The organism is Kurthia sp. FSL E2-0154 (assembly GCF_038003625.1).
GTDB classification, from domain to species: domain Bacteria; phylum Bacillota; class Bacilli; order Bacillales_A; family Planococcaceae; genus Kurthia; species Kurthia gibsonii.
Window position 1 is genome coordinate 1,732,501 of the sequence record NZ_JBBOPO010000001.1, and the last position, 57,671, is coordinate 1,790,171.

Genomic DNA, 57,671 nt, shown 5'->3' on the forward strand with positions numbered 1-57,671 from the left:
ACTGTTACCCTCTATGGTAGGCCTTTCCAAGCCGCTTCATTTAACTCATTCCTTTGTAACTCCGTGTAGAGTGTCCTACAACCCCAAGAAGCAAGCTTCTTGGTTTGGGCTCTTCCCGTTTCGCTCGCCGCTACTAAGGGAATCGAATTTTCTTTCTCTTCCTTCAGGTACTTAGATGTTTCAGTTCCCTGAGTCTGCCATCAAAACGCTATGAATTCACGTTAGGATACTGTTCGATTAAAAACAGTGGGTTCCCCCATTCGGAAATCTCCGGATCAAAGCTTACTTACAGCTCCCCGAAGCATATCGGTGTTAGTGCCGTCCTTCATCGGCTTCTAGTGCCAAGGCATCCGCCATGCGCCCTTAATAACTTAACCTAATTGATTCCAATCTGCTGCGTAATACTTTGTCAGCTACACTTGTTCGAATGCTCATGTACGTATGTACACTCCGCTTCTCACTGCGTTTGCTTTCGCGTCTTACTTGCATCTTGAAATAATTTTCACATAAGTCATTAAGCCTAAAAAATTAAAACTTAATAATTCAAAATCTATAAAAGAAATTTGTGTTTGTGTTACTTTCAATGTCGTTTTATCCAGTTTTCAAAGAACAAGTTTTACTCTGCGACAAGTAATCGCAAGAGCAAGGTTTGAAGATCATTTGCATGAGCCTTCAAAACTAAACAGCAAGTAAGATAATCTGTATAAGACCCAAGGTCTTTTCCGTTATATTCCTTAGAAAGGAGGTGATCCAGCCGCACCTTCCGATACGGCTACCTTGTTACGACTTCACCCCAATCATCTATCCCACCTTAGGCGGCTGGCTCCTTACGGTTACCCCACCGACTTCGGGTGTTACAAACTCTCGTGGTGTGACGGGCGGTGTGTACAAGGCCCGGGAACGTATTCACCGCGGCATGCTGATCCGCGATTACTAGCGATTCCGGCTTCATGCAGGCGAGTTGCAGCCTACAATCCGAACTGAGAACGATTTTATGAGATTAGCTTACCCTCGCGAGTTTGCGACTCTTTGTATCGTCCATTGTAGCACGTGTGTAGCCCAGGTCATAAGGGGCATGATGATTTGACGTCATCCCCACCTTCCTCCGGTTTGTCACCGGCAGTCTCCTTAGAGTGCCCAACTAAATGATGGCAACTAAGAATAAGGGTTGCGCTCGTTGCGGGACTTAACCCAACATCTCACGACACGAGCTGACGACAACCATGCACCACCTGTCACCAATGTCCCCGAAGGGAAAATCCTATCTCTAGGACGGTCATTGGGATGTCAAGACCTGGTAAGGTTCTTCGCGTTGCTTCGAATTAAACCACATGCTCCACCGCTTGTGCGGGCCCCCGTCAATTCCTTTGAGTTTCAACCTTGCGGTCGTACTCCCCAGGCGGAGTGCTTAATGCGTTAGCTGCAGCACTAAGGGGCGGAAACCCCCTAACACTTAGCACTCATCGTTTACGGCGTGGACTACCAGGGTATCTAATCCTGTTTGCTCCCCACGCTTTCGCGCCTCAGTGTCAGTTACAGACCAGACAGTCGCCTTCGCCACTGGTGTTCCTCCAAATCTCTACGCATTTCACCGCTACACTTGGAATTCCACTATCCTCTTCTGCACTCAAGTTCCCCAGTTTCCAATGACCCTCCACGGTTGAGCCGTGGGCTTTCACATCAGACTTAAGAAACCACCTGCGCGCGCTTTACGCCCAATAAATCCGGACAACGCTTGCCACCTACGTATTACCGCGGCTGCTGGCACGTAGTTAGCCGTGGCTTTCTAATAAGGTACCGTCAAGGTACGTTCATTTCCTAACGTACTTGTTCTTCCCTTACAACAGAGTTTTACGATCCGAAAACCTTCATCACTCACGCGGCGTTGCTCCATCAGACTTTCGTCCATTGTGGAAGATTCCCTACTGCTGCCTCCCGTAGGAGTTTGGGCCGTGTCTCAGTCCCAATGTGGCCGATCACCCTCTCAGGTCGGCTATGCATCGTTGCCTTGGTAGGCCGTTACCCCACCAACTAGCTAATGCACCGCGGGCCCATCCTACAGTGACGCCGAAGCGCCTTTCAACTTCAAAACATGTGATTCGAAGGATTATTCGGTATTAGCCCAGGTTTCCCTGAGTTATCCCAATCTGTAGGGCAGGTTGCCCACGTGTTACTCACCCGTCCGCCGCTAAATCAGAGAAGCAAGCTTCTCGTCATTCGCTCGACTTGCATGTATTAGGCACGCCGCCAGCGTTCGTCCTGAGCCAGGATCAAACTCTCCATAAAAGTAGTTTGAAAGCTCATTTGCTTTGCTAGCGTTATCTTTTGATAACAATTGCTTATTCACTTAATGTGATAAGACTTGTTTGTGATTATCTTCTTGCTTGTTTAGTTTTCAAGGTTCATTCACTAACGCGTGTTAGCGACTTTAATATCTTAACAAAGCTTCAAGTTGTTGTCAACATATTTTTTATTTTTATTTTTCGTTGTTTTGTTAACAACTACTTTATACTACCATTTATGCTTCTAAGTTGTCAATAACTTTTTTAACATAATTTCCGAAGTATTATTTCGTTGATTTCAACGTTGTCTTAACGACATATATAAATATAATATATGCCGTTAAAAAAATCAAGAGTTTTTCTGAAATAATTTCAAAAGTTTTTTACCATCTACTATATAAAGTAAAATACCAACAATTATAATACTTCCACCTATGTACTGTGTAGCGATTAATTTCTCTGCAAATATAAAGTAAGCTAAAATAGATGCGCCTACTGGTTCAAACAAAATAGCAATTGAAATCGTATTAGCAGATACATATTTTAAAGCCCAGTTAAATAAGTTGTGCCCCAATAAATTTGGTACGATGGCTAATAACACAAACCAGAACCAATCCATTGGTCTTGTAACAATAAAAGTTTCCCCTTTAGTCCATACATAAAGAGCTAATGTAATTGTACTAACTGTGTAAACAATCATTGTGTATGTTGTCAAACCTACTCGTCTTCTCACATCTTGTCCGAATAACATATAACCTGTTACAAATGCACATGCAATTAAAGCTAATATATCACCGTAAAAGGCTGTACCTCCTACTTTAAAATCTCCCCAACTAATTAATACACTACCTCCAATAGCAATTGCCATTGCTAAAATCCCTTTTGCACCTACACGGTCTTTAAAGAAAAAATATGTACCAAAGACAGCAAATAAAGGTTGTAACGTTACTAATACAGTTGAACTCGCAACAGATGTATAGTTTAATGACTCAAACCATAAGATAAAATGAAACGCTAACAATACACCCGCAATCGAAGAAAAAATCCAATCTTTTTTAACAAGCTGTTTTAATTCGTGTACATGGCGGTTCAAAAATAATGGTAACATAATTAATACAGACAAAAACATACGATAAAAAGCTGTTGTACCAGCTGTTGTATCTGCTAACTTTACAAAGATTGCTGAGGCAGATACAGAGATGACACCAATAAAAATAACTATTAATGTATGCACTTTTGGTTTCTCCATGATGTATAACACCCACTTTCTATATATTTTTTTCCATTTTATAGTACAATAACCTAAAACACTCACCTATCATATCATAGGTAGTTATGTTGTACGATGCTTTATAAATACTTATTTGAAAGAGTTGATTTTATGGAGTTTTTTGCAGATACAGCTTTTGTTTTAGAATCTACATTAAAAATGGCAATCGCTGCAATATTAAGTTTAATCATCGGGGTAGAACGTGAATTAAAGAAGAAACCTGTCGGTTTAAAGACATCACTTGTAATTGCAACATTTAGTTGTCTGTTAACAATTATCTCTGTACAAGCTGTTCATCAAGCAACGCCAGTTCCTGGTATTAACATTACAATGGATCCTCTCCGTCTCGCTGCACAAGTAGTTAGCGGTATTGGCTTCCTTGGTGCTGGTGTTATTTTAAGAAGAACTGACAATACAATTAGCGGTTTAACAACTGCTGCTATGATTTGGGGCGCAGCGGGTATTGGTATAGCAGTAGGTGCTGGATTTTATATCCCTGCAATTTTATCTGTCCTTGTAGTCTTACTTGGAGTTGAAGTCATTGCACCCATCTTTACAAAGTTTGGGCCGGAACGTCTTCGTTTACAAGACGTCCAAGTATTGATTCGATTGGAGAGTATGGATGATATTGAAAAAGTGATTAATTATTTAGAGAGTAATGAATTTATTATGGAGAAGCTAAAAATTAAGGACTTAGAATATCCAGATCATGTTGTTTACCATGAGATTAGTGTTCAACTCTCATTCGTTGAAAAAACAGATACTTTTGCTGTTTATAAAAAATTTAAATCACTTCCTTTTATTAATCATATTGAGGTAACTATTCTATAAGAAGAAAGAGGTTTCATATGAAAGAAATATTCCATTTATTAAAACAAGGTAATAAACCTTCTTTACTGGCTGCTATTGTCAATTTAGTTTTAGGTATTGTAAAAGGAGTTGCGTTTTTCTTTACAGGTAACGTTGCGATGTTCGCTGAAATGATGCACTCTCTAGGAGACGCAGCCAATCAGTTTTTTGTATTTATTGGTTCTGCCCTTTCAAAGAAAGCACCTACTCCAAAATTCCCAACTGGATTTGGACGCGTTGTTAATCTTGTCTGTCTAGGCGCCGTATTAATTGTTGGCATTTTAGCTTATGAAACAATTGTAGAAGGAATTAATCATATTGTTCATCCAACAACTTCTACAGGTTTATGGATTACAATTTCGGTTTTAGCAGTTGGAGTTATACTAGAAGGAAGTGTATTAATAAAAGCTGCAACTGAGATTGCACAAGATGCTGGAGAGAAAACAAATCCTCTAACAGCTATTCCAAAAGCGCTTAAACATTTAAAAAATGCGAAGCCTGCAACGAAACTCGTCTTCATGGAAGACTCTGTCGCTACAGGTGGTGGTGTCATCGCGATTATCTCAGTTGTGATTTCTCACTTAACTGGATTTGAGGCTGCTGAAGGTATTGCTTCTATATTAATTGGTTTAATGATGTTCTATGTTGTAGGTACTGTATTTTTAGAAAACGCACGTGGTGCAATCGGAGAAACAGATGAAGAAATGTTGAACCATATCGCTTACCTTGTATCAGATGATCCAAACATTCGGGACATTAAACGACTAGAAGTCATTAAAGAAGGTGAATTCCTACATGTAGAACTCATGGCAGAGGTTGACCCTACTTTATCTTTCGCATATGTTGATGATATTCGTGATCACTTAATGGAGATCTTACTCGCACAAAAGAAAGTATCACGTGTCACGATTCTTTTTGATGAAGATGATGGCGTAACAAATTGGCGACATATTGACGAAAGACCTGACCAACTGAAAACGAAGGACTAGGAGGTTCATATGAGTCGAACATTATTAATTAGTGATATTCATGGTGAGTTATATCTTTTTAAAGAACTACTAGAACAAGTAAAATATGATGATGCTAAAGATTAACTTATTTTATTAGGTGACTATATCGACCGTGGTCCTGCTTCAAAAGAGGTACTCGATTTTATTATGAAGTTAAAAGAGAATGGTGCAAAAGTGTTGATGGGGAATCATGAGCAAATTATGCTCGATGTATTTGAAAAAGAGAATAAATACGAGTAGGATTTTTGGCTTTATACTGCGGGTGGTTTGGCCACGATGCGTAGCTATAGCTTTACTGAAAAAGATTTAAAGCAAGCTGGCGATTTACATGACTTTTCTTTGCAAGCTTTTTTATGTGAAGATCTTATCAAACATTTAGAGTTTATCCGTCATCTTGATACGTCGATTGAACAAGACAATTACATTTTCGTACATGCAGGTGTTGATCCACATATCCCTTTCAATCAAAATACGAAAAAGAGTCTGCTTTGGATTCGCGATGAATTTCATCAAAAATATGAGGGACAAAAAATAGTTATTTTCGGCCATACCCCTACAAAGCATTTACATCAAGATTGCTTGAATCATAAAATTTATTTTGGTGAAAATCGTATTATCGGCATCGATGGTGGTGCAACTTTCGGTGGACAATTGAATTGTCTAGAGCTCCCTTCTCAAAAAGTCTATTTTGTTCAAAAATAATAAAATAGTTCATTTCCCTTTTTAGTAAAATGAAAAACCGGAATCGCGACACAACGCGATTCCGGTTTTCTTATGTTCATATGATTGTTTTGGGAACAATTATACCCAGCCACGGAAGCGAGATGCTTCTGCTGTTTTACGAACGCCTACCATATAAGCTGCTAAACGCATATCAATATTACGTGAAGTGGCTACAGTATAAACATTATCAAATGCTTCTACCATCTTTTTAAGTAACTTTTCATTTACTTCTTCTTCTGTCCAGTAGTAACCTTGATTGTTTTGTACCCATTCAAAGTAAGAAACTGTTACGCCACCAGCACTTGCAAGTACATCTGGTACAAGTAAAATACCACGCTCATTCAGAATTTTTGTTGCTTCTGAAGTTGTTGGGCCATTTGCTGCTTCTACTACGATACTTGCTTTAATACGATGTGCGTTTTCTGCAGTAAGTTGGTTTTCAATCGCTGCTGGTACTAGAATATCACATTCTAATTCTAGTAATTCTTTGTTTGAAATTGTGTTTTCAAATAGAGTTGTTACGGTTCCAAAGCTGTCGCGGCGATCTAATAAATAATCAATATCTAAACCTTCTGGATCATAAAGTGCACCGTAAGCATCTGAGATACCAACTACCTTTGCACCTAAATCACTCATGAATTTTGCTAAGAAGCTACCTGCATTACCAAAACCTTGGATGACAATGCGTGCATCTTTAATATCAATGTTACGACGTTTCGCTGCTTCTTCAATGACGATTGTGACACCTTGTGCAGTTGCTTTATCGCGTCCTAAAGAACCACCTAGTACAATTGGTTTACCTGTAATGAATCCTGGAGAGTTGAATTCATCCATTCGGCTATATTCGTCCATCATCCATGCCATGATTTGAGCATTTGTGAAAACATCTGGTGCTGGAATATCTTTCGTTGGTCCTACAATTTGACTTGTAGCTCGTACATAACCACGACTTAAACGTTCTAGTTCACCCATTGACATTTGACGTGGGTCACAGATTACGCCACCCTTACCGCCACCATATGGTAGGTCTACAATACCTGCTTTTAATGTCATCCACATTGATAAAGCTTTTACTTCTTCTTCAGAAACATTTGGGTGGAAACGTACGCCACCTTTTGTTGGTCCTACAGCATCATTGTGTTGTGCACGGTATCCTGTAAATACTTTTACTTGTCCGTTATCCATTTTCACTGGAATACGCACTTCTAGCATACGAAGTGGTTCTTTTAATAATTCGTACATGCCTTCATCATAGCCAAGTTTTTGAAGAGCTTTTTTAATTACTTCTTGCGTAGATGTGAACAGGTTTAGATTTTCTGCCATTTGATTTTTTCGCCTCTTTACTATTTAATAATTTGCAATCATATGAGAAAGTATTTTTTTGGAAATTTCATCATATTGATTCGCACATATTGTAACACAGTTTAGTTCCATTTTCTCTTATTTTGGGTTTATTTTGAAAACACTTTTTGGATTCTTTCGATTGCCCAATCTAATTCTTCTTTTGTAATGACAAGAGGAGGAGCAAAACGGATAACTGTATCGTGTGTTTCTTTACATAATAGACCTAATTCCATTAATTCTTCACAGTATGGACGCGCTTCTACATCTAGTTCTAAACCGATGAATAAACCGCGACCACGTACTTCTTTAATATGAGGGTTTTTAATTTCACGTAATTTACCCATGAAGTATTCGCCTAATTCTTGAGAGCGTTCAGCTAATTTTTCATCTTTTAATACATTTAAAGCTGCAATTGATACGGCACAAGCAAGTGGGTTACCACCGAATGTTGAACCATGTGAACCTGGATTGAATACACCAAGTACATCTTTATCTGCTACAACACATGAGATTGGGAATACACCACCACCAAGTGCTTTACCTAAAATATACATGTCTGGGTTTACATCTTCCCATTCACAAGCAAACATTTTACCTGTACGTGCAAGACCTGCTTGAATTTCGTCTGCAATAAATAGAACGTTATGTTCACGACAAAGTTCACGCGCTGCTTTTAAGAATCCAGCTGGAGGTAATACAATCCCTGCTTCACCTTGAATTGGTTCAATCATGAATGCTGCAGTATTCGGTGTAATTGCTTCTTTTAATTGTTCGATATCACCGTAATCTACTAATTTAATTCCTGGTAATAATGGACCGAATCCACGACGATATTCAGGATCTGATGTTAATGATACAGCTAACATTGTACGTCCGTGAAAGTTACCATTACATGCGATTACTTCTGCTTGACCATCTGGAACGCCTTTTACATCATATGCCCAACGACGCGCAGCTTTGAATGCTGTTTCAACAGCTTCTGCACCTGTATTCATTGGAAGAACCATTTCTTTACCTGTTAATTCGCTAACAGCTTCATACCATGGACCTAATTGATCTGAGTGGAATGCACGTGAAGTTAATGTTACACGATCCGCTTGATCTTTTAATGCTTGGATAATTTTCGGATGACGGTGTCCTTGGTTTACTGCTGAGTAAGCTGAAAGCATATCCATATACTTGTTACCTTCTGGATCTGTTACCCATACACCCTCTGCTTCTGAAATAACGATTGGAAGTGGTAAATAGTTTTTTGCACCGATTGAGTTTGTTTGTTCAATAATATTTTGTGTAATTGTCATCTTATTTTCCTCCTTGTTGTTTATATGTAAACGCTTTATAACAGTGGATAAAAATGAGGGGCGTAAAAACCCCTCATCCACATAAATTAAAATGCTTCTGAAACTGATTTTGATTGCATGTGTAATGTTAAGAAGTCTGGACCGCCTGCTTTCGAGCAAGTACCTGACATGTTATAACCACCGAATGGTTGGTAACCTACGATTGCGCCTGTGCAACCACGGTTAATGTATAAGTTACCTACGAAGAAGTCTTCGCGTGCACGTTCGATGTGTTCGCGGTTTGTTGAAATAACTGCACCTGTTAAACCGTATTCTGTATTGTTCGCAATCGCTAAACCTTCTTCAAAGTCTTTTGCTTTTGCAATCGCAACGATTGGTCCAAAGATTTCTTCTTGCATTAGACGAGCTGTTGGTGCAACGTCTACTACAACTGTTGGATGTACAAAGTAACCAACTGAATCATCTGCTGTACCGCCTACTACAATACGCCCTTCTTCTTTCGCTACATCGAAGTAAGAAGTGATTTTTTTGTATGCTGCTTCATCAATTACTGTTGCCATGAAGTTATCTGGGTTTGTTGGATCACCAATTGTTAATTCTTTTGTTAATTCTGTTACACGTTCTACCACTTGATCATATACATCTTCTACGATGACTGCACGAGAACAAGCTGAACATTTTTGACCTGAGAAACCGAATGCTGATTTTACAATTGCTTGTGCAGCTAATTCTAAATCCGCTTCTTTATCAACTAGGATTGTATCTTTACCGCCCATTTCAGCGATGACACGTTTAATCCAAATTTGTCCTTCATTTAATACAGAAGCACGTTGGTTGATGCGTAAACCAACATCACGTGAACCTGTGAATGATACAAAACGAGTACGTGGGTGATCTACTAAGTAGTCGCCTACTTCTGCGCCAGAACCTGGTACGTAATTCACTACGCCTGCTGGAAGACCTGCTTCTTCAAGAATCTCCATGAATTTGTATGCGATTACTGGTGTTGTTGAAGCTGGTTTTAATAGTACTGTATTACCTGTTACGACAGCCGCTACTGTTGTACCTGCCATAATTGCAAATGGGAAGTTCCATGGTGAGATGACTACGCCAACCCCCAGTGAACGGTAGTCAAATCTATTGAACTCGCCTGGACGTGAAAGAACTGGTTTACCGTCTTTTAATTCAAGCATTTGGCGTGCATAGTACTCGAAGAAGTCGATTGCTTCTGCTGTATCTGCATCTGCCTCTACCCATGGTTTACCTGCTTCAAGTGTCATCATCGCTGACATTTCATGGCGACGACGTTTTGTAATTTCGGCTACTTTGAATAGAATATCTGCACGAACTGCAGGATCTACTTTACTCCAAGTTTTGAATGTTTCGTCTGCAACTTGCATTGCTTTTTCAGCTAATTTTTGAGTTGCTTTCGATACTGTACCTACAACTTCAGTTTTCTTCGCTGGGTTATAAGAAGTGATTTTATCTTCTGTAACGATTTTTTCGCCACCAATAATTAATGGATAATCTTTTCCAAGTTCTTGTTGAACTTTTTGGATGGCCTCTCTATATGCTTGACGATTTTCCTCTTTCGAAAAATCTGTTAATGGTTCTGTTTTGTATGGAATCATTTCTAGTCCTCCTTTGTGTGTTAAAAAGAAAGCGCAAAAAATATTTGCGTTTATTTATCCTTTACACTTATAATAATGCAAGAGAATGTTGCGTTTTTCAAGAGAAAAATTGTAATTTTAACAAATTTTTTTACGGAGTGAGCGAAAATATGAAGAAAAACCTTGATTTAACAGTATTTTATGAATTTTTAACCGAACACTCGACAGTAGGGATTCATGCGATTAATGCACAGGGTCAAACGATTATTTATAATGAACAGATGAAAAAAATTGAAGGATTGAACTTAGAGGATATGTCAGATCGTTCCATCTTAGATGTTTTTCGTTTTAATAATGCAGATGAATCAACATTACTTTATGTGTTACAAACAGGTGAGCCTGTGTTGAATATTAAACAAACGTATTGGAATCATAATGGCCAAGAGATTACAACAATCAATGATACATACCCGGTTAAACAACATAATGAAATTGTCGGGGCTATCGAATTTGCACGTGATATTACCACACTTGAGAAATTAGTAAATCAACCTTTACAGCGTTACGGGGAACCCATTACATTTGATGTGATTACAGCTGTTTCACCTGAAATGAAGCGCGTCGTTCAAATTGCAAAAAAAGCTGCTATTGCAAAGTTACCTGTACTTTTAATTGGTGAATCAGGTACCGGGAAGGATTTGATTGCTGAAGGAATTCATTATGCAACTGTTCCAGTACCTGATGAATTTATTACATTATATTGCAATCGTTCTGATGAACATATGGTTGAGAAATTAACAAAGCAATTAGAAGAACATAACAGTTGTACAATCTTTTGCGAACGAATCGAATTTTTATCGCTTGAGCAACAAAAAGAGTTACTTCAAGTGCTTGAAACATATTCAACGGAACATCTTTTCATCGCAAGTGTTGGCAATGATCCCATTGATTTAATTGCTGAACAAGTGTTATTAAAAGATTTATACTATTTCTTTGCTTCTGTATCCATTACTGTACCACCTCTACGTGAGCGTTTGAGCGATATGGGACCTTTCATTCAAGACTATTTAGCACGTTATCGTCGCATTTTCGGTAGTCAGATTAAAGGTGTCACAAATGAAGTAGAACAACTTTTCCAGCACTACGACTGGCCTGGGAATTTGAAAGAACTTGAAGTGTTATTAGATGAGATGAGTACGATGATTTCGAATGAGGAGTATATTACGTATGACTTACTACCACATCATTTTAAATTAAAGGTACAAGAATATCGTGATAGTACGCCCCTTCACGCAGAGGATTTTGTTATCCAAGCAGAACAAGAACTGATGCCTTTAGACAATTATTTACGTGAAGCAGAGGCCTATTATTTAAATAAGGTACTTGATAAATACGGTCATAACATTACAAAAGCTGCTGAGGCACTTGGAATGAGTCGTCAAAACTTACAATATCGATTGCGTAAATTAAAAAATAATTAAATAAGGATTTAGTTTTCTTTTGAAGTATTTTACCCTATAATAAAACGAGAACATATATTCTCATTTGAAAGGGTGCTTTATTTTATGTGGAGAAAGATTGAATGCGTTGCAATTTATACACAAGATATTGAAAAATCGATTCGCTTTTATGAAATACTCGGATTAACTAAATCATGGGATACTTTTCAAGATGAACAGAACAAGTGGAGACTTGTAGGAATGACTTTCCCTGATGGCAATTCAGAACTCGTTTTAAAAGATAATCCTGATTTACAATTTTCTGAAACCGAAATTATCGTATCGGATGTGCAAGAAACTTATGAAATGTTAAAAGACAATGAAGAAGTTATATGGATACGCACTCCTTTCCCCAATCACTTAGGGGGACATGTAGCGGTTATGCAGGCTCCTGATGAAAATGTATTTGTTTTAATCGGTAAATAACAGATTGTCACATATAAAAAGAAGAGCCCGGGACATAACAAAATGTTTATGTCTCAAACTCTTCTTTTTAATTTTGTTTAAAAACAATACTACTTTATTCTAACTCGAATAAAATTTTAGAGTAAAGTGGTTGTAGAGATGTTATTCAATTCCAGATTCTTTAATCCACTGGTCGAGCTTTTCTTTTAAAGAATTAAATCCGACAGCGTCTCGTTCATTTACACGATCTTGTAACGACTTACGCGGTGGTAATTCTTTCTTTTTCGGTGGTTTTTCTTGTAGCGCACGAATGGATAAACTAATTTTCTTATTCGCATCTTCTACTTCTAAAATCTTCACCTTTACTAAATCACCGACAGAGATGAAATCCGTAATATTTTTGACAAAACCATACGTAATTTCAGATATATGCACCAATCCTTGCGTTTGCTCATCTAACGAAACAAAAGCACCGTATGATTGAATCCCTGTCACTCTCCCTGTCACCACGTCTCCTACTTTATATTTGTTTGACATCTCGTCATCCCACTTTCTAACTATTCAATTTTAAATGCTGTTATATATTCATTTAGCAGTATAGCACAGCACTGTATGTCGGGCAAAGAATCTACCAATTCACACCACTTTTGAAGATATGAATTTTCTATTTTTACAATTATAGTCATGTATTTTTTCAGAATATTGTTGTAAAATGAAACAATCGTATTTAACAAGGAGGATATACATCGTGTCAAAAAGGGATCAATTTGCTTCTAAAATTGGCTTTATCTTAGCTGCTGCGGGCAGTGCGATTGGATTAGGGGCTATTTGGAAGTTCCCATATATGGCTGGTACTAACGGTGGTAGTGTATTTATTATTTTATTTATATTATGTACTTTAGTAATCGGTTTACCTATACTCGTCGCAGAATTTATGATTGGTCGTCGCGGACAAAGTGACGCTGTGACATCATTTAAAAAACAGGCCCCCCGTACGCCGTGGTTTTTAACGGGTTGGCTTGGCTTTATCTTATCAGGCATTATCTTATCATTCTACAGTGTGGTAGGCGGATGGATTTTAAGCTATCTTATTCGTGCAATTGGCTTCAAACTCTCAAACAATGACGAAAATTTCTTCGCAGAATTATTTGGAAATTTAACATTGAATGCATGGGAAGTTGTATTAGCACAAGGTGCGTTCTTATTCATCGTCATCTTAATCATCTCAAGTGGGATTCAAAATGGTGTTGAAAAAGCAAGTAAATGGATGATGCCTTTACTATTCGTCTTCTTCATCATTTTAGCAATTCGTTCGATGACATTAGACGGTGCAATGGATGGAATTAAATTCATGTTTGTTCCTGATTGGAGCTATTTAACAGGAAAAACATTGTTACTTGCACTTGGTCAAGCTTTCTTTTCACTAAGTGTTGGTGTAGCAGCAATGCTTACCTATGCTTCTTATTTAAAAAAAGATGTGCGTCTTGGTTCATCTGCTATGAACGTTGCTTGGATGAACATCGGGATTTCAATTCTTGCAGGTCTTGTTATTTTCCCTGCTGTCTTTGCACTCGGCTTCTCACCAAACCAAGGTCCTGGTCTTGTATTTATTATTATTCCAGCTGTGTTCCAACACATTCCACTCGGTTCCATCTTTTTAATCATTTTCTTCATCTTACTACTATTTGCTACAATCACTTCAGCTATTGCAATGCTTGAAATTGTAGTTGCAACAGCAATGGGAAGTAAATTCGAAAAACGCAAAAAGTACGCTTGGTTATGTGGAATTGGGATTTTTATCATTGGGATTCCAAGTGCCTTATCATTCGGAAAGCTGGCGGATGTACAAATTCTAGGACGCTCAATCTTTGATTTTGCTGACTTCTTCACAAACTCAATTGGCATGCCAATTGGCGCCTTATTAATGGCACTATTCGCTGGATATCAATTAAAACGCGCAGAACAATTAGAAGAACTACCTGTGAAACCATGGGTGTTTACTATTTGGCGTATTCTTGTACGTTATGTTGCACCAATCGCCATCATTATCGTGTTATATCAAGGGATTAAAGGATAATACACAATAGAATAGAATGGAACAAAACTTTTCAATCCCATTTTTAGAACTCACAACGAAAAACTGGAACTGCGCTGTGGCGTGATTCCAGTTTTTTTATGCTCATGTGAGATGGTGTTTTACACGTATTTTTCAACCTATTCTTTTTATTTAGTTAAATCTTGTAATCAAACTGTCACTTTTTCATAAAATATAATGTTTAAAAACTTTTTAAAACGTGAATTTATTATTATTAATACTTTTATTTTAAAAAGGATGTGTTGAATATGATGCAACAAGAGATTGCAACCCAATTACGAGTAAGTCGAGCAGAGAGAGGACTTTCACTCGAAGAATTATCGTTAAAAACGAGGATTGGTACTGAAAAATTATTACGTTATGAAACAGGCGAAGAAATTCCGACTGAACCGACATTACTCATGTTATCAAATGCACTTGAAATCCCCGTTGCGAACTTGGTGGATGGTCTACATGATGAATAGATACAAAAAGGGAGGTACAACCAATTAAACGGTGTAACTCCTTTTTCTATGTATTCATTTCGCACTACACAATACTGTATTTCATATTTTGACTATGCTACTATTAATTCGTAATACGAAATTTTATAAAATACTTTTCATTTCAAATTTAATGGCAAGTAATTTATAGGAAATCTCCACACACTTTTCGATTGGAATCCATTGTTGGAAAGAATGTTGGTAGATTTCTTGAATATTTTTACCTAAATCAGATGGATCGTCTACTTGTTGTAACGCAGTTAATACTTGCTCTGCTTCTACCTGATAGGATTCACGTTCTAGGTTTAAAGGATTCCACTGTTCAACCATGTGCATCACTTTTCTATTCATTTCCTTTACATCCATGTTGTTCACCTACATATTTTATTTTGATAAAGGACATGATAACATAATTACGAACAAAAGTGCACAAAAGAGCAAATGCTGACAGAAAGAAGGGGTATGAATGTTTAATTTTGACGAAACTTATTCACGTAGAAATACAAGCTCACTTAAGTGGGATTTAATGGAGAAGATTTATTCCATTCCAGATGCTTCAAAAATCATTCCAATGTGGGTGGCAGACATGGACTTTGCTGCACCTGAAACAATTACGAACGCTTTAAAAGCACGTATGGACTTCCCGTTATTCGGCTACACATTTGAAGACGAGGCATGTGCTTCTTCTGTAACTTCATGGCTAGCGCGTCGTCACGACTGGCATGTACCCACAGAATCTGTACTTTATCATCAAGGCGTTGTGCCTGCTATTTCAACAGTAGTTGAAGCTTTTACGAATGAAGGAGATACTGTGCTTGTGAATGCACCCATCTACCCTCCATTCTTTAATGTACCTAAAAAACTAAATCGCCAAGTAGCCTATGCACCACTACATGAAGAAAATGGTGTCTATACATTTGATTTTGAAACATTTGAAGAACAAGCTAAAAAAGATGATGTTAAACTATTCATCTTCTGTCATCCACACAATCCGTCTGGAACAGTATGGTCTGAAGATGTTCTGAAAAAGATTGATGATATTTGTGCTAAATACGGTGTCATTGTACTGTCTGACGAAATCCATAGTGATTTAATTCTAAATGGTACACAACATATTCCGTTCGCAAAAGCATCTTCACATGCTGATAATGTCATCACATGTGTTGCACCAACAAAAACATTCAATATCGCTGGTATTCAAGCTGCTATGATGATTGTAACAAATGCAAAAAAACGTCAAATGATTCGAAAAACAATGGAAAGTCATAGTCAAATGGGTCTTAACACATTTGCCTTAACAGCTGTACAAGCTGCTTTCTCAGAAGAATCTGAAGCATGGTTACATGCTTTAATCGATTATCTGAATGAGAATGTACGTTATGTGATTGATACCATCACACAAGAGCTTCCAAAAATCAACATAAAACATCCTGATGCAACGTATCTATTGTGGTTAGATATGCGCCAAACAGGTATGACCGAAAAAGAAATGATGCAAAAACTATTAGATGCAGGGGTCGCACTTGATCCCGGTACAAAATATGGTGCACCATTCGATGGTTTCCTTCGAATGAACATCGCTTGTACACGCGAAACTTTGAAAGAAGCTGTAAAACGCTTTATTCAAGCATTATCGTAAGCATCTCGTGGGTCGAAAAAACTCCGACATGCTACGGCATATCGGAGTTTTATTATGCATTATTTTTCAATTACTTTGATGCTCTTAATTGAGATATCTTCTACTGGTTTGTCACGACCGTCTTTTTCTACGTCAGCCATTCCATCTACAACATCCATACCGCTCACAACGTGACCGAATACTGTATGTTTACCGTCTAACCATGGTGTACCGCCGTTTTCAGCGTATGCTTTGATTACTTCTTCTGGGTAATCGTAATCTTGCATTTGCTTTAACATGTTTGAAGGAACATTTTTCGCTTGTACGATGAAGAATTGTGAACCATTTGTTCCTGGACCCGCATTCGCCATTGATAATGCACCGCGTAAGTTCATTAACTCAGGGTTAAATTCATCTTCGAATGTTGAACCATAAATTGATTCGCCGCCCATACCTGTACCAGTTGGGTCTCCACCTTGAATCATGAAATCTTTAATAATACGGTGGAAAATAATACCGTCGTAGTAGCCATTTTTTGCATGTGTTACAAAGTTTTCTACTGTTTTCGGTGCTAACTCTGGGAATAATTTGATTTGAATTGGCCCCATTGTTGTATCCATTTCAACTAGGATTTCATTTTCTTGTACTTCTTGGTTTAATTGTGGAAACATAATTGTCTCTCCTTTTATACGATAAGTTTATGCATTTTCTCAAAAGGGAATTTTAAGCGATACACGCGAAAATACCTTCTGATTTGTACCGTCATATTCTATCATAAAAACCATTTTAATTCAGTGTTTAACTACATTTTCATTAATATATAGAAAGAACGTGATTTTATGAGTCTTCAAAAACGCAATTTTATCATCATTTGGATTTCCAATCTCTTAGTCGCTGGAACGATGACGATGATTATGCCCTTCCTCTCTTTATACATTGAAACACTCGGTCATTTTTCAGAAGGCTATGTTCAAAAATGGTCGGGCTTAATCTTCGGAGCTACTTTTATATCTGCTTTTATCATGTCACCTATCTGGGGACGAATCGCAGATAAGTATGGCTATAAGCCGATTCTCATCATCAACGCCATCGGTCTAGCCATTAGTATTCTTATGATGGGGTATGTAGAGAATGTTTGGCAATTCTTCTTTCTTCGCTTAGCAATGGGTGTCGTAACCGGTTTTATCCCCACTTCACTCGCTTTCGTTAGTACACAAACGGAGAAAAAAGAAGCAGGTAAGACACTTGGAACACTTCAAATGGGAAGTGTATCTGGTTCCCTATTCGGTCCTATTGTAGGTGGGCTATTAGCAGATGCTTTCGGCTTCCAGTACACTTTCTTCATCACATCTACTTCTGTATTACTCGCTGGTATCATCATCTTCTTCGGTGTAAAAGAAGTACGCGCAGCTGTAAGTAAAAAAGCACGTCAAATCTATTCACGTAGACAAGTTCTTGGTGGTATTTTTAAACACCGCTTATTAATCAGTGTCATGCTTATTACATCACTCATTCAAATCGGGAACTTCTCCATTCAACCACTTCTTTCATTGTATGTGGCCGATTTAACACATGATGTCACACAAGTAACTTTCTTAGCTGGTTTAACATTCAGTGCAGCTGGTCTTGGGAATATTCTATTTGCACGTTTTTGGGGGCGTTTAGGTGATCATATTGGTTATGAAAAAGTACTGTTCATCTTACTAGGTCTCGCTGTCATCTTCATGATTCCACAAGCTTGGGTTACGGCTCTATGGCAATTAATTCTTTTACGTTTAGTTTACGGAACGGTGCTTGGTGGCTTAATTCCGATTACAACAGCACTCATTCGTCGTGAGGCACCTGTTACTGTTCAAGGAGAAGTAATGGGGTACAATACGAGCTTCCGTTTTTTCGGTAACATTATCGGTCCACTAATCGGTGGCTTTGTAAGTGGCATCTTTTCTATCTCTGCTGTTTTCTATGTGACTGCAGCACTATTTTTCATCGCATGGATTATTTTATACGTCGTAGACAAGAAACCTTTACAAGATTTGGACGATATAATAAAAGGTAAGTCATAAACTTACTTTTTATGCTATGCTATGACGGTATAATTTACATTGAAAACATATGAGGAGGATTGACTGTGAGAAAGGCACTCGGCATTATGCTGATTATTTGTAGCTTGCCTCTGCTCATCTTTTTATTTAATAAGATTGGTATAGAACTCATTTCAGCAAAAAATTTTAGTAAGCAATTCTCCTCCGCCATTGAAATTAAGGATCAACAACCGATTAATCCTACACTATTAAAAGACCAAGATAATGTTCTCTTTTCAGAAGAATACTCTGAATGGCGTGACCCATTAAAATTAGGTGATATTCCATCATTCACGCAGCAACTATTCGTTTTATCGGAAGATGCTGGTTTTTATGACCATATTGGATTTGATTTAACAGCAATCATGCGTGCAGTCATGGCAAATCGCTCAAATGGTGAGACTTCACAAGGTGGTAGTACCATCACACAACAACTCGTTCGTATGCGCTATCTATCGCAAGAAAAAACGTATGAACGAAAAATGCTCGAATTATTTTATGCTTATGAGTTAGAGAAAAAAGAATCTAAAGATGAGATTTTAAATGATTATTTGAATGAAATGTATTTTGCAAATGGTGTTTATGGCGTGGGTGCTGCTTCAACCTATTATTTTAACAAGCCCTTACCAGAACTTTCAAAAGCTGAAATGGCTTTTATTGCAGCGATTCCGAATAACCCAAGTCTATATGATCCTCTTCGAAACTTTGAAAATACGAAAAAGCGTCAAGAACGATTACTAGATAAGATGGTTGAGAAAGAAATCTTAACAGAAGAAGAGGCAGCGAAATTCAAAAAGGAAACCATTTCAATTTCAATCAAAAAGAAAACACAAAAATATCCTGAATATAGTACATACGTTATGTATGAACTCAGGAGTTTAATTTCAGAGGTAGATGGCTATCATAAACAATTTGAACAATCGAAGACAGGCGCTGCTTTTGCAGCAGTTAATAAAGCATTAACAGAACGTGTAAATGAAGTTTTACACAATGGTTTGATTATCGAAACGAGTTTAGATCGTGAGAAACAACTTCAAGTAACAAAAGGTGCCAATACAATCTTAAGTGGTCGTGGCAAATTGCAAGCAGCTGGAACCGTTATTGATAACGAGCATCGCGAGATTGTGGCAGTATACGCTGGAAAAGGTTATGAAAAATATGACTTTAACCGTGCTTATCAAGCAAAACGTCAGCCAGGTTCTGCAATTAAACCGATTTTAGATTACGGCCCTTATTTTGAAAACTATCGTGTAACACCTGATTCAACGATTGATGCTTCTCAATATTGTGTAAACGACTATTGTCCACAAAATTATGGTAACGAAAAGGTTGGTATTGTTTCATTAGAAAATGCATTCAAAAATTCGTATAATACAGTAGCTCTTCGTATCTTCGATCGTGTCGGCATAAAAAAAGCGTTCAATTACATGCAACCTTTCACATTTGATCGTGCAACGAAAAAAGACTTGTATTATACAGCTGCACTTGGTGGATTCACCGATGGTATGTCTTCTGTTCAATTGGCAGATGCCTACACGTCCTTCATCAACGGGAATTATTCACGTACACACGCGATTCGTGCTGTTAAAACAAGAAGTGGTAAACTTTTATATGAATGGCCAGATAAAAAAGAACAAGTTTGGGCTCCATCAACTGTCACATCTATTCGTCAAATGATGAAAGCCACAGCTGATTCTGGTACAGGTGTAGGTGTTCAAGCGAGCAGTAGTTATTTGGGAGTCAAAACAGGTACAACAAATGACTACCGAGATTATTGGATGGCTGGTTTGACAGATCGTTATACAAGTGTTGTATGGCTTGGTTATGACAAACCTGTTCAAATGAAAAATCTTGAAAAAGAAAAAATCCACCATAAATTATTCAATGTAATGGTGCAATAAAATATAAAACAGACTGGGACATAAGTGCAAAAAATACATCCCACATGAGCATAAGAAAAACTGGAATCGCGCTGTGGCGCGGTTCCAGTTTTTCATTGCGAACGCTAAAAAGGGGAAGTGAAATGTTTCGTCCCAGCCTGTTTCTTACGATTTGAACGGTAAACTCGAAATAATTCCGTTATACAGTTTTAATCCCGCATATACAACAAGTGTTAAAATAATTGCCCACACAACAATCTCAAAAAGCATAACACCAATGGATGCACCGAATGATACATGTACACTGATTTTATAAATAATATAAACAAAATAAATAAAGACGGTTGTAATAAATATGCCACCAAGTATATAAATATTTGAAATACCTACTGCCGAAACCAGTGCACCGAAGAAGAAAATTACATTTCCACCACGAATCACAATCAAACTTTTACCATCCATATCTTTCGAAAAGAATAACATGCCCATCTCGTGAATGGTCTCGCCGATTAATTTAAGAGCTGAAAAAATCATGAAATAAACTGCTGCAATAACGATTAATAGGAACATACGCAGTTGAACTTCAGATAGAAACTCCCGTACCCCCGCATATACACCAATTTTTTTAAATAGGACTATACTTTCTGTTACGGAATACAATCCGAATGTTAAACTAAAGAGAATGATGGTAATTAACGGTAGATAGCCATAGATATAAGGATTCTTCATAAAAAAATTTTACCTCGATTTTCGCGTAATTTTTTGTCTGTTTCTTCATATTTATAATATCGGAAAAATAGATTCACAATCAAGCGGTAATCCATTTGCCAGACCATGCAAAGCGCTCATTTATGAGCTATACTGTTGTTTAATCCATTGATTATTATTTGAAAGGGGGATTATAGTGAATCAAGTTCTACTCATTTTCCTACCCGTTTTATTTGCACTCTTTGTGCCACTACTTTATAAAACGTTCTCACGTATACATACGGGTTGGTTTGTTTTATTGGTTCCACTTACGCTCGCAATATACTATGCGCGCTTTATTCCAAACATTACAGAAGGTCCTTATACATCTACCTTCTACTGGGTAAAGTCACTCGACTTATCCGTAACATCTTATTTAGACGGTCTTAGTTTACTGTTCTCTTTATTAATTACCATTATTGGTTCATTAGTTGTTTTATACTCGATTTTTTATTTGGATCGAAAAAAAGAACAGCTGCATAATTTTTATTTCTATTTACTAATGTTCATGACAGCTATGCTTGGCGTGGTTCAATCCGATCATGTAATTAGTTTATATCTATTTTGGGAATTAACATCGATTTCATCTTTCCTACTGATCGGTTATTGGTACAATCGCGATCGATCTCGTTTTGGTGCGCTTAAATCGATGATGATTACTGTTTTTGGTGGTCTGATGATGCTCGGTGGATTTTTACTTCTTGCACAAGCAGGTGGTAGTTATTCCATTCGTGAATTGATTGCAAATGGTTCAGTAATTGCCGACTCACCGTACTTCATTTGGATGATTGTACTCATTCTATTAGGTGCATTTACAAAATCTGCTCAGTTCCCATTCTATATTTGGTTACCAGATGCGATGGAAGCACCCACACCAGTTAGTGCATACCTTCACTCTGCCACAATGGTAAAAGCAGGGATTTATTTAGTTGCACGCCTAACACCATTATTTGCAATAAGTGAATATTGGATTTGGCTCGTTATTTTAAGTGGTTTGATTACATTATTCTGGGGTTCATTCTTCGCTGTAAAGCAAACAGACTTAAAAGGAATTCTCGCCTTCTCAACTGTTAGTCAGCTAGGAATGATTATGGCGACGCTTGGTGCAGCGGGGATTGCATTCCATGTAGAATCTCCACAAAAGGCGATTTTTGCATTTGCTGCCTATGCAGCTATTTTCCATCTTATGAACCACGCCACATTCAAAGGTAGTTTATTCATGGTTGCCGGAATTGTCGATCATGAAACAGGTACACGTGATATTCGAAAACTTGGGGGCTTAATGAGCTTAATGCCAATTAGTTTTACGATTGCTGCAATCGGTAGTTTAGCAATGGCTGGTTTACCACCATTCAATGGATTTTTAAGTAAAGAATTATTTTTAACTTCTATGCTTTCATTGAAAGAATTTTCACTATTCAATTTTTCAACATGGGGTCCTATTCTTCCATGGGTCGCATTTATTGCAAGTATTTTTACATTTGTTTACTGTCTATACTTCTTGTATTACACATTTATGGGCAAAGGAAATACAAGCAAATTACCGAAGAAGCCACATGAAGCACCGATTGGTATGTTAATTTCGCCAATTATTTTAGCTTCACTTGTTGTCGCATTCTTCTTCATTCCAAATGTTATTGGTAAATACTTCATTAAACCAGCTGTTCTTGCCATGCAACCACAGCTTTATGAAACAATTGATGATATTCCCATTCATGTACAAGCTTGGCATGGTTGGACAACTGAACTACAAATGACAATTGGTATTGTTGTCATCGGGTTCTTACTCTTTGTAACACTTAAAAAATGGCAACCCATTTATCGTTTCGTATCAGAAAAATGGTCGTTGAATGGTCTTTATAACCGTTTAATGCGTTTTGCGGACGTAGATAGTCAGAAATTATCGAATCTTTACATGACAGGTTCGATGCGCCACTACTTAATGTATATGTTCGCTTTCATGGTTGTCGCTGTTATTTCGACATTGTTTATGAGTAATGGATTTAACTATAGTACAGCGAATACAGCAGAGGTTGGTATTTTTGAACTTGCAACCTTAATTGTCATGATTATTGGTACATTAACGGTACTGATTGCACGCACACGCTTAACTGCGATTATCGCACTTGGCGCTGTCGGTTACTCGGTTGCATTATTCTTTATTATTTTCAATGCACCGGACTTAGCGTTAACACAATTAGTAATTGAAACAGTGTCTGTTGCACTATTCCTATTAGCTTTTTATCATTTACCAAAAATGTCCCGTCACGAAGAACGTATGCCATTCAAAATTAATAACTTTTTAATTGCGCTTGGAGTTGGCGTTATGGTGACACTTGTTGCACTATCTGCACAGTCACAAAAATTACTTCCATCTATCAGCCAATATTACAAAGATACTGTTTATACAAAAGCAGGTGGCGGTAATATCGTCAATGTAATTCTCGTTGACTATCGTGGGTTCGATACATTATTTGAGATTACAGTTCTTGCAATCGCTGGTATGGCGATTCTAGGCATGATTAAATTACGTCGTCCAAAGAAGGAGAAGAAAACACATGAAACTAAATAACGTCATTTTAAAAACAACCACACAAGTTGTATTTTTCATGATTTTCCTTTTCTCTATTCACATCTTCTTTGCAGGACACTTCTCTCCTGGAGGTGGATTTGTTGGTGGACTTCTTACAGCAAGTGCACTTGTGTTACTTCTATTAACGTATGATTTAAAAACGGTACAACAGTTATTACCAATCAACTATACAACAATGACAGCGATTGGTTTACTCCTGTCATTAGGTACAGCTGCTACGTCTTCGTTTTTAGGCGATGCGTTCTTTAAACATTATTTCGATCATTTCACACTACCATTATTCGGCGACACAGAATTACATACAGCGATGTTATTTGACCTCGGTGTTTACCTGGTCGTTGTCGGTGTCACAATGATTATTATTCAATCGATTGGAGGGGATGAATAATGGAAGTTGTCATGTCCTTTGCTATTGGATTCTTATTCATGGCTGCTGTCTATTTAATTCTTTCTAAAAGTATTTTACGCATTATTATCGGTACAGGCTTATTAAGTCATGGTGCGCATTTACTCATCTTAACAATGGGTGGTCTAGGCGGTGAAGCACCTCCTGTTTTAGCAGATGGTGTTACAAATATGGCAGATCCTCTACCACAAGCCTTAATCTTAACAGCAATTGTAATTAGCTTTGGTGTCACAGCCTTCTTCTTAGTACTTGCATATCGTGCATATCAAGAACTTGGAACAGATAACTTAGATGAAATTAGGAGGATTTTAGAAGATGATGACTAACTTTTTATTAACACCAATCATTCTTCCTTTTTTCACAGCTATTCTTTTAATGTTCGCTCCGAAAAAAGTATATTATCAACGTGTCGTAACACTTGTCAGTTTGATTTTAACGACAGCCTGTGCGATTTACTTAATTCAAACGATTCATACAGACGGCATCCAAGTTGTTACATTCGGTAACTGGCCAGAACCATTCGGTATTACGATGGTTGCCGATATGGTCGCGATGCTACTTGTTACGACCAGTGTCATCGTTGCACTACTTACAGTTTGGTATAGTTTCAAATCAATCGGGATTGAACGTGAAAAATTCTTCTACTATCCTGGCGTACTTTTAATGCTAACAGGGGTTAACGGAGCATTTTTAACAGGGGATATTTTCAACTTATTCGTATTCTTTGAAGTATTACTTATGGCTTCTTATTTACTGAGTGTATTAGGCGGGGAGAAAGGACAGCTACGTGAATCCATTAAGTATATTCTCGTAAATGTTATTTCTTCAGCACTATTCGTTATTACAGTTGCCTTCTTATACTCTGTAGTTGGTACATTGAATATGGCGGATATTTCAGTGAAAATTGCCGAACTGAATCAACCAGGAATTATTACAACAATTGGCGTACTGTTCTTAATCGTTTTCGGATTAAAAGCAGCCATCTTCCCTCTATTCTTCTGGTTACCGAGTGCTTATGCTGCACCACCGATTCCTGTTCTTGCACTATTCGGAGCCCTCTTAACAAAAGTTGGTGTATACGCGATTACACGTACATATACGTTATTCTTCGTACATGATACAGGTTTTACACATACACTCTTACTCGTATTAAGTTGTTTAACGATTTTAGCGGGATGTATTGGAGCGCTTTCGACATTCAATGTAAAAAATATTATTATTTATAATATTGTCATTGCAGTTGGGGTCATCTTATATGGTGTCGCACAAATGAATGAAGATGGCTTGATGGGTGCGATGTTCTATATCGTTCATGATATGTTCATCAAAGCCTCATTATTCTTCTTAGTTGGTATTATGATTGTCGTGACTGGCACAGCTAATTTGAAAAAGATGGGTGGTATTATGCGCACCTATCCAACGCTCGCTTGGACTTATTTAATCGCTGCATTCGGTCTTGCTGGTATTCCACCATTAAGTGGCTTCATCGGTAAAATGTTGATTGTAGAAGGCGGACTTGCAGCTGGAAATCTATGGTCTAGTCTTTGGATTTTACTATCTAGCTTAATCGTGCTACTATCCGTTATTCGAATCTTTATTTACGGCTTCTGGGGTGAAGCAAAAACACTCGTTCCAAAAGAATCGAGAACGCATTATAAACAACTCTTGATTCCAAGCATGCTACTTGTTTTATTAACGATAGCATACGGCATAGGCGCGGAATGGATTACACCGTATATGCAAGACGCCGCAGACGTACTATTACATCCATCTGTTTATACAGATGCGGTATTAAAGGAGTGATTGACGCATGGCAATTCAAGTACTATTGAATTTTTTCCTTGCATTCATTTGGATGTTTTTATCCATTAACTTCACACCCCAAGGCTTTGTTATTGGTTATTTACTCGGGATTATTATGCTCTTCATTATGCGTAATATGTTCCCTTCTCGTTTTTACATCGACCGACTTTGGTCTGCAATTCGCCTTGCATTCTTATTTCTAAAAGAATTGTGGTTAGCCAATATTGCAGTTGTAAAAATTGCACTCGCACCTAAAATGGACATGGAGCCTGCTTTCTTCGCTTATCCGACTATTTTAGAAAAAGAGTGGGAAATTACATTATTATCAAGCTTGATTACATTAACGCCTGGTACGATTGTTGTACATGTATCAGACGATTCAAAAACACTTTATATTCATGCGATTGATATTGATGATGTCGATGACACAATCGAATCAATTAAACAATCATTTGAAAAAGCTATCTTGGAGGTGAGTCGCTCATGATGGATTACTTCATACTTATTCTCATCGTTCTGATCTCACTTACGATGATTCCTATTATTTACCGCTTAGTGAAAGGACCTACTGCACCTGATCGTATTATTGCGCTTGATGCAATTGGTGTTTGTATTATCGCTTTAGTCGGCCTATTTTCTATCTATGTGAAAACAAGTTTTTATGTGGAAATTGCCTTACTATTAGCGATTCTTTCTTTCATTGGCACGACAGCCTTTTCTAAATTCTTAGAGAAGGGAGATATTATCGAACGTGACAATTCTAATTAATACCTTAATTGTTATTTCACTGGCGCTAGGAACGTTTTTTATCATTGTGACAGCTATTGGTCTACTTCGCTTCCCAGACGCCTATACACGTGCTCATGCTGCTTCTAAGAGTGCCACACTAGGTGTTATGTTCATCTTGATTGGTACTTTCATTCATTTCTGGTCTGTAGAGGGCGTTTATAATCCAAGAATTCTACTGGGAATTTTATTTTTGTTCGTTACAGGTCCTGTGGGTGGGCACTTAATGGCACGTGCTGCTTACTTTTCAGGTGTTAAACCATGGAAAGGTACAGTAAAAGATGATTTAAAAGCAGAGTATCTCCGTAAAAAAGCAGAAGAAGAACAAATGACTAAAAAATAATAAAGAGACCAAAACGACTCGAGAGTTCGTTTTGGTCTCTTTTACTATAGATATTTATTATATGTCAATTTCTTGTTCAGTTTGACGCATAATATAAGTTGCAAGCGAACGTACCATGACACCTGTACCGCCTTTTGGTCCTAAATCATGCGCTGCATTCGCGTCTGATGTACCTGCAATGTCTAAATGAATCCACGGTGTATCTCCAACAAACTCACGGATAAATCCACCACCAAAAAGCATATGACCATCGCCACCTGGTGAGTTATTTAAATCCGCTATATCTGACTTACGTACGCGCTGTAAATCATTCTTTGTCAGTGGCATCAACCATGTAAACTCATTGGTTTCTTCAGTTGCTGCTAAAAATTCTTGATAAAATGCTTCATCATTTGTTAATGCACCTGTTTTATCATAACCAAGCGCTGTAATCACACCACCTGTTAATGTAGCTAAATCAATGATTGAAGAAGCTCCCTGTTGTTTCGCATAAGCTACTGCATCTGCTAAAACAAGACGACCTTCCGCATCTGTATTTAAAATTTCAACCGTTTTGCCACTATACGTTGTAATGACATCATCTGGCTTGAATGCACTCCCAGAAATCATATTATCTGTTGCGCCAATAATTGCCATAACATTATGGTTTGGTCGTAATTCACCGATAATACGCATCGCACCGAGAACTGCTGCTGCTCCTCCCATGTCCCCCTTCATACCAACAATGCCAGTCTTCGTTTTTAATGAGTAACCACCCGTATCAAATGTTACCCCTTTACCTACAAAGGCTGTTACATTCGTCCATTCTTCTCGTGGTTGATATTTCATCGTAATGAGACGCGGTTCCTCTTGTGATCCTTTATTAACTGCTAAAATTGCACCCATTCCTAATTCTTCTAATTCAGTTTTTGTTAATATTTCTATTTCAAAATCATATGTAGCCGCAATACCTTTTGCATAATCTGCTAATAGCGGTGCAGTGAGAATATTACCTGGTAAATTCACTAGACGCCTCGCTTCATTTACAGCTTGACCATAGATTTCACCCACTTCTAACGCTGCGCGTATGATGACATCTTCTACATGCGAAATAAACTTCACGTCTTCTAAATAAATTGCAGGGATATTTTCAGAGGTGCGATAATGGTCCATTTTATAATGCCCCATCACAATACCTTCCATCGCAATTGATGCAACATCTTCTATCGCGATATCATCCGTTACGAATGAATCTATCCAGATTGCAAAATTTGATAGACAAAGTTGTTGAATTTCTTTCCCTACTAACCCAAAAGCTTGTCTTAGTTCTTCAGGTGTTAAATGTTTACGATTCCCTAGACCAACATATAAAATACGTGGTACACGTGTAAGTGTTGTCGGTAGTTTTGTTCTCTTTTTTAAACCAACTGCAATATCATCTGATTTAAGCCACATATTTGTTTGTTCACCAAACACCTCTGTAAATGTATTCCATTCACTTAAGTTTGTTTGATGCTCAGATACTCCTACAATAAGTAAATCCGCTGTTACATTCTCTAATGTCTGTTGTGTAAATTGCATACAGCACCATTCCCCCATTCATTTTTTCTCTCTCTTTTATTATTCAATATTTTTATATAGAAAGCCAATCATTCATTCGAAATACGAAACATAAGCATTAAAAATATAATTTATAAGCAGTATAGCCAAAAATATTATCTTTCTCAAGTTCACCTAATCGTAATGGTTTAGCCATTAAATCTAACTCTAATAATTCCAAAATCATCAAAGAAGTTCGCTGATCTTCTCTCAATTTTTCTGGTGACATCCAGCAAGCTTCATATAGTTCATCTAATTGAGGTATAATCTGTTGTTGCGCTGAATGTGCTGTTAATAAGAAAACTGCTAAATTGTCGCTAATATCATATTTTAATACGCCTGTACGAAATCCTAAAAATCCTTGTAATGCTGGTTTTACATTCGTTTCTTCCTCTAGTTCACGCAGACAAGCCTCATCAACTGTTTCACCTGGTTGTACAAAGCCTGCTGGTAATGACCATTTGCCATCTAACCCACCATATCTTTTCATAACCACTAGCCATTCACCTGATTCATTCACAACAAGTCCTGCTACACCAAGCCATACTCGTGTACGTTCATTCGGATCCATTCGTATCACCTCTCTCGAACAATCATTTTCCTCTACCATTCCTTTAAATTCGTTCGGTTCATACCTTTTTCTCTCACTTTTGCAATCTGACGTTTGTTTTTTATCATGAAGGAGATATTTTATGTAAAAAGAAAAAGGAGGTTTTTATATGAAACAACTCGATTTAACTTTTTTCAAACTCGGCCATCATCTTTTACAAGCAAGTGAGGAATGTCATTATTATCACTTTCAATTAGCAGAAAATCCACTACAAGCCTCAAACTACGGTGAAATTTTCATGCCGAAAGAGGCAGAAAATCCGAGTCGTATTATTTTTTATGATGAATACCATCAAACAGAACAATTAGATGAAACACCTTCATGGTTTATGGACTGCTTTAATATTTTAAAGCGCTCATACCATGTTTAATACATTAAAAAAATCGAGAACTCGGTCCATTCCGAATTCTCGATTTTATTTATACTTTAAACTTTCTAACCAAAGTTTGGAGGTTTTCTGCCATATCAGATAATGATGTAGAAGATGCAGCAATTTCTTCCATTGCTGCTAATTGTTCTTCTGTAGCAGAAGCCATCTCTTGCGCCCCTTGATCTGTTTGTTCTGTAATTTGTTCTAGAATAGATGCTTGTCGTGCCATTTGTTCCGTACTCATATTCATTACATTGAATGACTTTGTTACCTCTTGCATTTTTGTAGCAGTTTCTGCAATCGATTGTTGAATCGACTCAAATGATGTACCTGCTACTTTTACAAGTCCTATTCCAGCTGTTACTTTATTCGTAGTTGCATTCATCGAATGAACTGTTTGAGCGGTCTCTTGTTGGATAGTCGCAATTAAATCTGAAATTTGCTTTGCAGATTCTGCCGATTGTTCTGCTAACTTTCTTACTTCCTCTGAAACAATCGTAAAACCCCGCCCATGTTCTCCTGCTCGAGCTGCTTCAATTGCAGCATTGAGGGCAAGTAGATTCGTCTGTTCTGCAATGGCCGTAATGGTATCCACAATTTGACGAATTTCACTCGAACGTTCACCTAAGTGTGTTACATCTTCTGATAAATTACTTACCGTCTGATTGATTTCATCCATTTGAGTCGTCATATTACTAATCGCTTTTGCGCCTTCTATCGCTTGTTCAGAAGCAATTGTAGCTGTTTTAGTTGCTTGATTTGTATGTTTAGTCATGTCATCTACAATCGCAGTTACTTGTTGCACCGTCGAAGTTGTCTCACGTAAACTTTGAATTTGTTTTTCAGAACCATGTGCCACTTCTTGGACAGTTGTAGATATTTTTTCTGTCGCGCGTGTTGTTTCTTCTGAACTCGCTGTTAATTGTTCAGAAGATGCGGCTACTTGTTCAGCACTCGAGCTAACTTCACGAATTAAAGAACGTAACTGCTCCAACATTTGATTAAATGTTTTTCCCATCACACCTAATTCATCTTTTGTTGTGACCGGAATCTCTTTTGTTAAATCCCCTTCACCTTCAGCAATCTCTTTTAAAGAGTCTGTCATACTATTAATAGGACGTATAATTGAGCGAGCAATGAGATAAGCAAATACTTGTCCAATTACAAGTAAAATAAATACTAATATATAGAATGTGATGGATTGATTCTTTTGTGTACTCTCTAAGTTTTCTTTATACACTGCAATCTCTTGATTCACTGTCTCAGTCATTTTTTCAACAATTGGATCTACTAATTCTTTACGGATACTGCGCTGTTTCCCTCTATGTACCATTAAAGCTTGTCTTTTCTCTCCTCGTTGATAAAAGTTCATCATATCCTTAGACTGCTCAAAGTATTGATTCATATTTTCTTCAATTGTCTGTAAACCTTGTAAATTATCTTTTTCTAAATGCGGCATTTTTTTCGCCTCATTTAAATAAGTCGCAATATCTTCTTTCTTCTGTTCAATTTGTTGAGTTAATGCTTCTTCACCTGTTAGTAAATAAGCACGTTCATCATTTGAAATACCCGTAAAACGATATTGAACTGATTTTAGTAATAACTGAAAGGCTTCGTGTTCTTGCATAATTTCATAGGCTTGCTTTGTAGACTTCAATTGATAAATCGACATACCAGCTGTAATGATTACTGCTGTTGTTAATACCAACATAACAAGCCTTAACTTCGCTTTAATTTTCACGCAAAATCCTCCATGTCTAATTTCTCTAGTTAGCATAAGACTATTGTACCTATTACTTAAGTATTAGACAATGTAAATCGCAGAACTTTTTATTTGACCTTAAAAATTTAATAATTCCGCTAATTTTGTCTGATATATTTGTTTTTCAACGATTGATTATAAACTTGAAACACATGCGTGAGATTGTCGATGAATTATCATTTGCAATACGAACTATAGCCATCTTACTTTACGAATCTCGGACTTATTAGTATGTCGCATGTCAGCAAAAAAAAAGAACGACCTACATAATAGAATGTTGGTCGTCTATATATTGTTACTATAAAACGTACCCCGCTAGTACGCTTTGAACTTGATAAATATTAGTCGATTTATTAAAGTTTTTCTGTACTGGAACGGCACTTCCAGAAACCCATATCTTTAATTCCGCATCTAAATCAAATGTGCCTGCAGTTTCAACAGAAAAATGAACGATGTTTTTATATGGAATCGAATGATACTCTGTTTTCTTTCCAGTAACACCTTGCTTATCAATTAAAATAAGTCGCTTATTGGTAAAGATAAATGTATCTCTTATAACTTTGTATGCGTTCTCTATTGTTTCCCCAGATATTAATAACTCTTTTAGTTCTTCCTGTAATTTAGTTATACTCGCTTCGGATGCGTTTCCCATTAGTCCATCAAATAGCCCCATATCAAATCACACCTTCAATTATTTTATATATCAAACTAATTTTACCATTTATTCAAGCGAATTAGAATCTTAATCCTATTACTTATTTTATGAACTTTATTTAGCTGTTCATTCCATGAATATCGGTCATAAAAAAGCGCTCCCTTCCATATTATTTTTCAATACAGAAGAAAGTGCTTTTTATCATTAATATTCAAATATGTGATAAAAACTAACTAGCACATAGTTGTTATAAATACGTTTGCATGTCACACTACTGTCCACTTAAAAAATTAGCAGCTTTCAGGTGTTCCAGCAACTTTTGCTGTTCTGAATGATGTACCGCAACCACATGATGCGATAGCATTTGGATTGTCGATTGTGAAACCGCCACCCATTAGAGATTGTTTATAATCGATTTTTGTACCTTGTAAAATAGCTGCGTCTTCTTTTGAAACAATCACTTTTAATCCATTTTCCTCGAACTCAACATCTGTTTCTTGTTTTTCTTGATCGAAGCCCATACCGTATGTTAAGCCGCTACAACCGCCACCTTTTACAGAGACGCGTAAGAATGCTGCTTCTTCTCCATTATTCTTCATCATTTCGTGAATATGGAAAACTGCTGCTTCTGTTATCTGAACGACATTTGTCACTTGCTTCACCTTCTTTCTTTCCTTTATCATATCAATTTTTCACATCAGAGTAAAACAACAAAACTTTTCATTTTTATCGCTATTTTTCGACAAAATATGATATAATAGTCGCACATATAATATGAGAGATGAGGACTGTTAATATGGAAATAACTCCTTATTATGACAAACAAATGACATGTATTCATTGTCAAAAGAAATTTAACACTACAAAGATTCGCAAAAGCACAGTGAAAGTTGTGACAACAGACTCAGATTTTCATCCTATCTATAAAGGTGTGAATCCTCTGTACTATAATGTATTCGTTTGTGAACATTGTGGTTTAGCATTTACAGAGGACTTTTCTACTTATTTTGCACCGGGAACACGTGAAGCGCTTCAATCACGTATTTGTAATCATTGGCAACCGCATTCTTTTGATGGGGAACGTACACATAACCAAGCTATTCAATCGTATCAACTCGCAATTATTTGCGGTGAAATAAAAAAAGAAAAAAATGTGTTACTTGCTGGACTTGCTCTTCGTACGGCTTGGCTTTACCGTGAACAAGGAAAAACCGATTGGGAAATTCGCTTCTTGGAAAGTGCGCGTGATAAATACGTTGAAAGCTATTTACAAGGTGATTATCAAGGGCTTGGTATGGGCGAATTAAAAATACTCTACTTAATTGGAGAACTATCACGTAAACTTGGGGATATTGATATGGCAACATATTACTTCTCACGTGTACTCGAAAAACAACGCACCTCAAACGAAACACGCATCGTTCAAATGACAAAAGAGATTTGGCAAGAGATGCGTGAGAAAAAAGAAAAAGACATTGGATAATACCCATACATATAAAAAAAGAGCGCGTCACATTCGACACGCTCTTTTAAGCATACATTGATTAGAATACTTGTTCAACCTCAATAACGCCAGGTACTTCTTCTAGTAATGCACGTTCAATACCTGCTTTTAATGTAATTGTCGAACTTGGGCAACTACCGCATGCACCTAATAAACGTAATTTTACAATTCCGTCCTCGATGTCTACTAATTCACAGTCACCGCCGTCGCGTAAAAGGAACGGACGTAATTTATCTAAAACTTCTTGTACTTGTTCTGTCATTTGTATCGACTCCTTTCTCTAAAATCATTATAATATTTATAGGCTTAAAAATCTATTAAAGAAATCGTGAGGGGATTAAAAGTGTCAGAAACAAATGTAGAAATTGAAATCTACGGAGCTAGCGTCCAATGTGCTAGTTGCGTGAATGCACCGTCATCCATCGATACGTATGATTGGTTGAAAGCAGCGATTGGACGTAAATATCCAAACCAACCTTTCAATATCACTTACATCGATATTGAGCAACCAATTGAGAATGAGCGCCATGCTGAATGGGCAGAGAAGGTTCAAAACGACGAATTTTTCTATCCACTTGTATTAATTAATAATAAGGTCGTTGGAGAAGGTTACATTCAGCTTAAACCAGTCCTTACACATCTAGAGCAATACGGTTTCAAAGTACCAGAATAGATTGAATAAAGAGTCTATAGGATACATCACCCACCTCTTTTAAATAAATTAAAAAAGATCAACCTCCGTATTGTGAGATTGATCCTTTTTATGTTGTTATGTACAATCAGAAGGCTAATTTAGCCATTTTGATTTTTGTACATCCATAGTAAACCAGATTTCATTAGACGTGCAATACGTCCTGTTACAGTGCGATCTGCTAAGTAAACAAATCCTTGTTTCTTACCAAGCGCACCCATGAAGCCTTTTAATTTAATGTCTGGCATTTTTTCAGGTAGTGATTCATTTGCCCATACTTTTTTCAGTACAGTAACAATTTGCTCACCTTGTTCCTCTGCAAGTTGTGCAGATGGTCCAAATTGAGAAGCTGCACAGTCACCCACTACATAGATACTTGTATCGACTGGTGTTTGGTGGTATTGATTCACAGCTACACGTCCGCAGTCCATTTCAAGCTCTAAATCACGGACGACTTTCACAGGTTGAATCCCTGCAGTCCAAACGATTAAATCAATATCAATTTGATCTTCATGATTATAAAGTGCTGTTTTACCGACTTTGGTAATATTAGAATTCGCAATAACATCTACATCATGTTTATCGAACCATTTTTTAACGTATTTTGATAAGCGTTCAGGGAAAGTTTTCAAAATACGAGGACCACGGTCAAATAGTTTAATTTTTAAGTCTGAACGACTTTCACGTAATTCTGAAGCTAATTCAATACCCGATAGTCCAGCTCCAACAATCCCTACTGTAGCGCCTGCTGGTAATGCTGAAATTGCATCGTATGCTTTACGTGATTTTGCCATTGTTTGAATGCTATATGAATGTTCTTCAGCGCCAGGTACGTTATGGAAGTTGTCTTCACAACCTAACCCAATAACTAATTCGTCATACGGAATTTCTTTACCATCTTCTAAAAACACAGCTTTTTTATCGCGATCAATATTCACGACTTCACCATAGACAATTGATAAACGTTCATGAGTTGGGAATGTCACACGCATATGTGTTTCAGGTGTTGTACCTGCCGCAAGTGCGTAGAATTCCGTTTTTAAACTATGGTACGGTGCGCGATCAACTAACGTAATTTGAACATCTTGTGGTAAGTTATTTGGTAATAGACGTAATAAAATACGCATATTGCCGTAACCTCCACCTAATAAGACTAAATTTCTCATTAGAACTCTCCTTTTCTGCTCACAATATCGTAACATTTTCTTTATCCCTAACGAGTATAAACGATTGTGAGAAGTTTCACAATATGTTTGTGAGAAGTTTCACAATTAAAATCAACTGATTGACGAAAATCGCAAAAAATAGTACTATCCTCTTTAGAGGTGACGCAACATGAATCCATTAGTTGAATTTTGCGTCAGTAACCTGGCAAATGGTGCACAAGATGCATTTGAAGTTTTAGAGAATGATCCGAATATCGATGTACTCGAATATGGCTGCCTAAGTTATTGTACGCGCTGTTCTGAAAGTTTATATGCGCTTGTCGACGGAGAGATGGTCGAAGCCGAAACTCCAGAAGAACTGACAAAAAAAATCTACAAACACATTGAAGAAAATCCATTATTTTAAATAATAAAAACTATAGTTTACGTAAAAAAGCTTGAGACAAAAATATTTCAAGCAAGAATGATCCCGTATGATTTTAGAAATCATACGGGATCATTTATTTATATCATTTTCCGCTTCAAAAAACGCTTTCCTTAGGAGTCGTTTTCTACTCGTTCAATTGATTTGATTATTCGCATTTGAGACATATTATTTTGTTCTGTCCCAGGCTCTTTCTTATACATCATCTATTCAAAAAAGTTTTTCAACTCTTCTAATGTCTGTACATAATATGTTGGTTTTAGCTTTTGCATACGTACTTGTTCTGTTGGTGATACGCCTGTATTCACATGGCATGTATCAATTCCAAAATGAATTCCTGCTAAAATGTCAGTCTCATAATTGTCTCCAATCATAATCATGCGACTTTTTTCTAGTTGGAATGTTTCTTGCAAGGCTGCTAGCATGTGCGGCTCAGGCTTACCAATACTAATTGGCTCTACATTTGATACTTCCGCTAATAATCGAACAAGGCTTCCGTTCCCTGGAACGAAACCACGCTCTTTCGGAATTTTCAAATCTCCATTCGTTGCAATGAACTTTGCACCGTTTTGTAGTTGATACCCCGCAAGTTCCATCTTCTCATAATTTAACGTCGTATCAAGACCTTGTACAACGAGTTGTGCGTGGTCTTCTACAATCGGAATCCCTTCTTGTTCAAGCGCCTCATACAAACCCGTTTCACCAATAATAAAAGCGGTTTCATTTGGATAGTACTTCGCAATATATTTCGCTGTCGCAATGGCAGATGTCATGATGTGATCTCGCTCTAATTCAATCCCCATACCCGATAGCTTTTCATAGATTTGCTGTTGTGTCATCTTCGCATTATTCGTTACATAAAAAGGCCGAATACCTTGCGCACGTAAGAAATGAATAAATTCACGTGCCTCCGGAATAACTGTAGAACCTCGGTAAACAGTACCGTCTAAATCAAAACAATACGATGTATAGTTTTTCATAGTTAGTCTCCTTCTGGAATGAACGCAGTAACAACAATACCTGACTCTCTTTCAACAAATTTTTCTACGGAAGGCTTAAATTGTTTTAAGTTTGGTAATACTTCATTCATTGTAACTAATAGAGCATCGATATCTACTTCTAAAATATCACGCACAAGTACACGACGGTGACTAATCAATGCTTTTAAAGGTGCTTCCATATCAGGTGTTACAACGTTTTCATCCACTAAGATATCAATAATATCATCATAACTCCCCGGATCACGCATAATAAAACCATCAATTAATGTATTCCCTACATCAATAACTGCTTCAATTAACACATTGGCAATACGAGCTACTGCTAATTCATGAACTATATCTTTTTTCCAATCTGTTGTTGTTTCAAATGTTTGGAGTAAAGAGTCCATATAAACTAGATTTTTCGTAATTTTTTTACTATCGATGAAATACATTTGTACTTCTCCTCCATTCAAGGAATTAAGTTTGTTGAATCTTCTCTTATATAGTAACATATCTTTAGGAACTGGAGGGGGCAAGGTATAAAATGGACAGATTTTTCTTATATGATGACCAAGAAGACACATCAACGCGCTTTGTAAGCTTTATGGGCGAGGAACAGCGCTATGATTTAGCCATCATGCAAAGTACACGTTTTTACGGAAAATTAATCGTAATGGATATGCAATATAGTCGTTTCGCCATCATCGGTTCGGATGATTTAGATGAGCCTGGCTATCTCGAACATGTATTCAATCGTTCAGAAAAAGAGGCACAGGAACTACGTGAATATTTATTTGAATTAGTTCACTAATAAAAAAGTAGCCCTTTTTAATAAGGAGCTACTTTTTCTTTATTCGCCTATTTCATTTTCTACAATTTCTGGTTCTACTTCTTGTACGACTTCTGGTTGCTTTTCGCCTCTTTTGAGGACAAAATATGCTGCACCAAAATTACAGTACTCATATAAGTAATCTTGAAGTGTACCGATTTTTGTATCAAATGTTGCCTTAGCATTTTGATCATTATAGAAACCTTTTAAACGCAATTGACCATATCCCCAATCGCCCACGATATAATCATACTTTGCTAAAATATCGCTATAACGATTGGTGAAATCTTCTTGTTTAAAAGCCTCACGATAATCTGTCTCAAGTGTATAAGAGTACCCACCTGCACTAATCATATTCATCGTCCTCCGCTTATGGAGTGATTATTGATTTGACATTTGACGTTGTTTTGTTGCTGCATTTACTTGCTCGTCCGCATGGTAACTACTACGTACTAATGGACCCGCTTCACAGTGGCTAAATCCTTTACTCATCGCTACTTTACGTAACTTACCAAATTCAATTGGTGAGTAATATTTTTTAACTGGTAAATGCTTTTTCGTAGGTTGTAAATATTGACCAATTGTCATAATGTCTACGTTATTTGCACGTAAATCATCCATCACTTCATAAATTTCTTCTTCTGTCTCTCCTAATCCTATCATAAGTGAAGACTTTGTAGGAATATCTGGCTGCATTTCTTTTGCACGACGTAAGAATTCTAACGAGCGGTCATATGTTGCACGCGCACGTACACGTTTTGTTAAGCTACGTACCGTTTCAATATTATGATTTAAAATATCTGGACGCGCATCCATTAAAATACGTAAATTCTCCTCGATTCCACCCATATCTGATGGTAATACTTCAACTGATGTTTGAGGACTTTTACGACGAATGGCACGCACTGTTTCAGCTAATACACTAGCACCGCCATCTTTTAAATCATCACGTGCTACAACTGTAATAACAACATGCTTCAGATTCATTAGTACAACCGAATCTGCTACACGTTCTGGTTCTGCTAAGTCTAATTCATTTGGTAAGCCTGTTTTAACAGCGCAGAAACGACAAGCGCGTGTACATACGTCTCCTAAAATCATAAATGTTGCTGTACGACGCTCTCCCCAACACTCATGAATATTCGGACAACGTGCTTCCTCACAAACTGTATGTAGGTTCTTTTCTCGCATTAATTTTTTTAATCCACGATACTCGTCATTCGTATTTAGTTTGATTTTTAACCAATCTGGTTTACGAATATGTTCTTCTTTATTTAATTTTTGATTTGTCGGTTTACATGATGACACAAATATTCAGCTCCCATCATTATTTTAAGTAATCCCTTGCTTGTGTCAATGTACCATAAACGTGTTACTGTTACAATATTCAAAACCAATTATTTCAATCTTCTTTACAAAAAAAAAAAAAAGAGAAACTGCATACGAGTGCACTTTCTCTTTTCTATTATTCACTTAAAACATAATCTAATTCGACTTTTACAATCTCAACATCATCTTCTAATTGATATTCATATGTAGCTTTTAATAATTGATTATCTTCTTCAAAAATACGTAGACCTGGTTTATTCGGTTGTGCATGAATTTGTTTGTACACGATTCCTCGACGACCATCTGATAACAAAACAACCGAACCATTTGTATAAATCGCAATGACTTTTTCAAAAGCACGAACAACACGCTCATCATACAATGTACCCATGCCTTCTTTAATAATTTCCATACCTTGTGAAGGGAGCATCTTATTACGATAGACACGATTCGACGTCACTGCATCGAATACGTCTGCAACCGCTATGATTTTGGCATAGGGATGAATTTCAAAATCGACCAATCCACGTGGATAACCACTACCATCTAAACGCTCATGGTGTTGGAATGCACAGTGTGCTGAAAGTAATGAAATCGTATGTAGATTACGTAATAAATCAAAACCATAACGTGCATGCAACTTCATTGTATCGAACTCTTCTGACGTTAAGCGACCTGGCTTGTTTAAAATCTCAAATGGAATGAGCATTTTTCCAACATCATGGAGCATCGCGCCAATACCGATTTGACGAATTTCTTCTGCATTATATCCTAATTCGCGTGCAATAGAGATAGAATAAATGGTCACCTGTAACGAATGTTGATAAATATATTCATCATAAATGAATGCATCGCTTAATACTGTTACAATCTCTTTACTCTCGAAAATATAGTCCATTAAATCATTAATAATCGACACAAATTGCTTCGAATTTTCATCTAGACAATACGTGATGTTTTTTTCTCTTGTTGCACGTTTAATGCTATTAAAAGAGTCTTGTATTTGTTGAATAGCTTTATGTCTTACTTGTAATGGTATAGTTTCTTGGACATCAATGTCTTTTGAAATAATATCTTCAATATACACATAGTGAATATTAAGCTGTACTAAGCGCCCAATAATATGATCCGTAATCTGTACACCATCTTGCAAAAGTGGTCTTCCGGAATCATTCCAAATTGTGCGTCCAATGACCATACCTGGCTTAAGCAATTTCGTTGAAATTAGCCTCATTCTTAATCCCCATTTGCTGTTTAGTCTCTTATTTGATTTTATTATATAACATATATGACAAATATAAGAATGGAAATTAGCCTATTTTCCAAAATATTTGTAACCATATATCGCTAAAATATCGCGTAAAAAATGTGGGAGTAAATATGTTTTTTTCATATCCTTTAATTCTGGGAAAAACCAACCAAATGTAAACATATCGAGTGTCACTACTTGAATACGCGCATCATCTTGCTTTTTTATACCATGTACATAAAGTTCATCCTTTTTTAGCTCACAGTGATACTTTAACATCTTACCTAAAATGCGCCCCCTGAAGCCCAATCCTTTTAACTCCATTCGAGACCATTCTGCATTTTGCTCATTTATTTTTTGTAAACACGCCTTCAATTGTGCGCCCGTCATCTCAATCTTACAAGCATTAATAGGATGGGGTAGCATTCGATGTAAATCATATGCAGTAACAGGACCTCTTTTAAGCGGTGTTAAAAAAATTCCTGCATTAAAAAATACACAGTCTGCCTTTGCATAATCCATCAATGCCTCTGCAAAGAACCGTGCTAAATGACTATCATGTTGCCATTCTAAATTATAATAGCGAGAAGCATGAAATACTTCTACACTTAATTGTTCTTTTCCCCAATTATGAAGCGCTTCGAATTCACGTGTCTCTCCCTCAACATGTGGTAATTGACTTGTCTCGATTAACTCTGTTTCAATTTTTTCGATTTTATGGTTTTCTGTACTATATTTAATAACAGAATAACCAATATACTGTCCAAATTTCCCACCTCCTGTTAACAAAGCTTGTTCTACTTTCTTGCCATGTTTTAATACATGATGGGTATGTGAACCAATAATTAAATCAATATTTGGAATCTTACCAGCTAATATTTCATCAGAATTTAGACCTAAATGAGATAGACATATTACAATATCGGTCCTTTCACTGATTTCTTTAGCAGTTTTTTGCAAATTTTTTATAGGATTTGTGACTTTCCAACCTAATGGACCATAATAATCATAAAAAGGAGCTGTTGCACCAATTACCCCAATTTTTATCTTGTCGTGCGTTGTATAGATTTTATAAGGGGATGCCCATACAGGCTGGGTATCATCTTGTTCTTTTAAATTCGATAAAATCACATCAAATTCTGTCTGTTCGTAAAGCGCTGCTAAAGCCTCTTTGGATAAGGTAATGCCTTCGTTATTACCAATTGTCACAGCATCATAGCCAGCTTCATCTAACAAGTGAACATTCTCTCGTCCAAGCGTTGCTTCTGTATAAAGGTCCGCTCGATCAATAAAATCTCCTAAATCAAAAATAAAACAAGCTTCTCCTTGTTGTTCGTGTATTCGACGCTGTGTTTGTAAATATTCGCGCGTCCTTGCCCATGTTTTCAGATGACTATGAATATCATTCGTATGATAAATATGAATCGTTGTCATCTCATTCACTTCCTTATCTTCGTATTCGTGAAAAGCTTACTCTTTATATTAATCCTACTACAATTGAACGAATTCCGAGAATCAGAAGCATCATTCTTAAAATAAAAATTACTGTATCTGATCCTAATCTTTTATTCCAAGCTGCACCAACTTTTGCACCAATATAAGCTCCTGGTATGACAGCTAATACTAAATGCCATGGAACATGCCCAAAGTAAATATGTGAAGCTGAATTAACAAGTGATGTTAAGAATACTAAAAACATCGATGTGGCAACTGCAATATGTGGTGGGAATAAAAAAAGAATGACAAGCATTGGCACAATCATCGATCCCCCGCCAATCCCAAACATACCTGACATCATACCAATTACAAATGTCAACGCGAATGCAAACCAAATTGGATAGCCGTATGTATAACTTTTACCATCTAAATCTATTTTTGTTATTTGCATACCATGATTTTTAAACCATTCAATCGGTTTAAGTCGATTTTTAAAAATTAAAATGAGCGATAGTACAATCAATAATAGACCAAAGTAAAGGTTAAATGATGGTAAATCTAATTGTTGACTGATCCATGCACCTACGAATGTACCTGGAATACTTCCCGCGAATAAAATGAACCCGGATCTATAATCTACCGTACCTGACTTTATATACGATAAAGTTGAAGATAGGCCGATAAAAATCATCATAATGACGGATAAGCCAACAATTTTTTGTGGTGTGAGCTCTGGAATCATTCCTTGTGAAATACCAAAGTATAGCAATGCAGGTACAAGAATAACGCCCCCACCCAATCCAACTAATGCACCAATAATCCCTGAACAAAGTGAAAAAAATAAAATAATTGCGTATGTCATGTGTCATCTCCTCCAAATAAATCGAGCTGTTTTGGCGCAAGTCCATCGTAAGAAAGGCCTAGCATATGAACGAGTGTTTTCGCATTTGGAAAAGCATCATAATCTGAATTATTATTAAAAACGACATACACATCTTGCACTTGTCTTTGAAGTGTCTCAATGGCAGTTTTTAATTCCTGTAATTCTTTTTCATTATAATGATATAAAAAACGTACTTTTCGCCACTGTTCATTGTTCCCTGGATTACGCCATCCGTGTGCGTTTCGTCCATGAATTCTCACGAGTGCCTTATTTGATGTTGCCTGTGCAACAAGTGGAACACTGCCTTCTCCAACTTGCGGTTCATCACATACTGTATGAATTAGTTGTAATGATTTGAGTAATTGAAAAGTTCCTTCACGATACGGTTTGTCGTACCATGTACGATTTCGAAATTCAATCGCAATTGGAAAATCGGCTAACTGTTGTTTCACGTATCGTATATATTGTACATTTTTAAACTGGCAATCAAACCATGGTGGAAACTGTACAAGAACAGCTGCTAAACGTCCTGCCCGCTGAAAAATTCCGGCTGCCTCTCGGAAAGCTTGGAACATCTCACCCTTTGTTTCATATGGTAAATTCTCACGTAGATGCCCTGTCATTCCTTGATACGCTTTTAATATGAAGCGAAAGGTGGTTGGCGTATCATCCAGCCATTTTTGAATTGATTTTTCATTTGGAATCGCATAAAACGATGTATCCACTTCAACAATCGGGAAATGTCCACTATAATCGTATAGTTTATCTGTTGCTTTCGTTGTTTTACTATATGCTGCTGGGTGATCTCCCCATCCTGTTAATCCAACATAAATCATCACTTCACATCCTTTCTTACTATGATAAAGGTATTTGCATTAAAAAAACAGCCACTATGCTTCTAGTGGACTGCTTGATTTTCTTTAGATAAGGTTGTCTTAAAAGCAATTACGTAGCCATCTAAATCCCGAATTGCAAACTCTTTGAAACGTATACCCTCTTCATATGTATCACGTGGATTGAATGCAAAAAGAGCACCGTTATTTCGATATGTTAAATACATTGAATAAAGTTCCTCGACTGTATCTACACATACGTATAATTCTGGTTGTAACTTCTTTGGGTGTATTTCAGTGACATCCGTTGCTTGTTTTAAATGGATTATAAATTTTTTCTTTTCATCCACAAACTTCGAACCTTCTCCTTGAATCCCTAAAATCGTTGAGTAGTAATCGACGGAAAGTTCTAAATCCGATACAAGAATTTCTTTTTCAGAATTCTGCATAGGCGACATCTAAGAATCTTCATCCTTTCATAATGAAAATATTGTGCGTGCATCACAATGAATGACTCATATGTTCTTTCTATCTGAGGGACCATCATTCTATAAGAAAGACGCATAATTAGTAGTACCCCTCCCAATTTTATTTTAAACCTTCTTTTTTAAATGAATGAAATGTTTTTCACAATTGCTATCTTGAATACTCTTTACATGTATTCGAAATATGCGCTGAATCAAAGTTTCTGTCAAAATTTCTTCTGTGTTTCCTTTTGCAACAACTTCCCCCCCCTGCATAACGATAACTTCATCACTAAATTGAAGCGCTTGATTTAAGTCATGTAGTACCATGACAATCGTACGATTTTCCATTCGATTCATTTTTTCAATTACATGTAAAATTTCAAATTGATGATGCATGTCTAAGTAGGTTGTCGGTTCATCTAAAAGAATATATTCACTTTGCTGTGCGAGTGCCAATGCAATCCACACACGCTGTCTTTGCCCTCCTGAAAGTTGATGCACAAACTGATGTTGTTGGTCTATTAAGTCCGTTACGCGTAAAGCATCATCTACAATTCGATCATCCTCTGTCGTAAATCGCATCATTCCTTTACGATGTGGATATCTCCCCATCTCCACTAATTTACGGACTGTATAATTCATCGGTACATCATTTTGCTGATGAACAACAGCGAGCTTTTTCGCTCGTTCTTTTGCTGTATAAGTATAAAGCGACTGCTCATCTAATAAAAGTGCGCCACTTGTCGGTTTTAAAAGTCCTGCTAATAAATGTAACAATGTCGATTTCCCACTACCATTCGGTCCGATAATCGCTGTCACCTTTCCTTTCGGAATCATTAGCTGGTCAATCGCTAAAAAAGGAATTTTTTGATTATATGAAAAAGTAAGTTGTTTAATGTCCATAAATTGCACCAAACTTTCGAATTAATAAGATTAAGAACGGACCACCGATTAACGCCATAATAACCGAAGCTGTGATCTCATATGGCGGAATAATCGTTCTACCGATCGTGTCGGCTACAAGTAAAAGTGCTGCGCCAAAGAGTGCTGAAAATGGCAATAAAAAACGATAATCTGAACCTACTAATAAGCGAGATATGTGCGGTACTAATAAACCGATAAAAGCAATTGAACCAACAATGGCTGTTGCGACACTCGCTAAATAAATTGATATAAATAGAACCACCCATCTAACACGCATCAGTGGGAAGCCGATACTTCGAATCGTTTTCTCGCTCAACCCAAGTACATTACACCAACCCCCTACAAAAAGTGCTATGATAATTCCAACACCACTAAATAGCATTAATCCATTCGCATCATCCCACGTTTTCATACTTAGTCCTGTACTTTCCGTAAAATGAATCGCAGTCACGCCTGATACTTTAATAATGGCTGTAAATATCGCATTTAATGCAATCCCAACTAACAATACATAAATCGGTGACATCTGATATTTTTCCGTCACAATATATAGGATGAGGAAGGCGATAATTCCACCTGCAAAAGCAAAAATTGGTGCATAAAAGAATAGATGCGGCAGAAAATTAATAACGACAATATTTCCAAGCATCGCAGCCGTCGTAATACCGATAATTCCCGGATCTGTGAGTGGATTTTTAATTGCCGCTTGTAAGAGTGCCCCCGCTAGCCCCAGTGCAGCACCTGCGAATAATGCAATCAGTACACGTGGTAAGCGTAAATCAAATATGACACCGATTTGTCCGTCACGTTGGCCAAATATCCCCTTGACGAAGTCACTAATTGTCATGGGAATACTGCCTAACGTAAGCGACAGATACAAAATAACAATGAGCACGATTAACATTCCGCTATACATCCAAATGATTTTCTTCATGATTTTTTCTCCTCATACAATAGTTCGTACAATGTTTGAAGGGCTTCATCGGCATTAACATTCGCTGTAATTCCAAAAAGATTTTCATCTAAGTCATAGACGCGCCCTTCTTGTGTTGCTTTAAAATTACGCCATACGGTATTTGTTTTGAATTCTTCATCAAACATCGTTTTGACTTGTTTTGGAAAGCCATGTGAAGCACGTAAAATAACATCTGGCTGCATTTTGTATAACGTCTCTGTATTTGATGCAATAAACTCCTCATCTGATTTTGTCGCTTGAATGACATTTTCGCCCCCTGCCAATTCAACTAAATTACCTAAAAATGATTTTTCTGTTGAAATGAGATAACTTCCTGGTACACCTAATAAAATTAATACTTTCGGCTTTTTCTTCTGTTTGATCTTCTTTTGAATGGTAGCGATTTGTTTGTCATACACTGCATTCAACTGCTCCGCTTCTTTTTTATGATGAAACTGTTCACCTAGCTCTGTAATCGCTTTTTGCATGCCTTGGATGGAATTATAATTATAGTAAGTAGCGGATACACCACTCCCCTTTAACGCTTTTTCCATCTCTGGTTTAATACTCGTAACACTTAAAAGATGTGTTGGCTGTAGACTACGTACTATTTCTAAATCGGGCTGCTTTGCTTGTCCAATCGCTTGAACTTTCGCATATTTTTTTGGCAATATCTTTTCTGTATTCGGTACACCCACTAAATCTAAATTAAGCTTAGCAGCTGTTTCTGTTAGAGCAACCGTTGTTGCAATAATCCGTTCTCCTTCTTTTTTCGTTGGTTGTTCTTGCTTCCCACATCCTACTAAAAATAATAGACAGATTATGACGTATATGACGACTTTTTTCATGTTAGAACCTCCTTTATAAAAAGAGAAAACCGCAACAAATATGCGGCTTCCTCCTCACTTTTCTATCTATTTAAATATAATTTTTGTTGTGTAATGATGATTATATTTCATAGAAGGGATTTTTACATGTACTTTTACATACGCTCCCTTTTTTATGTTACTAACTGGAAATTGGACTGTACGTGTATTTTTACCTTTTGCGACCACTTTGGCAGAGACATATTTACTTCCTTGTTTCACTTTAAAGCTTTTCCACCAACTTGCGTTTTTTAAAGTCATTTTAACGTATGTCTTACTGCCGACTTTTTGGATAGTAGCAGGTTTTTGAACATATTGATCCATTACAGAGCGTTTACTTGTTTTATTTTTATAAACTATAAATGATTTTTTCGTCGTTTTTGCTTTATTTGAAACTTGAACTACTTTTTTCGTAGGAATGACTTTTCCAATTTGAATATAGTTTGTATAAGTTCCTTCATATTTTGGTTTTGTTGCTTGAATATGAACTGTTGATTTCACCAGCTTTTTAGGTGATACAATAGGAAATTGAACCGTACGTGTATTTTTAGTTTTGTTCGTTGAGACTGTTTTTACAGATGTCATCTTTCCATTCACTTCTGTTTTAAACGACTTCCACCAGCTTGCATTTTTAACAGTCATTTTTGCATAATATTTACCGTCACTCATCTTCGTAATCGTCATCGGTTTTGTGACGTAAGCATCTGTTGCAGATACACTTTTCTTATTCGACTTCAAAATTTTATAATTGTAGTTTGCGGTAGATACAATTGTTGCTGGCTTCACGTATTTTGATGTGACATCTAGATACGTCGTATAAGTACCTGCTAATTTTTTAGAAGCTGTCTGTAATGTGAAATGTAGCTTTGTTGTAGCTGTTGGTGACTTCACTTGGAAACGAACAGTACGTGTTTTCTTTTTCGAATTTGTAGCGATTGTTTTTACAGCTACTTTTTTACCGTTCACTTCTGCTTTGACAGATTTCCACATCGCTGCATTTTTTAAAGTCACTGTCGCATAATATTTACCTGCTTGTGTTTTTTCAACTTTCATTGGTTTCGTCATATATGCATTTGCTTTGGATGTTGCTTTTTTTGTCTTATTTTTTAATACATAATTGTATTTAGTTGTGCTGATGACTTTATTTGGATCAACGATAACTGGTGGTTTAACTGTTGGGTCGATTATGCGATTAAAATCAAAATATGTCGTGTAAGTTCCTTCGTAATTGCCCATTTGAATATGCGTTTTTGCTTTTATTAATTGATTAATTGAAGGTACTTCAAAACGTACAACTTTTGTATCCGCTGTTTTGTCTTCTTTTACAGTTGTAACATCTACAAGTTGACCAGCTACTTCTGTTTGGAATTCTTTCCAAATTGATGCTGATTTCAATGTCACTTCTGCATATTGTTTTCCATCTTTTTTGACAAGTCGAGCTGGGGTACCCATATAATTTGCCATTGTCGATGCTTTTTCTTTCGCTTCATCCCATACTTGGAAAGCTTGATCTTTTACAAACTGAAATTGCCCATTTTCAATGACATGATTAAAATCAAAATACGTTGTGTAGGTTGCGTCGTAATTACCTGCTTGGATATGCGATTCTGTTTTTACAACTTCATCTAACGAAGGAATCTCGATTCGTACTACGCGTGTATTCGCTGCTACATTCTCTTCCACAACAGTCGCTTCTGTTAATACATCGCCTACAAGTGACTTCAACCCTTTCCAATACTGTGCTGATTTCAAGGTAATATAAGCATAGGTTTTATCACCTACTTGAACAATTTGAGCTGGTGTTTCTACTGAACGTGTCACACCTGAAGAAATCGCATCTTTTTGCTCATTCCATACTTGGAAAGAACGTAAAGATGTTGCATCTTGTTGGAATTGTAGATACGTGGTATGTTGCATCTTCGTAGGACCTGCTTGAATCTCAATATCAGCTCGAATCGCCTGAGATGTAGAAGGTACTTCGAATTTTACAAGTCGTGTATTTTCTACTTCATTCGTTGAGATGGTTTCAACTTCTTTCATCTCACCATGGACATCTGTTTTAAATGAGTTCCAAATAGAAGCACTTTTAATCGTGACATATGCATAGGTTTTACCATTCTCCACTTGTAATTTTGAAACTAAATCCATGCTACGTCCCATACTTGAAGTTTCTTGTAAATCTGCATGTTTATATACTTGGAATGGCATGTACTGAACTTGCATTTGCGGCTCTACAACACTACTTTCTGCCGCTTTTACAGGTGTCGTATTCACTGAAAACATCGATGTAGTTAACAGTGTTGCAGCTGCTAATGACAGAATTGAATATTTCATCGGCTTCATTCTTTTCTCCCCCTTATTTGTTTTCCTACTATCGCAACAATCAAGAAGAACACCATCGCACTAATGACATAAACCCACCAACCCATTGGCTGTTCTTTCGTCTGTTTCTTCTCGATTATTTTAATTTCTTTTACATGATTGGATTGTTTGGCTAACTTATTTTCATCCAATACAAAATCAATTTCATAGCGGTTGTCATATAAAAAGTCTTCACCATCCACTTTTTCATTGATATAAACAGCGAGTGTTCCTTTATGTTTTCCACTTATTTGTTTCAATGGAAATTGAATTGTTCGCATATCTTTTTCTTTATTTGTTTTTACAAGTGTTTCTTTGTTTCCATCAAACGTGACTTCTTTCGTCCAATGACTTTTTAAAATAGTAATTTCAAGGTACATCTTTTGGTTTGATACAATGAGGATTGCGGGTTTTTGAAAGTAATCATTCGCAATAGATGTGCTCGATTCTCCACTTTTTTTTACTTCATACGGTATTTTATATGTTCCATTCTCGAGCGTCTGCGCCTTTGCATCCACAGGTAACATAAACAAACTACTCAATAAAAAAATAAAGATATATTTAGCCCACATAACCAACAGCTTCTGATGTATCGCTTTCTACAACCACTTCATAATGATCAATCGAGTTCCCTGTAACCATCTTTTGACCATCTGGTGTCATAGCTGGTTTTCGATGTGCTAAGTGAAATTCTCGTGATGAAAACCAATTTTCAAATGCTTTTTTATCTTCCCAAACTGTATGTACAAGTACCTCTTCATATCCTTTCATATTTAGCTTTTTCATAACTTTTAATTCTTTAAAACCTGGCATCTCTTCAATTCCTTGACGTACTTTAAAACGCTCTAAAATTGCATCTCCATAACCTTCTAAAACTTGAATCGTATTTGTAACCATATACATGATGTGTTTCCTCCTTTATAATTCCATTTCATTCTATTGATAACGATTATCATTGTCAATTTCAATTCCTGTTAAAAAAATGAAAAAAATACGCAAATTTCTATGTTATAAATAGAAATTTACGTATTCATTTCGTTGAATTCATATTTTATACATTCTTTTTATATAGATAATGTAGTTTTGCCCGACTTTAAATTTAAGCAATATACCATTTGTCTATAAAAAAATATTTTTAAAATGTCTTTTTATTCATTTTAAGGAACCTTATCTAGCAGAAAGTTCGTCTTTCAACTATAATGTAATATATCCATTTTAAGGATATTTAATAGTGAAGCGAAAGCAGAATGCGAGATGGAATGAATGACAAAAGCAAATTTTATCCAATATCTTTTAGCAAAAAAAGAAATCGAATTTTCATATGGGCGAAAAATTTTCTTTATTGCTTGGGATGAACAAAAAGGATTTATTTTATTAGATGTTTTATATGACGATACTTGTGTCGAGCTAACAGACTTTATTCAAAGTATTAAAGAATTTTTACAACAAGCACAAATTGATGGAAAAACACTCGAATATTTATTAGAATATGAGTTAGAACAAATAAAAATAATGGGTGTTTACTAAAAACTATTATAAATAACAAGAAATTAAGTTATAAAAAAAGCCTCCCAAACCAGGAGGCTTTTTAGTATTCAATGGATTAACCGATTGAACCTTCCATTTCAAATTTGATTAGGCGGTTCATTTCTACTGCGTATTCCATTGGAAGTTCTTTTGTGAATGGCTCAATGAAGCCCATTACGATCATTTCTGTTGCTTCTTGCTCAGAAATACCGCGGCTCATAAGATAGAATAATTGTTCTTCAGATACTTTTGAAACTTTCGCTTCGTGCTCTAAAGAGATTTGATCATTCATTACTTCGTTGTATGGAATTGTATCAGAAGTTGATTCGTTATCCATGATTAATGTATCACATTCGATATTTGCACGTGCATTTGTTGCTTTTTTACCGAATTTTACTTGTCCACGGTATGTTACGTTACCACCGTGTTTTGAGATTGATTTTGATACGATTGTTGAAGAAGTGTTTGGTGCTAAGTGAATCATTTTCGCACCTGTGTCTTGGTTTTGACCACGACCTGCAATCGCGATTGATAATGTCATACCACGAGCGCCTTCTCCTTTAAGGATACAAGCTGGGTATTTCATTGTTAATTTAGAACCGATGTTACCATCAACCCATTCCATTGTACCGTGCTCTTCTACAACTGTACGTTTTGTTACTAAGTTGTACACGTTGTTTGCCCAGTTTTGGATTGTTGTATAACGGCAGTAAGCATTCTTTTTAACAATAATTTCTACTACAGCTGAGTGTAGAGAACTTGTTGTATAAACTGGTGCTGTACAACCTTCTACATAGTGTACAGAAGCGTCGTCATCAACGATGATTAATGTACGCTCGAATTGTCCCATATTCTCAGAGTTGATACGGAAGTAAGCTTGTAATGGTGTATCTAATTTTACGCCTTTTGGTACGTAAATGAATGAACCACCAGACCATACAGCCGAGTTAAGTGCTGAGAATTTGTTATCTGCTGGAGGAATGACTTTACCGAAGTATTCTCTGAAGATATCTTCGTTCTCTTTAAGAGCAGAGTCTGTATCTTTAAAGATTACACCCATCTCTTCTAGTTCTTCCTTCATGTTGTGATAGACAACTTCTGATTCGTACTGTGCAGAAACACCTGCAAGGTATTTTTGTTCTGCTTCTGGAATACCTAATTTATCAAATGTTGCTTTGATTTCTTCAGGTACTTCATCCCAAGATTTTTGCGTTGCTTCAGATGGTTTTACGTAGTATGTGATTTCATCGAAATCTAAACCAGATAAGTCGCCACCCCATTGAGGCATTGGTTTTGAATAAAAAATTTCTAAAGATTTTAGACGGAAATCTAACATCCATTCTGGTTCTTTTTTCATCTGAGAAATTTCTTTAACAATCGCTGGAGTTAGTCCACGTTCTGTACGGAAAATCGATACATCTTTATCATGGAATCCAAACTCGTAATCACCGATTTCTGGCATGTTTTTAGCCATCATTTCTCCTCCGTTCATCGCTTAGTTTTGTCTTACTTATTTTCGTTAATTCCTTTTTCCATCGCTTTCCAAGCAAGTGTTGCACATTTAATACGTGCTGGGAATTGTGCTACACCTGATAATGCTTCCACATCACCAAAGTCTAAATCTTCATCATGTTCTTTTCCTAACATCATGTCAGAAAATACATGTGCTAATTCGACAGCTTCTTCTGTTGTTTTCCCTTTAACCATTTGCGTCATCATCGATGCAGATGACATTGAGATTGAACAGCCTTCACCTTCGAATTTTGCGTCTGAAACAATTCCATCTTCTACTTGTAAAGTTAAGTGGATGCGGTCACCACATGTTGGGTTATTCATATCAATTGAAACGTTTGAGCCTTCAATTGTTCCCTTGTTACGTGGTTTTTTATAGTGATCCATAATAACGCTACGGTATAGTTGATCTAAATTAGACATTTGCAAAATACTCCTTCGCAAATCGCACACCTTTTGTTAATTCATCGATATCTGCTTCATCATTGTATAGGTAGAAGCTAGCACGAGCTGTTGCAACACAATTCAACCATTTCATTAATGGTTGTGCACAGTGATGTCCAGCACGAACAGCGATCCCATTACTATCTAGCGCTGTTGCTAAATCATGTGGATGTACATCATCGATATTGAATGTTACAAGTCCTGTGCGAATTTCTGGATTTTGTGGGCCATAAATGGTTAGGCCTTCAACAGTTGATAAGTTTTCGAATGCATATTTCGCTAGTTTATGCTCATGCGCAATAATCTCGTCCATGCCGATTTCGTTTAAGAAGTCAATCGCTGCACCTAGACCGATTGCACCTGCAATAATTGGCGTGCCTGCTTCAAACTTCGCTGGAAGGTCTGCCCATGTTGAATCTTGTAAGCCAACGAAATTAATCATTTCGCCACCGAATTCAACAGGTTCCATATTTAATAGATGTTCTTTTTTACCATATAAAACACCGATACCTGTTGGACCACACATCTTATGTCCTGAAAAGGCTAAGAAGTCACAGTCTAAATCTTGTACGTCTGTTTTCATATGTGGAACACCTTGCGCACCGTCAACAACCATTACAGCACCATGCTGATGTGCAACTTGTGCAATAGCTTTTACATCGTTAATTGTACCAAGTACATTCGATGCCATTGTGATTGCGACGATTTTTGTGCGATCAGTAATCGCTTTTTTCACTTCATCCATTGATAAAGTGCCATCTGCTTCTAATTCAATATATTTCAATGTGGCTTTTGTTGCTTTCGCAAGTTGTTGCCATGGAATCAAGTTAGAATGATGTTCCATATACGTGATGACAATTTCATCACCTTCTGAAACATTTGCACGACCATAGCTTGATGCAACCATGTTTAAACCTGTTGTTGTACCACGTGTGAAAATAATTTCCTCTGTGGACTTGGCGTTAATGAATTGACGGACTTTCTCACGAGCACCTTCATATTCGTCAGTCGCACGATTCCCAAGTGTATGCACACCACGGTGTACATTTGAGTTATCAAATTCATAATACTTTTTAAGAGATTCGATGACTTGAATCGGTTTTTGAGAAGTTGCTGCACTATCTAAATAGATTAGCGGGTTCCCATTAATCTCTTGGTTTAAAATTGGAAAATAGCTACGAATGTCGTCTTTGATCATTATTTTACTTTCCTTTCGATTACCTCAACCAATTGTTTGCGTACACCCTCAATTGGTAATTGGCTTACTACAGGCTCAAGGAATCCATGAATAATTAGACGCTCAGCGTTTGCGCGTGTAATACCACGACTCATTAAGTAGTAAATTTGAAGTGAATCAACGCGACCTACAGACGCTGCGTGTCCTGCAGTTACGTCATCTTCTTCGATTAAAAGGATTGGGTTTGCATCCCCACGTGCGTTTTCTGAAAGCATAAGTACGCGTGATTCTTGTTCAGCGTTCGCTTTTGTTGCGCCGTGTTCGATTTTACCAATACCGTTGAAGATTGCGCGTGCCGCATCTTTCATAACTGCATGTGTTAAGATTTGACCATCTGAAGATTTACCCCAGTTACGAACTTCTGTTGTGAAGTTTTGGCTTTGTTTACCGCGACCGATGACAACTGTTTTTGCATCAGCACGTGAACCATCACCACGTAAATGTGTTACATTCTCAGAGATTGTATCGCCATCATTCATTAAACCTAATGCCCAATCTAATGATGCATCGCGTTTTGTTTCGCCGCGACGGTTGATGTATGAAGTGAATCCTTCTGCTAATGTATCGACTGCGCCGAATGTTACGTTTGCGCCGTCATTTACGATGATTTCTTCTACGATATTTACTTGGCCTTTTGCTGCGCCAATTGAAATGTAGTTTTCAACATATGTTACTTCTGCAAAGTTATCTGCTACAAGTAATACGTGGTTGAATAATGATACATTTTCATCATCTGTGAAGAATACAGCTTGAATTGGTTCTTTTACTTGTACATCTTTTGGTACATATACGAATAATCCACCGTTCACAAGTGCTGCATGTAACGCTGTTAATTTATGTTCATCTACTTCTACAGCTTCTGTCATGAAGTATTTTTGAACTAAATCACTGTGTTCTTTTACAGCAGTGAATAAATCCGTTACGATAACACCTTGTTCTTTTAATTCATCTGCTACTTGTAAGTAAGCAGGTGTATTGTTGTGTTGGATGTAAAGTGTTTGTTGATTTTCATCAACGATTGCTTGAACTTCAGCTGGAAGTTCTGTTAAAGAAGAAATTGCTTTACCTTCAACCTTGTGTTCTGGGAATTCAAAGAAGTTCCAAGAATCTACATTTGTTTTGTCAGGCTTAACCATTTCTAATGTTTCTACTTTTTCAAGTGCACGTTCACGAAGCTCCGTTAACCACTTAGGTTCATTATGTGCTTCAGAGAATGAGCGTACGTCTTGAGCGCTTACCGCTAATTTTGTTTCCACAGTCATGGCTTGCTCGTCCTCCTTCTTATGCTTCTTCAGTTACTGCGTCTGTGTCTTCAATACCTAATTCTTGTTTAATCCAGTCATAACCTTCAGCTTCTAAACGTTGTGCTAGTTCAGAACCGCCTGATTTTACTACTTTACCTTGCATCATTACGTGTACGTGATCTGGTGTGATGTAGTTTAATAGACGTTGGTAGTGCGTAATCATTAAGCAACCGAAGCCTTCACCGCGCATTTCATTAATACCTTTTGATACAACTTTTAATGCATCGATATCTAAACCAGAGTCGATTTCATCAAGAACTGCGAATTTTGGTTTAATCATCATTAACTGAAGAATTTCGTTACGTTTCTTTTCCCCACCAGAGAAACCTTCGTTTAGGTAACGTTGGCTCATTTCTTCTGGCATTTCTAAGAATTCCATCTTTTTATCTAATTCACGGATGAATTTCATGATTGAGATTTCATCGCCTTCTTCACGACGTGCATTGATTGCTGAACGTAAGAAGTCGGCATTTGTTACGCCTGCGATTTCTGAAGGATATTGCATAGCTAGGAATAAACCAGCTCGTGCACGCTCATCTACTTCCATCTCTAATACATCTTCACCATCTAGTGTAATTGAACCAGAAGTTACTTCGTATTTTGGGTGACCCATGATTGCAGAAGCAAGTGTTGATTTACCCGTACCATTTGGTCCCATAATTGCATGGATTTCGTTTGTATTTAGTGTTAAGTTCACACCTTTTAAAATCTCTTTGTCTTCGATTGAGACATGTAGATCTTTAATTACTAAAGTTGACATTCCATTACCTCCATTGAATTATTAGGTTGGTTTCCCATTCCTAAATTATTATCATTCTAATTTTAACGCAAATAAAAGCCATTAGCAACTCATTTGATACTCATTATCATTTCACTATAAAATCCTTAAAAATTCTTTACTTTATTCTATTTCCGAGGATTTCTAACATTTCCATTCTCATTTTCAATAAAGAAATCTAATTGAGAATCGTTTTCACTTCTGAAATAGTGATAACTGATTAAATTGTGGCTACTCAATGAACTCTCATCTAATAATAACAACTTTTAAAGAAAAAAAAAGACCAAATGAGAAAATTCTCACTTAGCCTTTTGGGGAAAAATTATCTAACTGCGATTGCTAGGCGCTTCTTCAAAAATCCATGTACGACATCGGCTACCTCCCGTCCTTCGCGAATCGCCCAAACAATTAGGCTCGGTCCTCGTCTTGCATCTCCAGCTGTAAAGATGCCTTCTTCACTTGTTTCATATTTTTTAGTTGCGTAAATTCGATTGTTTAAAACACGTACATTGAAATGTTCACCGAGTTCTTCTTCAATTCCCTCAAAGCCAATCGCCACAAATACATAATCTGCAGGCCATACTTTTTCTGTCCCTTCTAGCTCATTAAAGTAGACATATCCTTCTTCATTGATTACCTTTTCCATCTGGATTGTATGCAGTTCTTTTAATCGACCATCAGGATATGCCACCATCTTTTTCGTTTGAATGCAGTATTCACGAGGATCTTGTCCGAATTTTTCAACCGCCTCCTCATACGCATAGTCTAGTTTATATACACTAGGATCTACAGGCCATGGTTGGTCTTCTGAGCGTGTCATCGGTAGTTGCGGATGCTTCCCAAATTGATGTACTGATTTTGCGCCTTGTCGAAGAGCTGTTGCCACACAATCCGCTCCAGTGTCACCTCCGCCAATAACAATGACATCCTTCCCTTTCACATCAATTGGTGCTGGTTCATTTGCTAGTACACTTTTTGTTGTCTTCGTCAAATAGTCCATCGCGCGAATAACACCTGTTGATTCGCTACCTTCTAAATGAAGTGAACGTGCGACTGTTGCACCTACACAGAGAATGACTGCGTCGTACTCTTTTTGCAGCTGTGACTTTGTAATGTCACGTCCGATTTCTGTATTCAATTGAAAATGAATTCCTTCTGCTTCAAGTAAATCCACACGTCTTTGAACGACGGATTTATCTAACTTCATATTTGGAATACCATACATTAATAATCCACCTGCACGGTCGTCTCGTTCAAATACCGTTACTTCATGCCCCATTTGATTAAGTTGATCTGCTGCTGCTAGACCTGCTGGACCTGAACCAACAATCGCTACACGATAACCTGTTCTAGCATTTGGAATACGTGGTTTTACCCACCCTTCTTCAAAACCACGATCAATAATTGCTCGCTCAATATTTTTAATCGCTACTGCTGGATCATGAATAGCTACCGTACATGCTCCTTCACATGGCGCCGGACAGACTCTACCTGTGAATTCTGGGAAGTTATTTGTTAATTGTAATCTTTCTAACGCTTCTTTCCACTGGCCTTTGTAAACTAAATCATTCCATTCAGGCATTAAATTATGAATCGGACAACCTGCTGCCATTCCTCGAATCTCTATGCCCATATGACAAAAAGGTGTACCACAATCCATACAACGCGCGCCCTGAATTGATAAAACATCATCTTCGAATCGACGTGTATATTCATCAAAATTCGTCACACGTTTTTTAGGTGCAACTTCATTCCCTTTTTGTCTCTCATATTCCATAAAACCAGTTTTCTTTCCCATGATGGACACCTCCTATTTTGTCGCAGACATGAATGCTTGCATCGCTGCTTCTTCTTTATTTAACCCTT

Annotated in this window: 59 protein-coding genes, 2 rRNA genes and 1 pseudogene (2 of these 62 only partly in view); 23 read left to right on the forward strand and 39 right to left on the reverse strand. The window is 37.0% G+C overall.

Translation table 11 applies throughout. The features are described from left to right. The 3 genes from MHB75_RS08555 to MHB75_RS08565 all read right to left on the reverse strand — a co-directional run. A 23S ribosomal RNA gene (locus MHB75_RS08555) occupies positions 1 to 377 on the reverse strand (it extends 2,553 nt beyond the left edge of the window). Between the two features lie 361 nt (positions 378 to 738). Next, a 16S ribosomal RNA gene (locus MHB75_RS08560) occupies positions 739 to 2,286 on the reverse strand. The 16S and 23S rRNA genes sit together here, the layout of an rRNA operon. Before the next feature lie 345 nt (positions 2,287 to 2,631). Next, positions 2,632 to 3,531: a DMT family transporter gene (locus tag MHB75_RS08565; protein ID WP_340997093.1), complete on the reverse strand. Its 900-nt coding sequence runs from the start codon at positions 3,529 to 3,531 to the stop codon at positions 2,632 to 2,634. Positions 3,532 to 3,663: 132 nt separating this feature from the next. Between MHB75_RS08565 and MHB75_RS08570 the strand changes: the two genes are divergently transcribed. The 3 genes and pseudogenes from MHB75_RS08570 (at position 3,664) to MHB75_RS08580 (ending at position 6,113) form a co-directional block, all read left to right on the forward strand. After that, a complete protein-coding gene (locus tag MHB75_RS08570) occupies positions 3,664 to 4,383 on the forward strand; it encodes an MgtC/SapB family protein (protein WP_141274965.1) in 720 nt (239 codons plus the stop codon). Between the two features lie 17 nt (positions 4,384 to 4,400). Further along, positions 4,401 to 5,390, forward strand: a complete 990-nt coding sequence (locus MHB75_RS08575) for a cation diffusion facilitator family transporter (protein ID WP_340997095.1) — start codon at positions 4,401 to 4,403, stop codon at positions 5,388 to 5,390. A 9-nt stretch (positions 5,391 to 5,399) separates the two neighbouring features. Beyond that, positions 5,400 to 6,113: pseudogene (locus MHB75_RS08580) on the forward strand (metallophosphoesterase family protein). Between the two features lie 99 nt (positions 6,114 to 6,212). On the opposite strand, the gene MHB75_RS08585 reads toward MHB75_RS08580, so the two are convergent. The 3 genes from MHB75_RS08585 to pruA all read right to left on the reverse strand — a co-directional run bounded on the left by MHB75_RS08585 (position 6,213) and on the right by pruA (position 10,410). Beyond that, positions 6,213 to 7,457, reverse strand: a complete 1,245-nt coding sequence (locus MHB75_RS08585; RefSeq protein WP_340997098.1) for a Glu/Leu/Phe/Val family dehydrogenase — start codon at positions 7,455 to 7,457, stop codon at positions 6,213 to 6,215. A gap of 128 nt (positions 7,458 to 7,585) precedes the next feature. Then, complete coding sequence (locus MHB75_RS08590; RefSeq protein WP_087680050.1) at positions 7,586 to 8,779, reverse strand: ornithine--oxo-acid transaminase; 1,194 nt, start codon at positions 8,777 to 8,779, stop codon at positions 7,586 to 7,588. Positions 8,780 to 8,865: 86 nt separating this feature from the next. Next, entirely contained in the window at positions 8,866 to 10,410 is a 1,545-nt protein-coding gene (gene pruA, locus MHB75_RS08595) for an L-glutamate gamma-semialdehyde dehydrogenase (RefSeq protein WP_141274968.1), read from the reverse strand. A gap of 149 nt (positions 10,411 to 10,559) precedes the next feature. Here pruA and MHB75_RS08600 point away from each other — a divergent pair, with 149 nt between their 5' ends. Both MHB75_RS08600 and MHB75_RS08605 read left to right on the forward strand, forming a co-directional pair. After that, positions 10,560 to 11,870: a sigma 54-interacting transcriptional regulator gene (locus MHB75_RS08600; protein WP_141274969.1), complete on the forward strand. Its 1,311-nt coding sequence runs from the start codon at positions 10,560 to 10,562 to the stop codon at positions 11,868 to 11,870. An 84-nt stretch (positions 11,871 to 11,954) separates the two neighbouring features. Continuing rightward, on the forward strand, positions 11,955 to 12,314 hold the full coding sequence (locus tag MHB75_RS08605) for a VOC family protein (protein WP_340997101.1): 360 nt from the start codon (positions 11,955 to 11,957) through the stop codon (positions 12,312 to 12,314). A gap of 141 nt (positions 12,315 to 12,455) precedes the next feature. On the opposite strand, the gene yugI is transcribed toward MHB75_RS08605, so the two are convergent. After that, positions 12,456 to 12,830: a S1 domain-containing post-transcriptional regulator GSP13 gene (gene yugI, locus MHB75_RS08610; RefSeq protein ID WP_141274593.1), complete on the reverse strand. Its 375-nt coding sequence runs from the start codon at positions 12,828 to 12,830 to the stop codon at positions 12,456 to 12,458. A 211-nt stretch (positions 12,831 to 13,041) separates the two neighbouring features. Between yugI and MHB75_RS08615 the strand changes: the two genes are divergently transcribed. After that, complete coding sequence (locus MHB75_RS08615; protein ID WP_141274594.1) at positions 13,042 to 14,370, forward strand: sodium-dependent transporter; 1,329 nt, start codon at positions 13,042 to 13,044, stop codon at positions 14,368 to 14,370. Positions 14,371 to 14,636: 266 nt separating this feature from the next. Next, complete coding sequence (locus MHB75_RS08620; RefSeq protein ID WP_307723182.1) at positions 14,637 to 14,852, forward strand: helix-turn-helix domain-containing protein; 216 nt, start codon at positions 14,637 to 14,639, stop codon at positions 14,850 to 14,852. Between the two features lie 123 nt (positions 14,853 to 14,975). Here MHB75_RS08620 and MHB75_RS08625 read toward each other — a convergent pair whose 3' ends face one another. Next, positions 14,976 to 15,221: a DUF1871 family protein gene (locus MHB75_RS08625; RefSeq protein WP_255314773.1), complete on the reverse strand. Its 246-nt coding sequence runs from the start codon at positions 15,219 to 15,221 to the stop codon at positions 14,976 to 14,978. A 115-nt stretch (positions 15,222 to 15,336) separates the two neighbouring features. On the opposite strand from MHB75_RS08625, the gene MHB75_RS08630 reads away from it, so the two are divergent. Beyond that, positions 15,337 to 16,509 (forward strand): MalY/PatB family protein, encoded by a 1,173-nt coding sequence (locus MHB75_RS08630; RefSeq protein WP_340997104.1) that lies wholly within the window; start codon positions 15,337 to 15,339, stop codon positions 16,507 to 16,509. A 59-nt stretch (positions 16,510 to 16,568) separates the two neighbouring features. Here the strand turns inward: MHB75_RS08630 and MHB75_RS08635 are convergent, their stop codons facing one another. Beyond that, the gene (locus MHB75_RS08635; RefSeq protein WP_068451557.1) at positions 16,569 to 17,159 is read right to left on the reverse strand and encodes a peptidylprolyl isomerase; all 591 of its coding nucleotides are present in this window, start codon (positions 17,157 to 17,159) and stop codon (positions 16,569 to 16,571) included. Positions 17,160 to 17,327: 168 nt separating this feature from the next. On the opposite strand from MHB75_RS08635, the gene MHB75_RS08640 reads away from it, so the two are divergent. Together MHB75_RS08640 and MHB75_RS08645 are read left to right on the forward strand one after the other, a co-directional pair. Beyond that, positions 17,328 to 18,551, forward strand: coding sequence for an MFS transporter (locus MHB75_RS08640; RefSeq protein ID WP_340997107.1), 1,224 nt, complete (start codon positions 17,328 to 17,330; stop codon positions 18,549 to 18,551). 65 nt (positions 18,552 to 18,616) lie between these two features. Continuing rightward, positions 18,617 to 20,470, forward strand: a complete 1,854-nt coding sequence (locus MHB75_RS08645; RefSeq protein ID WP_340997109.1) for a transglycosylase domain-containing protein — start codon at positions 18,617 to 18,619, stop codon at positions 20,468 to 20,470. A gap of 144 nt (positions 20,471 to 20,614) precedes the next feature. On the opposite strand, the gene MHB75_RS08650 is transcribed toward MHB75_RS08645, so the two are convergent. Further along, positions 20,615 to 21,178, reverse strand: a complete 564-nt coding sequence (locus MHB75_RS08650; RefSeq protein WP_340997111.1) for a DUF5366 family protein — start codon at positions 21,176 to 21,178, stop codon at positions 20,615 to 20,617. A gap of 175 nt (positions 21,179 to 21,353) precedes the next feature. Between MHB75_RS08650 and MHB75_RS08655 the strand changes: the two genes are divergently transcribed. From MHB75_RS08655 to mnhG, 7 genes are read left to right on the forward strand one after another with little or no spacing between them, the layout of a single operon-like run. Continuing rightward, positions 21,354 to 23,768: a Na+/H+ antiporter subunit A gene (locus tag MHB75_RS08655; RefSeq protein WP_340997113.1), complete on the forward strand. Its 2,415-nt coding sequence runs from the start codon at positions 21,354 to 21,356 to the stop codon at positions 23,766 to 23,768. After that, positions 23,755 to 24,177: a Na(+)/H(+) antiporter subunit B gene (locus MHB75_RS08660; protein ID WP_340997115.1), complete on the forward strand. Its 423-nt coding sequence runs from the start codon at positions 23,755 to 23,757 to the stop codon at positions 24,175 to 24,177. The genes MHB75_RS08655 and MHB75_RS08660 overlap by 14 nt, the downstream gene beginning before the upstream one ends. Continuing rightward, the gene (locus MHB75_RS08665) at positions 24,177 to 24,521 is read left to right on the forward strand and encodes a Na(+)/H(+) antiporter subunit C (RefSeq protein WP_340997118.1); all 345 of its coding nucleotides are present in this window, start codon (positions 24,177 to 24,179) and stop codon (positions 24,519 to 24,521) included. Before MHB75_RS08660 ends, MHB75_RS08665 begins: the two co-directional genes overlap by 1 nt. Then, positions 24,514 to 25,998 carry a Na+/H+ antiporter subunit D gene (locus MHB75_RS08670; protein ID WP_340998602.1) on the forward strand — a complete coding sequence of 495 codons (1,485 nt, stop codon included), beginning with the start codon at positions 24,514 to 24,516 and terminating at the stop codon, positions 25,996 to 25,998. The genes MHB75_RS08665 and MHB75_RS08670 overlap by 8 nt, the downstream gene beginning before the upstream one ends. A 7-nt stretch (positions 25,999 to 26,005) precedes the next feature. Beyond that, positions 26,006 to 26,485 (forward strand): Na+/H+ antiporter subunit E, encoded by a 480-nt coding sequence (locus MHB75_RS08675; protein WP_068451536.1) that lies wholly within the window; start codon positions 26,006 to 26,008, stop codon positions 26,483 to 26,485. Continuing rightward, positions 26,485 to 26,766: a Na(+)/H(+) antiporter subunit F1 gene (locus MHB75_RS08680; protein ID WP_068457250.1), complete on the forward strand. Its 282-nt coding sequence runs from the start codon at positions 26,485 to 26,487 to the stop codon at positions 26,764 to 26,766. Before MHB75_RS08675 ends, MHB75_RS08680 begins: the two co-directional genes overlap by 1 nt. Then, positions 26,750 to 27,127: a monovalent cation/H(+) antiporter subunit G gene (gene mnhG / locus MHB75_RS08685; protein ID WP_340997121.1), complete on the forward strand. Its 378-nt coding sequence runs from the start codon at positions 26,750 to 26,752 to the stop codon at positions 27,125 to 27,127. Before MHB75_RS08680 ends, mnhG begins: the two co-directional genes overlap by 17 nt. Before the next feature lie 57 nt (positions 27,128 to 27,184). Here mnhG and MHB75_RS08690 read toward each other — a convergent pair whose 3' ends face one another. Continuing rightward, the gene (locus MHB75_RS08690; protein ID WP_340997122.1) at positions 27,185 to 28,687 is read right to left on the reverse strand and encodes a leucyl aminopeptidase; all 1,503 of its coding nucleotides are present in this window, start codon (positions 28,685 to 28,687) and stop codon (positions 27,185 to 27,187) included. Between the two features lie 97 nt (positions 28,688 to 28,784). Beyond that, the gene (locus MHB75_RS08695; protein WP_141274604.1) at positions 28,785 to 29,276 is read right to left on the reverse strand and encodes an NUDIX domain-containing protein; all 492 of its coding nucleotides are present in this window, start codon (positions 29,274 to 29,276) and stop codon (positions 28,785 to 28,787) included. Between the two features lie 148 nt (positions 29,277 to 29,424). Between MHB75_RS08695 and MHB75_RS08700 the strand changes: the two genes are divergently transcribed. Next, positions 29,425 to 29,685, forward strand: coding sequence for a hypothetical protein (locus MHB75_RS08700; protein ID WP_141274605.1), 261 nt, complete (start codon positions 29,425 to 29,427; stop codon positions 29,683 to 29,685). 49 nt (positions 29,686 to 29,734) lie between these two features. Here MHB75_RS08700 and MHB75_RS08705 read toward each other — a convergent pair whose 3' ends face one another. The 3 genes from MHB75_RS08705 to MHB75_RS08715 form a co-directional block, all read right to left on the reverse strand. Next, complete coding sequence (locus MHB75_RS08705; protein ID WP_340997125.1) at positions 29,735 to 31,426, reverse strand: methyl-accepting chemotaxis protein; 1,692 nt, start codon at positions 31,424 to 31,426, stop codon at positions 29,735 to 29,737. A gap of 319 nt (positions 31,427 to 31,745) precedes the next feature. Continuing rightward, entirely contained in the window at positions 31,746 to 32,120 is a 375-nt protein-coding gene (locus MHB75_RS08710; protein ID WP_340997127.1) for a PH domain-containing protein, read from the reverse strand. A gap of 272 nt (positions 32,121 to 32,392) precedes the next feature. Beyond that, on the reverse strand, positions 32,393 to 32,755 hold the full coding sequence (locus tag MHB75_RS08715) for a HesB/IscA family protein (protein ID WP_141274608.1): 363 nt from the start codon (positions 32,753 to 32,755) through the stop codon (positions 32,393 to 32,395). Between the two features lie 143 nt (positions 32,756 to 32,898). Between MHB75_RS08715 and MHB75_RS08720 the strand changes: the two genes are divergently transcribed. Continuing rightward, a complete protein-coding gene (locus tag MHB75_RS08720; protein ID WP_340997130.1) occupies positions 32,899 to 33,585 on the forward strand; it encodes a DUF2225 domain-containing protein in 687 nt (228 codons plus the stop codon). A 61-nt stretch (positions 33,586 to 33,646) separates the two neighbouring features. Here MHB75_RS08720 and MHB75_RS08725 read toward each other — a convergent pair whose 3' ends face one another. After that, complete coding sequence (locus MHB75_RS08725) at positions 33,647 to 33,868, reverse strand: NifU family protein (RefSeq protein ID WP_068451510.1); 222 nt, start codon at positions 33,866 to 33,868, stop codon at positions 33,647 to 33,649. Positions 33,869 to 33,949: 81 nt separating this feature from the next. Here MHB75_RS08725 and MHB75_RS08730 point away from each other — a divergent pair, with 81 nt between their 5' ends. Next, complete coding sequence (locus MHB75_RS08730; RefSeq protein ID WP_141274609.1) at positions 33,950 to 34,279, forward strand: YuzD family protein; 330 nt, start codon at positions 33,950 to 33,952, stop codon at positions 34,277 to 34,279. A gap of 119 nt (positions 34,280 to 34,398) precedes the next feature. Here the strand turns inward: MHB75_RS08730 and MHB75_RS08735 are convergent, their stop codons facing one another. Continuing rightward, a complete protein-coding gene (locus MHB75_RS08735) occupies positions 34,399 to 35,463 on the reverse strand; it encodes an NAD(P)/FAD-dependent oxidoreductase (protein ID WP_340997132.1) in 1,065 nt (354 codons plus the stop codon). Between the two features lie 169 nt (positions 35,464 to 35,632). Here MHB75_RS08735 and MHB75_RS08740 point away from each other — a divergent pair, with 169 nt between their 5' ends. Further along, a complete protein-coding gene (locus MHB75_RS08740; protein ID WP_068451502.1) occupies positions 35,633 to 35,869 on the forward strand; it encodes a YuzB family protein in 237 nt (78 codons plus the stop codon). A 224-nt stretch (positions 35,870 to 36,093) separates the two neighbouring features. Here the strand turns inward: MHB75_RS08740 and MHB75_RS08745 are convergent, their stop codons facing one another. Together MHB75_RS08745 and MHB75_RS08750 are read right to left on the reverse strand one after the other, a co-directional pair. Beyond that, complete coding sequence (locus MHB75_RS08745) at positions 36,094 to 36,867, reverse strand: TIGR01457 family HAD-type hydrolase (RefSeq protein WP_087680037.1); 774 nt, start codon at positions 36,865 to 36,867, stop codon at positions 36,094 to 36,096. Positions 36,868 to 36,869: 2 nt separating this feature from the next. Continuing rightward, positions 36,870 to 37,322, reverse strand: coding sequence for a DUF86 domain-containing protein (locus MHB75_RS08750; RefSeq protein ID WP_340997134.1), 453 nt, complete (start codon positions 37,320 to 37,322; stop codon positions 36,870 to 36,872). Between the two features lie 92 nt (positions 37,323 to 37,414). Between MHB75_RS08750 and MHB75_RS08755 the strand changes: the two genes are divergently transcribed. After that, positions 37,415 to 37,681 carry a DUF3055 domain-containing protein gene (locus tag MHB75_RS08755; protein ID WP_141274613.1) on the forward strand — a complete coding sequence of 89 codons (267 nt, stop codon included), beginning with the start codon at positions 37,415 to 37,417 and terminating at the stop codon, positions 37,679 to 37,681. A 39-nt stretch (positions 37,682 to 37,720) separates the two neighbouring features. Here the strand turns inward: MHB75_RS08755 and MHB75_RS08760 are convergent, their stop codons facing one another. The 13 genes from MHB75_RS08760 to MHB75_RS08820 all read right to left on the reverse strand — a co-directional run bounded on the left by MHB75_RS08760 (position 37,721) and on the right by MHB75_RS08820 (position 49,906). Then, positions 37,721 to 38,053: a YutD family protein gene (locus tag MHB75_RS08760; RefSeq protein ID WP_340997137.1), complete on the reverse strand. Its 333-nt coding sequence runs from the start codon at positions 38,051 to 38,053 to the stop codon at positions 37,721 to 37,723. A gap of 27 nt (positions 38,054 to 38,080) precedes the next feature. Further along, on the reverse strand, positions 38,081 to 39,007 hold the full coding sequence (gene lipA, locus MHB75_RS08765) for a lipoyl synthase (protein WP_141274615.1): 927 nt from the start codon (positions 39,005 to 39,007) through the stop codon (positions 38,081 to 38,083). A gap of 157 nt (positions 39,008 to 39,164) precedes the next feature. Further along, complete coding sequence (locus MHB75_RS08770) at positions 39,165 to 40,262, reverse strand: HD-GYP domain-containing protein (protein WP_340997139.1); 1,098 nt, start codon at positions 40,260 to 40,262, stop codon at positions 39,165 to 39,167. 81 nt (positions 40,263 to 40,343) lie between these two features. Next, the gene (locus MHB75_RS08775) at positions 40,344 to 41,711 is read right to left on the reverse strand and encodes a bifunctional metallophosphatase/5'-nucleotidase (RefSeq protein WP_141273118.1); all 1,368 of its coding nucleotides are present in this window, start codon (positions 41,709 to 41,711) and stop codon (positions 40,344 to 40,346) included. A 43-nt stretch (positions 41,712 to 41,754) separates the two neighbouring features. Further along, on the reverse strand, positions 41,755 to 42,576 hold the full coding sequence (locus MHB75_RS08780; RefSeq protein ID WP_141273120.1) for a sulfite exporter TauE/SafE family protein: 822 nt from the start codon (positions 42,574 to 42,576) through the stop codon (positions 41,755 to 41,757). After that, entirely contained in the window at positions 42,573 to 43,433 is an 861-nt protein-coding gene (locus MHB75_RS08785; RefSeq protein WP_141273122.1) for a DUF72 domain-containing protein, read from the reverse strand. Before MHB75_RS08785 ends, MHB75_RS08780 begins: the two co-directional genes overlap by 4 nt. A gap of 62 nt (positions 43,434 to 43,495) precedes the next feature. Continuing rightward, the gene (locus MHB75_RS08790; protein ID WP_141273124.1) at positions 43,496 to 43,888 is read right to left on the reverse strand and encodes a VOC family protein; all 393 of its coding nucleotides are present in this window, start codon (positions 43,886 to 43,888) and stop codon (positions 43,496 to 43,498) included. 135 nt (positions 43,889 to 44,023) lie between these two features. Further along, positions 44,024 to 44,800, reverse strand: a complete 777-nt coding sequence (locus tag MHB75_RS08795; RefSeq protein WP_141273126.1) for an ABC transporter ATP-binding protein — start codon at positions 44,798 to 44,800, stop codon at positions 44,024 to 44,026. Next, the gene (locus tag MHB75_RS08800; RefSeq protein WP_340997146.1) at positions 44,790 to 45,755 is read right to left on the reverse strand and encodes a FecCD family ABC transporter permease; all 966 of its coding nucleotides are present in this window, start codon (positions 45,753 to 45,755) and stop codon (positions 44,790 to 44,792) included. The genes MHB75_RS08795 and MHB75_RS08800 overlap by 11 nt, the downstream gene beginning before the upstream one ends. Continuing rightward, positions 45,752 to 46,624, reverse strand: coding sequence for a heme ABC transporter substrate-binding protein IsdE (gene isdE, locus MHB75_RS08805; RefSeq protein ID WP_340997147.1), 873 nt, complete (start codon positions 46,622 to 46,624; stop codon positions 45,752 to 45,754). Before isdE ends, MHB75_RS08800 begins: the two co-directional genes overlap by 4 nt. Positions 46,625 to 46,690: 66 nt before the next feature. After that, positions 46,691 to 48,985, reverse strand: a complete 2,295-nt coding sequence (locus tag MHB75_RS08810; protein WP_340997149.1) for an NEAT domain-containing protein — start codon at positions 48,983 to 48,985, stop codon at positions 46,691 to 46,693. After that, complete coding sequence (locus MHB75_RS08815; RefSeq protein ID WP_340997151.1) at positions 48,982 to 49,575, reverse strand: NEAT domain-containing protein; 594 nt, start codon at positions 49,573 to 49,575, stop codon at positions 48,982 to 48,984. The genes MHB75_RS08810 and MHB75_RS08815 overlap by 4 nt, the downstream gene beginning before the upstream one ends. After that, positions 49,565 to 49,906, reverse strand: coding sequence for an antibiotic biosynthesis monooxygenase (locus tag MHB75_RS08820; protein WP_141273137.1), 342 nt, complete (start codon positions 49,904 to 49,906; stop codon positions 49,565 to 49,567). The genes MHB75_RS08815 and MHB75_RS08820 overlap by 11 nt, the downstream gene beginning before the upstream one ends. A 360-nt stretch (positions 49,907 to 50,266) precedes the next feature. Here MHB75_RS08820 and MHB75_RS08825 point away from each other — a divergent pair, with 360 nt between their 5' ends. Then, positions 50,267 to 50,530, forward strand: a complete 264-nt coding sequence (locus MHB75_RS08825) for a hypothetical protein (RefSeq protein WP_340997153.1) — start codon at positions 50,267 to 50,269, stop codon at positions 50,528 to 50,530. Positions 50,531 to 50,606: 76 nt separating this feature from the next. Here the strand turns inward: MHB75_RS08825 and sufB are convergent, their stop codons facing one another. The 7 genes from sufB to gltB form a co-directional block, all read right to left on the reverse strand. After that, on the reverse strand, positions 50,607 to 52,004 hold the full coding sequence (gene sufB / locus MHB75_RS08830; RefSeq protein WP_141273140.1) for a Fe-S cluster assembly protein SufB: 1,398 nt from the start codon (positions 52,002 to 52,004) through the stop codon (positions 50,607 to 50,609). Positions 52,005 to 52,036: 32 nt separating this feature from the next. Further along, positions 52,037 to 52,465, reverse strand: coding sequence for a Fe-S cluster assembly sulfur transfer protein SufU (gene sufU, locus MHB75_RS08835; protein WP_445667001.1), 429 nt, complete (start codon positions 52,463 to 52,465; stop codon positions 52,037 to 52,039). Further along, on the reverse strand, positions 52,458 to 53,684 hold the full coding sequence (locus MHB75_RS08840; protein WP_087680028.1) for a cysteine desulfurase: 1,227 nt from the start codon (positions 53,682 to 53,684) through the stop codon (positions 52,458 to 52,460). Before MHB75_RS08840 ends, sufU begins: the two co-directional genes overlap by 8 nt. Continuing rightward, a complete protein-coding gene (gene sufD, locus MHB75_RS08845) occupies positions 53,684 to 54,985 on the reverse strand; it encodes a Fe-S cluster assembly protein SufD (RefSeq protein ID WP_340997159.1) in 1,302 nt (433 codons plus the stop codon). The genes MHB75_RS08840 and sufD overlap by 1 nt, the downstream gene beginning before the upstream one ends. Before the next feature lie 19 nt (positions 54,986 to 55,004). After that, positions 55,005 to 55,787 carry a Fe-S cluster assembly ATPase SufC gene (sufC, locus tag MHB75_RS08850; protein WP_141273142.1) on the reverse strand — a complete coding sequence of 261 codons (783 nt, stop codon included), beginning with the start codon at positions 55,785 to 55,787 and terminating at the stop codon, positions 55,005 to 55,007. A 340-nt stretch (positions 55,788 to 56,127) separates the two neighbouring features. Further along, complete coding sequence (locus MHB75_RS08855) at positions 56,128 to 57,603, reverse strand: glutamate synthase subunit beta (protein ID WP_340997163.1); 1,476 nt, start codon at positions 57,601 to 57,603, stop codon at positions 56,128 to 56,130. Between the two features lie 12 nt (positions 57,604 to 57,615). Next, positions 57,616 to 57,671: the 3' end of a glutamate synthase large subunit gene (gene gltB / locus MHB75_RS08860; RefSeq protein WP_340997164.1), read on the reverse strand. Its footprint extends 4,432 nt past the window's final position; the window shows 56 of its 4,488 coding nt (coding positions 4,433–4,488); its start codon lies beyond the right edge, outside the window; it ends in the stop codon at positions 57,616 to 57,618.

Excerpts from the sequence above, each read along its gene's own strand:
- MHB75_RS08565 (WP_340997093.1), bottom strand. The coding sequence starts at position 3,531 with ATGGAGAAACCAAAAGTGCATACATTAATAGTTATTTTTATTGGTGTC.
- MHB75_RS08570 (WP_141274965.1), top strand. The coding sequence starts at position 3,664 with ATGGAGTTTTTTGCAGATACAGCTTTTGTTTTAGAATCTACATTAAAA.
- MHB75_RS08575 (WP_340997095.1), top strand. The coding sequence starts at position 4,401 with ATGAAAGAAATATTCCATTTATTAAAACAAGGTAATAAACCTTCTTTA.
- MHB75_RS08585 (WP_340997098.1), bottom strand. The coding sequence starts at position 7,457 with ATGGCAGAAAATCTAAACCTGTTCACATCTACGCAAGAAGTAATTAAA.
- MHB75_RS08590 (WP_087680050.1), bottom strand. The coding sequence starts at position 8,779 with ATGACAATTACACAAAATATTATTGAACAAACAAACTCAATCGGTGCA.
- pruA (WP_141274968.1), bottom strand. The coding sequence starts at position 10,410 with ATGATTCCATACAAAACAGAACCATTAACAGATTTTTCGAAAGAGGAA.
- MHB75_RS08600 (WP_141274969.1), top strand. The coding sequence starts at position 10,560 with ATGAAGAAAAACCTTGATTTAACAGTATTTTATGAATTTTTAACCGAA.
- MHB75_RS08605 (WP_340997101.1), top strand. The coding sequence starts at position 11,955 with ATGTGGAGAAAGATTGAATGCGTTGCAATTTATACACAAGATATTGAA.
- yugI (WP_141274593.1), bottom strand. The coding sequence starts at position 12,830 with ATGTCAAACAAATATAAAGTAGGAGACGTGGTGACAGGGAGAGTGACA.
- MHB75_RS08620 (WP_307723182.1), top strand. The coding sequence starts at position 14,637 with ATGATGCAACAAGAGATTGCAACCCAATTACGAGTAAGTCGAGCAGAG.
- MHB75_RS08625 (WP_255314773.1), bottom strand. The coding sequence starts at position 15,221 with ATGAATAGAAAAGTGATGCACATGGTTGAACAGTGGAATCCTTTAAAC.
- MHB75_RS08630 (WP_340997104.1), top strand. The coding sequence starts at position 15,337 with ATGTTTAATTTTGACGAAACTTATTCACGTAGAAATACAAGCTCACTT.
- MHB75_RS08635 (WP_068451557.1), bottom strand. The coding sequence starts at position 17,159 with ATGTTTCCACAATTAAACCAAGAAGTACAAGAAAATGAAATCCTAGTT.
- MHB75_RS08640 (WP_340997107.1), top strand. The coding sequence starts at position 17,328 with ATGAGTCTTCAAAAACGCAATTTTATCATCATTTGGATTTCCAATCTC.
- MHB75_RS08650 (WP_340997111.1), bottom strand. The coding sequence starts at position 21,178 with ATGAAGAATCCTTATATCTATGGCTATCTACCGTTAATTACCATCATT.
- MHB75_RS08660 (WP_340997115.1), top strand. The coding sequence starts at position 23,755 with ATGAAACTAAATAACGTCATTTTAAAAACAACCACACAAGTTGTATTT.
- MHB75_RS08665 (WP_340997118.1), top strand. The coding sequence starts at position 24,177 with ATGGAAGTTGTCATGTCCTTTGCTATTGGATTCTTATTCATGGCTGCT.
- MHB75_RS08670 (WP_340998602.1), top strand. The coding sequence starts at position 24,514 with ATGACTAACTTTTTATTAACACCAATCATTCTTCCTTTTTTCACAGCT.
- MHB75_RS08675 (WP_068451536.1), top strand. The coding sequence starts at position 26,006 with ATGGCAATTCAAGTACTATTGAATTTTTTCCTTGCATTCATTTGGATG.
- MHB75_RS08680 (WP_068457250.1), top strand. The coding sequence starts at position 26,485 with ATGGATTACTTCATACTTATTCTCATCGTTCTGATCTCACTTACGATG.
- MHB75_RS08690 (WP_340997122.1), bottom strand. The coding sequence starts at position 28,687 with ATGCAATTTACACAACAGACATTAGAGAATGTAACAGCGGATTTACTT.
- MHB75_RS08695 (WP_141274604.1), bottom strand. The coding sequence starts at position 29,276 with ATGGATCCGAATGAACGTACACGAGTATGGCTTGGTGTAGCAGGACTT.
- MHB75_RS08700 (WP_141274605.1), top strand. The coding sequence starts at position 29,425 with ATGAAACAACTCGATTTAACTTTTTTCAAACTCGGCCATCATCTTTTA.
- MHB75_RS08710 (WP_340997127.1), bottom strand. The coding sequence starts at position 32,120 with ATGGGGCTATTTGATGGACTAATGGGAAACGCATCCGAAGCGAGTATA.
- MHB75_RS08720 (WP_340997130.1), top strand. The coding sequence starts at position 32,899 with ATGGAAATAACTCCTTATTATGACAAACAAATGACATGTATTCATTGT.
- MHB75_RS08725 (WP_068451510.1), bottom strand. The coding sequence starts at position 33,868 with ATGACAGAACAAGTACAAGAAGTTTTAGATAAATTACGTCCGTTCCTT.
- MHB75_RS08735 (WP_340997132.1), bottom strand. The coding sequence starts at position 35,463 with ATGAGAAATTTAGTCTTATTAGGTGGAGGTTACGGCAATATGCGTATT.
- MHB75_RS08740 (WP_068451502.1), top strand. The coding sequence starts at position 35,633 with ATGAATCCATTAGTTGAATTTTGCGTCAGTAACCTGGCAAATGGTGCA.
- MHB75_RS08745 (WP_087680037.1), bottom strand. The coding sequence starts at position 36,867 with ATGAAAAACTATACATCGTATTGTTTTGATTTAGACGGTACTGTTTAC.
- MHB75_RS08750 (WP_340997134.1), bottom strand. The coding sequence starts at position 37,322 with ATGTATTTCATCGATAGTAAAAAAATTACGAAAAATCTAGTTTATATG.
- MHB75_RS08755 (WP_141274613.1), top strand. The coding sequence starts at position 37,415 with ATGGACAGATTTTTCTTATATGATGACCAAGAAGACACATCAACGCGC.
- MHB75_RS08760 (WP_340997137.1), bottom strand. The coding sequence starts at position 38,053 with ATGATTAGTGCAGGTGGGTACTCTTATACACTTGAGACAGATTATCGT.
- MHB75_RS08770 (WP_340997139.1), bottom strand. The coding sequence starts at position 40,262 with ATGAGGCTAATTTCAACGAAATTGCTTAAGCCAGGTATGGTCATTGGA.
- MHB75_RS08775 (WP_141273118.1), bottom strand. The coding sequence starts at position 41,711 with ATGACAACGATTCATATTTATCATACGAATGATATTCATAGTCATCTG.
- MHB75_RS08780 (WP_141273120.1), bottom strand. The coding sequence starts at position 42,576 with ATGACATACGCAATTATTTTATTTTTTTCACTTTGTTCAGGGATTATT.
- MHB75_RS08785 (WP_141273122.1), bottom strand. The coding sequence starts at position 43,433 with ATGATTTATGTTGGATTAACAGGATGGGGAGATCACCCAGCAGCATAT.
- MHB75_RS08790 (WP_141273124.1), bottom strand. The coding sequence starts at position 43,888 with ATGTCGCCTATGCAGAATTCTGAAAAAGAAATTCTTGTATCGGATTTA.
- MHB75_RS08795 (WP_141273126.1), bottom strand. The coding sequence starts at position 44,800 with ATGGACATTAAACAACTTACTTTTTCATATAATCAAAAAATTCCTTTT.
- MHB75_RS08800 (WP_340997146.1), bottom strand. The coding sequence starts at position 45,755 with ATGAAGAAAATCATTTGGATGTATAGCGGAATGTTAATCGTGCTCATT.
- isdE (WP_340997147.1), bottom strand. The coding sequence starts at position 46,624 with ATGAAAAAAGTCGTCATATACGTCATAATCTGTCTATTATTTTTAGTA.
- MHB75_RS08810 (WP_340997149.1), bottom strand. The coding sequence starts at position 48,985 with ATGAAGCCGATGAAATATTCAATTCTGTCATTAGCAGCTGCAACACTG.
- MHB75_RS08815 (WP_340997151.1), bottom strand. The coding sequence starts at position 49,575 with ATGTGGGCTAAATATATCTTTATTTTTTTATTGAGTAGTTTGTTTATG.
- MHB75_RS08820 (WP_141273137.1), bottom strand. The coding sequence starts at position 49,906 with ATGTATATGGTTACAAATACGATTCAAGTTTTAGAAGGTTATGGAGAT.
- MHB75_RS08825 (WP_340997153.1), top strand. The coding sequence starts at position 50,267 with ATGACAAAAGCAAATTTTATCCAATATCTTTTAGCAAAAAAAGAAATC.
- sufB (WP_141273140.1), bottom strand. The coding sequence starts at position 52,004 with ATGGCTAAAAACATGCCAGAAATCGGTGATTACGAGTTTGGATTCCAT.
- sufU (WP_445667001.1), bottom strand. The coding sequence starts at position 52,465 with ATGTCTAATTTAGATCAACTATACCGTAGCGTTATTATGGATCACTAT.
- MHB75_RS08840 (WP_087680028.1), bottom strand. The coding sequence starts at position 53,684 with ATGATCAAAGACGACATTCGTAGCTATTTTCCAATTTTAAACCAAGAG.
- sufD (WP_340997159.1), bottom strand. The coding sequence starts at position 54,985 with ATGACTGTGGAAACAAAATTAGCGGTAAGCGCTCAAGACGTACGCTCA.
- sufC (WP_141273142.1), bottom strand. The coding sequence starts at position 55,787 with ATGTCAACTTTAGTAATTAAAGATCTACATGTCTCAATCGAAGACAAA.
- MHB75_RS08855 (WP_340997163.1), bottom strand. The coding sequence starts at position 57,603 with ATGGGAAAGAAAACTGGTTTTATGGAATATGAGAGACAAAAAGGGAAT.